The sequence below is a fragment of the Rufibacter sp. JT3400010 genome (assembly GCF_054956755.1).
Genome location: NZ_JBUDXA010000018.1, coordinates 1 through 57,671, shown reverse-complemented (window position 1 = coordinate 57,671; position 57,671 = coordinate 1). Strand labels below are relative to the sequence as shown.

The window sequence follows — 57,671 nt, the reverse complement described above, 5'->3', positions numbered from 1 at the left end:
TGAGGGTGGACTTACCTCTTCCCGCATGCGCTGTTCTACCCTATCTGGCTATCAATTCTTTTTCATGGTCTTCTTGTTGAGTTGGGGCATTACGCTTCCAACGCAGGCCCGGCAAAAAAACAAGAATAGACAGAAATCTCCTCCGCCTGCCCAAACGTTCCGGTCAGAACTGGAAAGCAACTCCTTTGACAATGAGCACCAGGTGCATCCGTTGCCAGACAGCGCCTTGCTGCTGGTTTCTATGAAACGCAATGCCTGGTTTGGCAAGAATGACTTTGTGCTCACGAAGTATGACCGCCAACTGAAACCTGTCTGGGAAAGCAAGCAAGAGCATTTACCTAATACCAGTCTCCTGTTTATGGCCTCTGAGCGGGGCGCCATTTACTTGCTGTTTTCTACCATCTCCAGCCAGAGGCTTCTCCTTTACAGAGTCAATGCAAACACCGGTGCCGCAATGGCTAGTTACCATCAACTGCCTTCGTCTAACTTCCTTTTCAAGGAGATGCTGGCGTTAGACGGACAGGTGTTTCTGAGCAGCTTTGACAATTTAACCATGAATATGCTGCACCTGAACCCTGGCTACGAAGAGGTGAAGCTTCTACCGGTACTGGCCGGAATGGAGAAAGATCTAGGCGAGTTCAGGGTAGACACGCTCACCAGATCTGTGGAGTTTGTAGTGGGTGAGTCTAATGGCGAACGGTCAAGAGTGCAGGTAAAACGTATGAACACCAGAGGTGATACCAAAGGCACTTACTTCATTCAACCAAACTTCAATGACAGGAGCGGCAACATGCTGCAACCCGCCCGTCTAACCCCCGGTGACACCTTAGCTAAGTTCCTGATAGGCGCCTACGGGTACCGCTCAGATGAATTCACCAATGGATTATTCCTCAGCACCTTGGCAGGGCAGATCAGCTATTACAACTTCGGTAAACTTAGCCACTTCTTTGAACACCTGTCTCCGGGGGGAGCGCGCCGCATGAAGCAAAAAGCAGCGGAAAAAGAAGAAAAAAATCAGCCTATCTTTAAAGAGCACAAACTCCTGTTGCACCCGATTATGCCGCACCCCTTAGGGTATGCGGTAGTGGGCGAAGTGTACAATGAGCACTACAACACCATGAGTCAGGAGGAGTACAGAAAATTAAATGGGAAACTTCCTGGTTACAATGATCTGCGGGTTGCACTAGACGGGTATCAATTCACCCAGGTAATTGCCTGTGTCTTTGACCCACAGGGAAATTTGGTTTGGGACAACTCGTATAAGCTCAAGAGCACTACGTATCAAACCTTAGACCCTACCGTGAAAGCCGGGGTCACTTCGGCCGGAAACATTACGTTGCTTTTCCAAAAAGAAGATTTTGTCTGGCACAAGACCTTAAAACCCAATATATTGCTCACCAATGAAGAGCGGGTAAAAGTGCGTTTACAGGAAGAAAATGAGACCATGGTTACTAGCACCAATGAAAAAATCATTCACTGGTACGGTGGCAACTTCATTGCCTATGGATTTCAACGTATCAGGCCTAAACAGGGCTCTAGCCGCACGGTTTTTTACCTCCAGAACATGGCCTTTGAGTAAAGCTTCTTCCTCCGGAACATCAGGATACAAGCTTGTTTGCAGAAACGGCCCGAAGCAGCAAAAAGCCCAGCAAGCCAGATAGTACTGATGCCACTAGAATAGAGAACTTGGCTTCAGTTTGGAGGACAGGGTCTGCGAAGGAGAGCAGAGCAATGAAAATAGACATGGTGAAGCCTATTCCGGCTAAAAGTCCCATTCCGGCCACCATTTTCCAGTTCACGCCTGTTGGCAAAACGCTTATCTTTAACTTCACGGCTAGCCAGCTCAACAGAAGGATTCCGAGGGGTTTTCCTAAAAGTAGCCCCAAAACAATACCTATTCCCATGGGACTCAGCAACCCTTCCAGCATACCAGCCTCAAACCTGATGTTGGTGTTGACCAAGGCAAAGATGGGCATGATCAAAAAGTTGACGGGCTTGGTAAGCGCGTGTTCCAGGTGCTCCAACGGAGACTCCTTCGCGTCTGGGGTGGTAGGGATGGTGAGTGCCGTGAGCACCCCGGCCACCGTGGCATGCACCCCCGAGTGGTGAATGAAGTACCACATGAAAACTCCGGGTACCAAATAAAAGACCAAGGATTTCACCCCTAGCTTGTTAAACAGCAGCAACAGTAGAAAAACACCTCCTGCATACAGCAAATAGGTCACGTGCAGCCCCGCCGAATAAAAGACTGCAATCACCACTATAGCGCCTAGATCATCCACAATGGCTAAGGCGGTCAGGAAAATTTTCAGGGCAATGGGCACCCTGCTGCCCAGTAAGGAAAGTAGGCCAATTGCAAAGGCGATATCTGTGGCCATGGGAATGCCCCAACCGCTGGCCGTGGCAGTTCCGGAGTTCACAAGGGCGTAAATACCGGCCGGAACCAACATACCCCCTACGGCAGCAAACACCGGCAGCGCCGCCTTGCTCACCGACGAAAGTTCGCCTTCCAGCATTTCGCGCTTGATTTCCAACCCTACCAACAGAAAGAAAATAGCCATCAGGCCGTCATTTACCCACAAAAGCAAAGGATACCTGAGGTGAAGCTGCGCAGATTCATAGCCCAATTCGGTCTGCAGGAAGTTGGCGAACGCCTCGCCCCAGGCAGAGTTGGCAATAAGTAAGGAAACCACCAAGGAAATGATGAGGATAACACCTCCCGCCGAAGCGGATGTAAAGAAATCTGGGAATACTTTTAGGTTAATGAGTTTTGCCATAGCCTTATCATACGCGAAGATGCGTCTGAGGTGGTGGTACTTAGAACCTACCCCATTCCTGAGCCTAGATTTCTACCGGTCCAACGTCATTCTGCTCGCCGCCAGGCGTAAGAAAATTCAGGTTCTACTACCCACGGCTGCCGGTAAGTCTTTATATTTGCCCAAAACCCGGCCATGCACAAACGCCTCATTGTTCCGCACGCACTGTTTCAGATCATGATCCGGCGCCTGGCGCACCAGCTCATAGAGACGCACCGCGATTTTTCTGATTCCGTTATTCTGGGTCTGCAGCCCCGTGGCATTTACGTGGCCGACCGCCTGCAGCAAACGCTGCAAGAGATTCTGGGCGTTACCGTCCAGACCGGCTATCTGGACATCACCTTCCACCGCGATGACTTCCGCCGCCGCGCCACGCCACTGGCGCCCAACGCCACCAAGGTAGATTTCACCCTGGAAGGCAAGCGCGTGATTCTGGTAGATGATGTGCTCTACACGGGCCGCTCGGTGCGGGCCGCCATTGATGCCATGATCTCCTACGGAAGACCTGCCCAGGTAGAACTGCTGGTGCTCATTGACCGCCAGTACACCCGCGATTTACCTATTGAAGCCACCTATACCGGCCAGCGCGTAGACTCGCTGCACTCACAGCGGGTGGAAGTGACCTGGCAAGGCCAAGATTCTCTTGAGGATGTCATCTGGCTCCTCACTCCTACCCCAGACCAAGATGAACCCCATGCAACAGCTTAGCGTCCGGCACCTGTTGGGCATTAAAGAGATTACCCCACAGGACATCCAGTTGATTTTTGAAACCGCTGACCAGTTTAAGGAGGTTCTGAACCGGCCCATCAAGAAAGTGCCGTCGCTGCGCGATGTCACCATTGCCAACGTCTTCTTTGAGAACTCCACCCGCACGCGCCTCTCGTTTGAATTAGCAGAAAAGCGCCTGTCGGCGGATGTGGTGAACTTCTCGGCCTCGGGCAGCTCCGTGAAGAAAGGCGAAACCCTGCTGGACACCGTCAACAACATTTTGTCTATGAAAGTAGACATGATTGTGATGCGCCACAGCAGCCCCGGTGCGCCGCACTTCCTGTCCCGTAAGATTCAAGCCAACATTGTGAACGCCGGAGACGGCACGCACGAGCATCCCACCCAAGCCTTGTTGGACTCGTTCTCCATTCGGCAGAAACTGGGCGAAGTGGCCGGTAAGAAAATTGCCATCATTGGCGACATTACGCACTCGCGCGTGGCGCTTTCCAACATCTTCGCGCTGCAGATGCAAGGGGCCGAAGTAGCAGTTTGCGGTCCGCCCACGCTGTTGCCCAAGCACATTGCGGATTTAGGCGTGAAGGTATTCTGGAACGTGCGCGAAGCCCTGCAATGGTGTGATGTAGCCAACGTTCTGCGTATTCAGTTGGAGCGCCAAACTGGCAAGCTGTTCCCGTCTTTGCGGGAGTACGCCCTGTACTTCGGGATAAACAAAAAGATGCTGGACGAACTTGACAAAGAGATTGTGCTCATGCACCCTGGCCCCATTAACCGCGGCGTGGAACTCACCTCAGACGCTGCTGACTCGCACCACTCCATCATCCTGGACCAGGTAGAAAACGGCGTAGCCATCAGAATGGCGGTCTTGTACTTACTGGCCAGCAAAGGATAGCCTACCAACCCTAAAGCATCACAGAAAATCGGCTCTGATTTCGGCCCCTTTTCCTAAAAATATGCTAAAAAAAGAAGCAAGTGCCCTGAAGTTTTACTTTTGGGTACTTTTTTTTAGGTACCAAGTAAAAGTTTAAAGCTTTAGCAATCAACTAAATACCAGCAACAGATTATTTATTCAGTATATTTCATAGTTCTACTGGAAACTTTCTTGCAATCAAAATAAGTATATTTGGGGTACCTAAGTCTGAAACAACCTGTCGTATACAATGACCAAAGAACTTATTAACCCATTCGGAAGAGTTTACCTCACCATTAAAGAGGATTCCCAAAACAGGTTGATCTATGTAAACTGGATGGGGTATTTAACAGAAGAAAACGTAAAAACCGGGGCAAAAGCGTACACCCAGGCGCTGCAAGACGCGGGCTATAACTGTGTGCTGAATGATACGCGCCTCATTGTAGGCTCTTGGGATCATTCCATAGACTGGGTGGTGAACGAGTGGGCTCCCAGTGCGGCCAAAGCCGGTCTCAAACGCTTCGCGATGTTGGCCAACCCAGAGAGTTTCGGGGAATCATCAGCGTCTACTTTTCTAAGTGAGCTCAAAGCCTTTGAAGCCAGATCCTTCAACGACCTGGAAACAGCCCGCAAGTGGCTTACTGAAGTTTACGTTAGATAACCAGAACCATACCTCATAAACAGAGGAGCCCGTTGATTGTTATGTCAACGGGCTCCTCTGTTTATGGACCTTTTTGCCAAAAATACCGGTAAAACGCCCGGCTACTTTTGGCATAGGTTTACTTAGAACGGCAAGGGCATGGTCAAGGGCTGGTTTGTCTCAAAATCATACAGCGTTTGCAGCCTAAGGTTATAGTAAGCGTCCCAGAAGTTGCGCAGGGAGCTCACGTAGCTGCGGCGGGCCGAATCACGCTCTGTGGCGGCCTGGTTCAGGTCCAGTAATCCTATTTTCCCGCTCAGGTACCGGTCTTTGGCCCCCAGGTAACGGCGCTCGGCTAAGCCATTGGCTTGCTGAGCAATCTTCATCTGTTCGCGCAGCATTTTAAAGCGTTTTACCTGTAAGTAGACGTCTTGTTCAAAACTTACGCGTTGCTGCTCCAGGTTGGCTTTCACCAGTTTCAGGTTTGCCTTGGCAGTTCCAATCCTGGACTTATTGCGGCCCCAATCCATAAGCGGCACACTAAACCCAACGTTCACCCGCTGCTGTGACGTGGGATCTTCGTACACCGGTCCCAGCGCTCCTGCCCTTTGGGTAAGGCCGTACTGTAGGAACAAGTCAGCATTCACCCCAGAACTGGCTTCGGCCCAATCCAGGTTACGTTCGGCATCCATCTCTTCCCTTCTGATTCCGATAACCCGAGAACGGTTTTCGCGGGCTTGCTTTAAAGCTGTTTCTTCATCTACATGGAACTGTGGAATTAGGTCAGGGGCTATCAGCCGGATAGGATATGTATCAGTCATGCCTAGGTAGGTCTTCAGGCGCAGCGTGGTAGTTTCAATATCCAATCTGGCCTGTTCCAGGCTCTGCCGGGAAGTAAGCAAACTTAACTCCAACTGCAGGAGTTCATTTACGCTGATTTTAGCGTTGTAGAACCGGGCTTGCGCTATCTTGAAGAGCGTGTCATTGTTGGCCACGTTTTTCTGGGCAATGTCAAAGCTAATCTGACTTTGCAGCTGGGAGAAAAACAGATCTGAGGCACGCACAGCAATGCGCTCCATTTCTTCCCAGAAGTTGCGCTTAGCCTCTTCATACCGCAAGGGCTCTGTTTTGCGGTCCCATTTTAAACCATTGTGGTTGAAAACCGGTTGCCGCAAGGTTACTACCACCGGGTTGGAAGCATATGAATGCCCCCCGTTGTTGTCAATACGCTGTAGTTTGGAGTCAATGGAGATCACTCCGCCTGTTAACCCAATGTTCTGCTTCAACTCCAAGTGCCCCGAAGAGACGGCTGACTGTACGGGCACAAATCTTTGTTCACCGGTATTGGGGTCTGTTACCCGTTCATAGTCTTTTGTATAAGAAGGAAGGGTGGCGTACAATGCTAACTGGGGCAGGTAATTGCTTTTATACGTCTGGAACTGCCACGTACGGTTCTCCAGTTGGGTAAGCGCCTGCTGGTAGCTGGGAGACTGCTCCCGGGCCATCTTGATTACCTCGTCTAAGTTCAGCCTACGGGTACCGGGCTCTTCTACATCTGTGGGAAGAGGCGCAGATTTGTCCTGACCAGAAGCTTGGAAACACATCAGAAGGCTACCCAGCATCCAAACAACTGCCAGTGTCCAACCCCCTTTTGTTATTCGTTTTAAGATACTCACGTTCACTTTAAAAATAATTTCGGCTTACTGGCCCCGGTTTAAGCATTCCTGTTCCAGGGCTGGTTTTGAGAAAACAGCCCTGGAACAAGCCACCTGCCATCTTTTGCTTAACCGCGCATTTCGCGCTCAATGTCTTCCAGTTCTAATGGAATGTTCTCCATCAAATCTACCGGACCGTTATGCGTGATGAGGAAATCGTTCTCCAGCCTGATGCCCAATCCTTCTTCCCTGATGTAAATGCCAGGCTCGCAGGTGAACACCATGCCCTCTTCAAACGGACGGTATTTATCGCCTACGTCGTGCACGTCTAAGCCCAGGAAGTGCGAGGTGCCGTGCGGAAAGTATTTTTTGTAGAGCGGCGCGGCGGGGTTCTGGTTGTTCACGTCGGCCTTAGTGAGCAGGTCTAGTTTGATGAGTTCGTTCTCCATCACCTTGCCTACAAACTTATGGTACTGGTCCAGCGTATTGCCGGGCACCAGCATCTGTTTGGCAGTATTCATCACGTGCAGCACGGCGTTGTACACATCGGCTTGCCGAGGCGTAAATTTGCCGTTTACCGGAATGGAACGGGAAAGGTCTGCCGCATAGTTGGCGTACTCCGCCCCGAAATCCATGAGCAGCACGTCGCCGTCTTTACATTCTCTGAAATTGTCTACGTAGTGCAGAATGCAGGCATTGGCGCCTGAGGCGATGATGGAACCGTAGGCCGGTCCGCAGGAGCGGTTGCGCAGGAACTCATGGCTGATCTCGGCTTCAATCTCGTACTCCATTACGCCCGGCTTCACAAACTTGAGAATCCGGCGGAAGGCTTTCTCGGTGATATTGCAGGCGGTGCGCATCAACTCAATCTCGCGCGGATGCTTGAGGGAGCGCAGGTAATGCAAATATTGGGTACTGCGGCAATAGTTGTGGAGCGGGAATCTCTCCTTCAACTTCTTGGCCATGCGCACTTCCCTGGTTTCTACTTCTATTACGGCACGCAGGTGCTCGTTGGAGTTCAGATACACGTTCTCGGCGTAAGGCATAAGCGTACCCAGAATAGAATCAAACTCATGCGTCCAGAAAATGGTCTCAATGCCAGACACCTCGCGGGCCTGCTCTTTGGTAAGTTTGTAACCTTCCCAGGTAAGAATGTGGTCATTGGTTTCGCGCACGAACAGAATCTCCTTCAGGCGTTCTTCACGGGCATCGGGGAAAAGGACAAGGATACTTTCCTCCTGGTCAATACCGCTCAACCACAACAGATCGTTGTTCTGCCGGAACGGCATGGTGCCGTCGGCATTGGTGGGCATTACGTCATTGGAGTGGAAAATGGCCAGCGACTGTGGTTTGAGGTAAGGCGTGAACTTCTGGCGGTTGTGAATGTAAAGGTCTTTCCCGATAGACTCGTATTTCATGGCAGTACGGTTTGTAGTAGATTGGTGTGCTACTGGCTATGGGTGTTTAGGGCCTTCTTTTTTGAAATAAGCCCTGAAACGAAGTTTTTGAGGCTTAAATGTATGACTTTAAACCGTAATTTGCAGGCAAATAGCCTTCAATTAATCTTTTGCACGTGAGGCTTTGCCCTGTAGTATTCTTTTTCTGGGCCTTCTTCACGGGAGGTCTCTGTTCTCTGGACGCCCGGGCACAGCAACGGTATTGGGTTCTCTTCAAAGACAAACCAGCCACCGTCACCGGTTCTTTGGTGAGCGAAGCCGCCCTGCAACAACGCCGTCTCCTGCACCTTCCGCTTGCCCAACTCTCAGACCAGCCCGTATATCAGGCCTATCTGGACAGCCTTTCCGCCCAAGGCTTTCCGGTGACTTCCGTTTCCAAGTGGCTGAATGCAGCCGTGGTCACGGCGAACCCCGCGCAGGCCGAAAAACTGCGACAAAGCTCTTTCATTCAGGAGTTGCGCCCCATTACCGGTTACTTTCTTCCCAGCCACACCGCTGTTCCTTTTGACCCGCAGTTCGTCAGCAAAGCCATGACCCAACTTAAGCCCGAGGCCATCTTAGCGGCGGGCCTCACCGGCCGAGGTGTGAAAGTGGGTGTGATTGATGCCGGTTTCTATGCGGCTCCCAAGAAAGCGGGTTTACAGCCTCTTTTTGAAAAAGGGCAGGTAAAAGCGTACCGCGATTTCGTGAATCCCGCCCTCAGCCAAACCTTTGACCAGCGCGAAAGCATGCTGGATTCCCACGGCACTGAGGTGCTCCTTTGCCTGGCTGGTGCCGACCCCAAAGAACTGGTCCTGAGTGGTTTCGCCTCCGGTGCAGACTTCTACCTGGCCCGCACTGACCACGGAAACCACGAAGCCCGGGTGGAAGAAGAGAACTTCGTACGGGCACTGGAATGGATGGATAGTCTGGGCGTACGTCTGGTGAATTCGTCTTTGGGCTACGGCACCGGCTTTGACAACCCCCAAGAGAATTACAAACCAGAACAGATGGACGGTTCCAGTTTCATTGCCCGGGCCGTACAGCTGGCCGTAGAGCAGAAGGGCATGATGCTGGTGATTGCCGCCGGAAACGACGGCGCAAACAGAAAATGGCAAGTTGTGAACACCCCTGCCGATGCCGCCGGGGTCCTCACCGTGGGCGCCACCGACTTCGCCAACTGGACCAAGCAAGGCTACAGCAGCATTGGTCCTTCCTTCCTGCCCTATTTGAAACCAGATGTGGCATGTTTCGCTTCTTCGGGCACTTCTTTCTCTGCCCCCATTATTGCCGGACTAGCCGCCTGCCTGTTGGAAGCCAACCCCGCCCTTACGCCCCAACAACTCACCAATATTTTCAAGCAAAGCAGCCATTTGTACCCTTACGGGAATAATTACGTGGGCTATGGCGTACCCAATGCCAGCAAAGCATTAGAATTGGCGCAGGGGATTCTTGTCCCAGATTCTGTGGATGAATCCATTCCGGTTACCGGCACCCGTTTCACCTTCAAGCCTAAATCTGTAGCTTCTATAGCTGAAAACGGAGGAATAGTGCTTTTCCGGAAAGCGTCAGCAACCAAGGTCATCACGCAGCAGAAGCTTTCCAGCCGTAGCAAGAAAATAGTGGTAAAACGCCTACCGGGCGAAACACATACCACTTTACAGATTGGTGCTAAGGTGATGGAGTTGGTCTGGCAGTAAGGGAATCCTCTGGAAGTCTATGAATCCTAATCTAGGCTTATCTGATGGGTTTACCTGCTTTTCTGGTTTCACTTCGGTATCCCCTTTGTAGATTTTGCCCGTTTTCACAGCTACCCGGCATCCTGCCTTTGGGTCAAAAGAAATACTAAAACCAGTTTCAGGATCATACACTTTTCCTATCTGCGGTAATGCTGTAATCTGGTGACAGGGTTCAACATAAAACTTTAGTGCTTCATAATGGCGTTCGGCATGAGCACCGTGCTGCTTTTCTTTTCTGACTTATGCACTGGCCAATTAGGCTCTGGCTTAGAGTATCCCTACAACTGCATCTATAGGTATATTCCTATTATATTACATCCAGACTTAAATACACCTGTTTTCTTAGCAATTTGTGAAAATTTATTGGACAATTAAAATAATATAATATCATATTAATTATAATTTTTCTAATACACTCCTTATGCACGAAATAATTAAAAAAATGTTTCATCTTTGCACAAGTAATCTAAAAAACAGAAACAATCCGTGTTTCATAGCGCTACCAAGGATTAACACCTGCTACCAACTGTCTTCTTAAAATTGACACATACTTATCCTTTCACCATTATTATCAAGTTTTCTTATGGGTATTTTTACAAGATTTAACTATCTATTTGAAGAGAAAAGGCCTATCAAGCCACAGCGGGCATGCAAGAAGACAAAAATCACATTGCGCCAACTTGTCTCTTTCACAGCTGCCATTGCGTGCATGGCCATGGTACCTGGTACAGCCGAGGCACAATCTGAATTTGCAGTCTCCGGCATTGTGACTAATTACAACGGCTTTTGGCAAAGTTCAACTAGCAGCCTCAACGCGATAAAACCAGATAACAGCCACGAGTTGCTTGCTTTCACCTTCAAAGGTGTTACCTATTCTACGGGCATCAACGACAACATGCTTACGACCAAAGGGGTCTCTTACAAGCCAGGGAAATACTTGTCGCTTCGTGTAGAGAACTTGCCTGCCACAACCACTTCTGACACAAAAATAGCCTTGGGTCAGATGTATGATGGCGTACACAACGGCCCCAGCAACCCTGCCCCTTCCAGAGGCATGGAACAATACCTTTCGGATGGACTTAACGGGCTGGATTTAGGAACTGGGGTTGCGAATATTCCCGCCGGGACACTCAAATTCCCGTCCAGTTACATCAAAAAGGAGGCCATTGGAGATGGCATTCCAGATATTGTAGTGACGCAGATCGCGGACCCTGATGCCACCAATCCAGATATTTACCGCTTTTATGACGTTAATGGCAATCAGGTTGGATCAGATGTGAGGATTGTTTTTGGAACAACTACCATTCCGTCAGTAGGAAAATGGCAAGCAGACTTCTATGAGGCTAACCAAAACCCCATGACTCTACTGGCCACCACCACCTTTACCAATAGCCCCCGAGACCTCAGGCTTTGGGCGGCAGACTTCAGTGCCTTCGGCCTCACGACCTCTAACTTCGATTTGGTAGACCACTTTAAAATTACGCTAAGCGGTAAAAGCGATTTGGCCTTTGTGGCGTACAATGCAGCTGTTTTTGGGGAGAATAGCAACGTGAAGCCGCCGCAGCCGCTACCAGTGAATTTAACGGGCTTTAAGGTGACGGTAGAAGATGGTAAAGCGCACCTTTCTTGGCAGACTATCTCTGAGTTGGAAAACGACTTTTTCTCCATTGAGAGCAGTACAGACAACAAAAACTTCAAGTCTATTGGTCAGGTGAAGGGTTCTGGCAACAGCAATATTCTGCTCAATTACGAGTTCCTGGATACTAAAAGCTTGGCAACCACCACGTACTACCGCTTAAAGCAGGTTGATTTCAATGGCAAGTATGACTACAGCAGAACTATTTCGGCACAGCCGAAGGGAAGTGCAAGAGCCACGGCCAACAGCAAAGTAAGCCTGTACCCTAACCCGGCCAAGGCAGAAACGTTCGTGGACATTGATCTGAGCCAATTGTCTGCCGGAGAGGTGGAAGCCACCATCATCGGGACGGACGGGCACACGGTTCGCCAGTTGATCTTACAAGGCGGTGTTGTGCAACCCATCAATGTGAATCAATTACCAGCCGGTATCTGGTTCCTCCGCCTTCGGCAGGAAGATTTCAACCAGACACTCCGTTTCATCAGATAGTTTTAAGAATACCATCTATTGTAAGGCGCCTCTCTATTAGAGGCGCCTTTTCTGTTTTAGAGGTCTTTTGGGAATACAAGGCAGAAAGCAGAGCACTTATTGCCTAGAAAACTCAGCTTGCCTTTTTCTCCTGTAAAACCGCCTTTCTGAAAGCTTAGCTCGCACTTTCCCGAATATTCACTTTGCTCGGCTTTACACATCTGCCAAGAGAATGCTACTTTTGCGGGTACTACTATGAAGATAGGATACGACGCCAAACGCGCTTTCAACAATACCTCGGGCCTGGGCAACTACAGCCGCTTTGTCATTACGGGCATGATGATGCATTTCCCCCAGGAACAGTACGCCTTGTTCACGCCACGCAAAAATGACTTGTTCAAAGACTTTTTCCCGGCAGTGGCCAAGACGCAGATCATGCAGCCGAACGGGATAAGCAAGCGTTTTTCCTCTTTGTGGCGCACGTTCGGGTTACGGGCGGCCTTGCCCAGGCACGGGGTACAGGTCTACCACGGGCTCAGCAATGAATTGCCTTACGGCCTGGACCGAAACCGAACCAAGTTGGTGGTCACCATCCATGACCTCATCTTCCTGCGCTTTCCGGAGTTGTACCCTACCATCGACCGCTACATTTACCGCAAGAAATTCAAAGACGCCTGCGATATGGCGCACCAAATCGTTGCTATTAGCGAACAGACGGCGCAGGATTTACAGGAATTCTTCGGCGTAAGCCGCGAGAAAGTGCAGGTGGTGTACCAGGACTGTGATCCAGTTTTTCAGCAGATTTCGGGAAAAGAGGTTCAAAATACCATTCGGCAGAAGTACAGTTTACCCGCTGAGTTTATCCTTTGCGTGGGCACGCTGGAGCGCCGCAAAAACCAGTTACATCTCTTAAGAGGCTGGTATGCCGCCGGAACTCCAGTTCCCTTGGTTTTCATTGGCCGCAAAACGGAATATTATAACGAGATGCAGTCCTTTATTCAGCAGCATTCGCTGGAGGAGAAGGTGTTATTTCTGCCGTATATTCCGTTTCAGGAATTGCCCGTTATCTATCAATTGGCCACCCTGTTTGTGTATCCGTCCATTTTTGAGGGCTTCGGGATACCCATTGTGGAAGCGTTGAACAGCGGCATTCCCGTCATCACGTCTACCGGCTCCTGCTTCTCTGAGGCGGGCGGTCCGGCCACCCGTTACGTTTCTCCTACGGATGTTGAGGCACTAGCGCAGGCCATACAGGAGGTTCTAGGCAACTCTACTCTCCAGAAACAGATGGTGAAAGCTGGGTTGGAACATGCCCAAATCTTCCATCCACAGGTGACCATTCCGGCTTTGCACCAGGTGTACGAACAGGTACTGCAGTACTAATTCGGTATTAAGGAGGTGCGCTAGTGCTTACAACTTGCTTTATCAATCTAATACTGAAGCCATTGATCAAATATTGATAATTGAAGAGATTATCAATATTTGATGCTTAAGCAATTTAGGCTATGAAGTCTTACAGCAGAGCTATATTTCTCAATACTTGCTTTTAAATACTACTCTCAGAATACTGTATAAAAGCATCATCATTATTCGAACACCAGCGAGGAGCACTATGTGACGGTGACTTCAACTACTCCTAAGCTTTACAACCCCTTCTTATTTAGCGATTCATATTAACCCTATATAGCGATACAACTTTGAGCCATGCTTACACTACTCAGTTATATTGCGTTTTCATATATAGTTTGTTGCTCAACTTTATGCCTATGGAGGCAATCAGAGAAACAAGGGAAGTATTAAAGTGATCATCTCCATATTAATTTTTGCCTATATACCACAATGTTGGCATTAATTACTTTTTCTATTCAACAACACACATTATAACTCTTCATCAACCAATTATCATCATTGGTCAGGAAATCTGGCCCAATAGTCGGGCTCACGAACAAATTCATCGATTTGGTAATATTATATAATAATAAAATTATATATTTGATTCATATATATATTTGTTAGCTATATAATAAAACTAGTATAATAAATAATTGAACATTTTTAGTAGCAAAATTAATTTCAGTACGCATACAAATACTAGGTTAACTCTATACTAAACAGATACAGAAGTACATTTCCCTTTGCACACCTGAACGTTTTAAATAAGAACCTTCACTAAATAAGTAAATCTATGAAAATCAAAAGAGTATCACTTCTCACATTCTTGATCATTGTCCTTTGTGGCTCCATTTCTGTTGTTAAAGCAGATAACAATGGGAATGGGAATGGCAAAGGCCATGACAAGGATAAAGGCAACGGGCATGGTTATGATGCAGGCCCTGGGCAAGGTCCAGGCAATGGAAACGGCTACGGGCATACTAAAGACAAAAACGCTCCTATAGACGGAGGTTTGAGTTTATTGATTGCAACTGGCGTTGGCGTTGGATTAAAGAAGATTAATGATCGCCGAAAAGGTCAAAGAGCCTTGTCTGAAAAAGACACCGATATACTGTAGAAATATTCTTTTAAAAGCTCAGTCTAATTATCGTATCAAGCCAACCTACTGGTATAGATGTAAAAGAAAAGGTAGATATCCTTAGAGTTATGCCTGTACTAGTAGACTAACTTGATTAGTTTATTATAGATGAGTCACACTTATAGGCTCATTATCTATATTTAAAATAAATGAACAACCCTGTACCAGTGGGCAAAGATTTGCTCAGATACCCTGAAGTATCCTTCTCAATCAAGTTCATTGTTCTGGTAGCCGTATTATATTACAGCAATATTCTCTTTATTGCTATCACAGATTCTAATGGCCAACTTTACAGCCCTTTTCTTCACGACTATCTGGATTATATCTCTTGGCTCAGGAGGTCTATTTTACTTGTTTCAGGATTCATTGCCGATTGCGCTGGTATAGAGGCTCGTATTTCTGACATCTATACCATCCGCGCACTTCAGGGCCCGGGAGTTATTATTGGATATACCTGCTTAGGTTATGGTGTCATGAGTTTTTGGGCAGCTTTTATTCTGGCCCAAGATGATAACTGGCGAAAAAAAGCATTTTGGTGCCTGATGGGACTCGCCGGCATTTGGTTCATTAATTGCTGGCGAGTGGCAATACTCTTGATTGCCCTAGTTCAGGATTGGAAAATGAATGCCTATTTGGACCACCATGATATATTTAATTTAGTAGTTTACGCCCTAATCTTCGCATTGATTTATCTTTATTACAGAAGCAGTAAACGTGCATCAATTCAGAATAAGAAGAAAGAAAATTTTCTAAATAGAGGGTGAGGGTCACAATAAGAATGCATTGCTAACGTTTTACTAGTTGGGCTCCTACTTTCCTCACAAAACGCATTTATCAAAACAAAAATATATCACCTATTCTGCAATTCCAGATGCAGAATAGGGTGCGGCATGCCCATGCTATCTAGCGGGGAACGGCCGAACACTTTGAACCCATGGTGTTGGTAAAAACCGAAGGCCATTTGGTTTTCTTCGTTCACGTCTACTTTGGTGACGCCCTGGTGCCGGATGGCATGCAGCAGCAAACTTTTGCCTATGCCTTTGCCACGGGCGGAAGGGTGCAGAAACAGCATCTCCAATTTCCCATCGGCTACGCCGGAAAAACCAAGCATTTTCCCTTCGGCATCTCGGGCACAGGTCAGTTCCATGAGCCAGAGGTATTCCTGCTGAAGCAACGGACGGTAAAACTGAATGTCGGCTTCGGTGATGAAATGGTGCGTGGCCCGCACAGAGGCTTCCCACACGGCGACAACCTCGGTATATACGGCGGGCGAAACACTGCAAAGACAGAAGGGGGGTGTAGCGGTTTTGTTCATTTTGGGGGAGTTTTTGTAAAAGACACTTAAAAGCAAGGTTTACCCTACGCAGGCAAAAGAACTTCTTTGTAGAAAGTGCGCCGTCTGCGGCCGACATGCACTTGCCTAACATTGCAGTTTCGTTTGTAGCCAATTTCCTGAAAAGCACTGCTAAACCGGAAGAAACCTTTACAGGTAGAATTGCGGGCGCGCTGCCTCAAAATCTCACCTTTTTCCGTCAATCCTCCGTACCTTTGCAGACTGCTTATACTTTTTAAGCGCGCCCTGCGGCGCAAAAGTGTTTTACTTGTAAACGCACCTTAGAAATTGACGAAATTACCTGATTACCATATCCATACCCTATCTAACGGCATAAGAGTGCTGCACAAGCAGGTGCCCCACACCAAAATCGCACATTGCGGATTTATGATGGACATCGGCTCACGCGATGAACTGCCCCACGAACAAGGCCTGGCGCACTTCTGGGAGCACATGGCTTTCAAAGGAACCCAGAAACGCAAGTCTTTCCATATTCTGAACCGGCTGGAGAGCGTGGGCGGTGAACTGAACGCTTACACCACCAAAGAGAAAATCAGCTTTTACGCCTCAGTACTGGAAAACCATTTTGAGAAGGCGTTTGAACTGCTCACAGACATTACCTTCCACTCCACCTTTCCGGCTAAAGAGATTGAGAAAGAACGGGGCGTGATTCTGGAGGAAATGGCCATGTACTTGGACACGCCCGAAGATGCCATCATTGATGAGTTTGATGCCGTGGTGTTCCAGAACCATCCGTTGGGCTACAACATTCTGGGTACCCGCGAAAGCGTGAGTGGTTTCACCCGTGAGAACTTCCAAGCCTTTATTGACCGCAACCTCAGCACCGACAAGTTGGTGTTCTGTTCCGTAAGTAACTGGCCCATTGAGCGCGTGGTAAAACTGGCCGAGAAATACCTGGGCCATATCCAAAGCAAGATACAGCCCCGCGAGCGTCTCCTGTTCAACAGCTATCAGCCGCAGACGCTGGTGGTGGAGAAAGCCATTCAGCAGGCGCACTGCGTAATTGGTTGCCCCGCCTATCCGCTCTCAGACCCGCGCCGCCTCACGTTTTTCATGCTGGTGAACATTCTGGGCGGACCTGGCATGAACTCCAGGCTGAATTTGGCGGTGCGCGAGAAACACGGGTTGGTGTACACCATTGATGCCAACTATTCTACCTACGTAGACACCGGCTTGTTCGGGATTTACTTCGGAACGGAGAAAAAGCAACTGAAACGCACCATTGGCCTGGTACTGAAAGAATTGAAACTGCTGCGCGAAAAACTCATGGGATCGGTGCAATTGCACACGGCCAAGGAGCAACTCATGGGGCAATTGGCCATGGCCGAAGAAAGCAACATGGGCTTTATGATGATGATGGGCAAAAGCATCCTGGACCTGAACACCATAGAAGGCTTGAACGACATCTTCGGGCAAATCAAGAAAATACAGGCAAACGACTTACTGGAGATGGCCAATGACACGCTACGCGAAGAGAATCTGAGTTTCTTGCAGTACGTGCCTAATTAGAGACTAATACCAAATTGCCTTAAGGACCTTCTATCTTAGGCCAGGCACCTTCTGGCGCAAGCGTCCGCTTGTATCCCCATTGCGCAGATCAGATATGCGTGCAGACGCTTGCGCCAGGAAGCTTTGGAAGTAAGTAAATACTAGAGGGTATAACTATTCCGGAGAGATGTCTTTCCTTTAACTTTCCTCTTACCTAGTAAGGCTGCCAATGGCAGCCTTACTTATTTCAAGCGAACCGGTGTCTTTAAAACCAGCATAGAACGTGTATGATTCAGAAGCAGAGGAGAAACAGCCAGGTGCACCAGTTTTTTAGTCCATTTTTTAGAAAGTACGGCTAAATCATAATCCTGGCTGTACCTTCCCTCGCTCGCCTCTGGCGAGTGTGAGTTACCTGCGGCGTCCCGCCGCTACATGAATCTAGCCTGGGTAGTTGTCCGTAACTTGGCCAAAGGCCGAGGGTAGCTCACACTCGCCAGAGGCGAGCGAGGGAAGGCAATTGCATTGCGGATTGAGCTAGCTAAATAATAGCCGAACCATCATAGTCCTTCAGGAACAGGGCTAGTTTATCTAAAGTAAGGTCTAATTCCTCTACCATGGGCAGGTACACCACCCTGAAATGGTCTGGCTGCGGCCAGTTGAAACCGGTTCCCTGCACCAGCAGTACATGTTGGTCGATCAAGAGATCCAGCACCAGTTTCTCGTCTGATTGAATGTTGAACTTCTTGACGTCTATTTTAGGAAACATGTAGAAAGCCCCCGTTGGCTTCACGCAGGTAATTCCCGGAATAGAAGTGAGCTTCTCATAACATACCTCGCGCTGCTTGTGCAATCTTCCGGTAGGCAATACCAGATCTGTGATGTTCTGGTAGCCGCCCAGCGCGGTCTGGATGGCAAATTGGGAAGGCACGTTGCTGCAAAGCCGCATGCTGGCTAGCGCGTTCAGGCCTTCCAGGTAAGAAGTAGCAATGGCTTTGTTTCCCGAGGCTACCATCCACCCAGCCCGGAAACCGGCAGCCAGGTAATTTTTGGAAAGTCCGCTAAAAGTCAGGCAGAGGATGTCCTCGGCAAAGGAAGCGGTTGAAAAATGCTCTACGCCGTCATACAGAATCTTATCATAGATTTCATCTGAGAACACAATGAGTTTGTGCCGCTCGGCGAGTTGGACAATCTGTTGCAGGACCTCGGCGGGATACACCGCCCCGGTGGGGTTGTTGGGGTTGATGATGACCAAGCCTTTGGTACGGGACGTGATTTTGCGTTCCATGTCTTCCAGGTCTGGGTACCAATTAGAAGCTTCATCACAGAGATAATGCACTGCTTTGCCGCCAGACAGGTTCACGGCCGCCGTCCAAAGCGGGTAATCTGGGGCCGGAATCAGAATCTCGTCGTCATTGTTCAGCAGCGCCTGCATGCTGAGCATGATAAGCTCACTCACGCCGTTGCCAATGATAATGTCATCTTCATGCACACCCTGAAGGCCCTTGGTTTGGCTGTAGTGCATGATAGCCTTGCGGGCTGCGAACAACCCTTTGGAATCTGTGTAGCCTTGGCCGTTGCGCAGGTTCACCATGACGTCATGCACAATCTCGTCTGGTGCCTCAAACCCAAACGGGGCCGGATTACCTATATTCAACCGCGTTACCCGGTATCCTTGTTTTTCCAGATCTACTGCTTTTTCAAAGATAGGGCCGCGTATTTCATAGAAAACATTGTCTAAGCGGGTACTCTTCTGTATCATCTTGCCAGGTATGAGCCTCAAAGATAAGGATATACCACTGCTAAGAACTAGTTTTGACGCATTTTCCCAAAAACAGGCGCAAAGCCGAAGGGGTTGAATGCTAAGAAGCCACTCTTTGCGGAGTGGCTTCCTGGTAATTGCATGCTTCTTTCTGGCTCAGTTTCCTGAAAATAGATTGAAAACGTTACAAGTCTTCTTCCTCATCATCGTCGTAACCTTCTTCAAAATCATCTTCATTCAAGTCTTCCTCTTCGGCCGGGTTGGCTTTGGAAGTGGCTTCATCACCTAGCACATCTATCAGTTTCTCAATTTCGGTGGCTTTCTCGGGGTCGTTCAGTTTTTCATAGGAGAGCGACAGGTTCCGGAGGGCGCGCCGCACAATGTCAATGGGCGCGCAGGGCTCGTAAAAAATATCTACCGGGCTCAGGCCCAGTTGCTGCAGGTAATTGTCAATATCGGCTTTGGTGAGAATGAGGCCGCGGTTGTAGACATTGATGTAAAACTGCGGAATCACTTCGCTCTTAAACGTGAGGATGAACAAGTTGGGCAGGTTCACGCCATACACCGGTAATCCCAGTTTTTGGGCCAAAACCATATAAATCACGCAAAGCGTCAACGGATTGCCGCGCTTACTCTCTAGCACCTGGTTTATCATGGAGTTGGCCGGGGCGTGGAAGTTCTTCGTATTCGCCGAAAACTTATGCAACCTAAAGAGTACGTGGTTAAGCGCTTTCACCTGGTCAAAAGGGTGCATCTCGGGCCGTACGTTCACCCAGGCTTCGTAGTAGATTTCGGCAATGGTTTGCTTCAGTTTCTCCAGCGTCACGTCTGGGTATTGGTAGGTGCTTACCAGCCACATGCCGCGCAGCAGATCCGTAGCGCCTTCGTCTTTCCAGGCTTTCAGCCGATTTTCCAGCGAAGAGTACTGCAGATCATGGATGAGATCTTCCAGTTTCTTCTGATGGTCGGGGTCCAGGCTTTCTTCCCAGGCTTCCTCCAGAAACGGAGTAATGGTATCACCTAGATCCACAATCTTCTGGTGTACATGCGCCACCACCTCCGGATCCTGGTCGTCCAGCAATGAGATAAGCGCTTTTATTTCTTTATTGGTCAAACTGCTTTAATTAAGAATTTAAAATTAAGAATTAGGAATTAAAATTGCCGAACCTGTGCAGGAAGCAAGGCAATAGATTTTCAAAACTCCCTCTTCTGAGAACGCGAATTAAAGCAAAAGCGTTTCCGGGCTGTTTTCATCCACCCGCTCAAAAGCAGCTTTCTTACGCCACAGCCTTCCTTCCTCTACCGAAAACCAGCGAACTCGCATCATTCCTAATTCTAGTAGTTCTGGAAAAGTAATGATAAACTAAATCAGAACCCTCGCTCGCCTCTGGCGAGCGAGTGAAATCACTATTTTAATGGATCTTCCTAATTCCTAATTAAATCACGTTTGGATAACGCCTACGTTGAAGGACTTGGTGATAGGTGCGTTATTCGCCGCCTCAATGCCCATGGAAATGACTTTGCGCGTTTCCAGCGGATCAATGATGCCATCTACCCACAAACGGGCGGCAGCGTAATACGGCGAAAGCTGCTCGTTGTACCGGGCGGTGATTTTATCCAGCAGCTCTTTCTCAGCTTCTGGGGTAATTTCCTCGCCTTTCGCTTTCAAAGAGGCCACCTGAATCTGCAACAGCGTTTTGGCCGCCGATGCCCCAGACATAACTGCCAATTGCGCCGTTGGCCAAGCGTAAATTAACCGTGGGTCATAGGCTTTGCCGCACATGGCGTAATTGCCCGCCCCGTAACTGTTGCCCACAATAATGGTGAACTTGGGCACCACGCTGTTGCTCATGGCATTCACCAATTTGGCGCCATCTTTAATGATGCCGCCGTGCTCAGCTTTGCTGCCCACCATAAAACCCGACACATCCTGCAAGAACACCAGCGGAATCTTCTTCTGGTTGCAGTTCATGATAAACCGCGCGGCTTTGTCTGCGCTGTCTGAGTAGATCACGCCGCCCATCTGCATCTCGCCTTTCTTGCTTTTCACAATCTTGCGCTGGTTGGCCACAATGCCTACGGCCCACCCGTCAATGCGCGCCAGCCCGCAGATAAGACTTTGTCCGTATAGGTCTTTATAAGGCTCAAACTCAGAGTTATCTACCAACCTGTGGATGATGTCCATCATGTCATAAGGCTTCACTCGGTCTTGGGGCAGAATCCCGTAGATTTCTTTGGGATCCAGTTTCGGCTCTGCCGAGGCTACGCGGCTGAAACCGGCTTTGGGATTATCGCCCATTTTATCAAAAATGTTCCGGATGTGGTCCAGACATTCTTGGTCAGTCTCAAACTTATAATCCGTGACGCCGGAGATTTCTGAGTGGGTAGAAGCCCCGCCCAACGTTTCATTATCAATGGTTTCGCCAATGGCGGCTTTGACCAGGTAAGAACCCGCCAAAAAGATGGAGCCGGTGCCTTCCACAATCATGGCCTCGTCGCTCATGATGGGCAGATATGCGCCGCCCGCTACGCAGGAACCCATAATGGCCGAAATCTGCACAATACCCTCGGAACTCATGATGGCGTTGTTCCGGAACATACGCCCAAAGTGTTCTTTATCAGGAAAAATCTCGTCCTGCATGGGCAAAAACACGCCCGCACTGTCTACCAGGTAAATAACCGGCAAGCGGTTTTCCAGGGCAATTTCTTGGGCACGTAGGTTTTTCTTGGCGGTGATGGGAAACCAGGCCCCGGCTTTCACGGTGGCGTCATTGGCTACTACCATGCACTGGCGGCCTTTCACGTACCCTATACCAGCCACAACCCCACCGCCCGGGCACCCGCCGTATTCCTGGTACATGCCTTCGCCGGCAAAGGCGGCAATCTCCAGAAACTCTGAACCCTCGTCTAACAGGTAGTTGATGCGCTCGCGGGCGGTGAGTTTGCCTTTTTCGTGCTGCTTGGCAATGGCTTTCTCGCCGCCGCCTAAGGCTACTTTGTTATGTCTGCTCTTGAGTTGGAAGCAAAGTTGTTTGAGGCTGTCTTCGTTCTTGTTGAATTCTATATCCATAGTTCTGCGAAAGCGAGTGATTAAGGAGTTGCCGCCCCATGTGGGGTGTACAAATATAGCAAAATTCAGAAAAGGCTAACACTTGTTAGGTATTTACATTACCTCTACGGAAGCCAACAAAAAAGCGTTTTGGCATCGTTTTCTGTAAAACGGCACCAAAACGCTTTCTTTTAAAGTAAACGGAGAAACTATTTTTTCTCTAAAGCACTGGTAGTACCTACATTAGGCGTATTTTTTACCTTCGCGGCTTCCTTCTCTTTCGCGGCTTTATCAGCTTTGCCGCCGCCGCCAATTTGCAGCAGAGAGAAATGCACATAGCGCTTCGGATTGGCTTTCAGGTCCATGAGCAGCGCGTTCAGGCTCTCGCTGGAGCCGTTGAGGTTCCGGTACAAAGAGTCGTCGTTCATGAATCTGCCCAGGGTGCCATTAGTTTCGTTCAGTTTACTCATGGTCAGTTGCGCCTGGGCAATGGTGCTGTCCAACCCCCTGATGGCGCTGTTCATGGATTGCACATCCAAGGTATCTGTAATGGTGTTGAGGTTGCTGGCCAGGCGGCTGAACTTGGCTTCGGTTCCGCGCAGGGCGGCCGTGAGTTGGGCCAGGTTGCCTGTAATCTGGTTAATATTGCCTTGGTTGGCCAGGGTAACGGCGCGCAGGGTTTCTGACGTTACCTGGGCGTTGAGCAGAATAGACTGAATGCTGTTTTTAGCGTCTTTGTCCAAAAACTGGTTTAATCGCTGCAAGGTAGAGTCAACGGTTCCCAGCACCGGCATGGCCTTTTGGGTGAACATATCCGTGATGCTTTTCCGCACAAACGGAATCAGGAATTCGCCGCCCTCATAGCGCTTATTGTTGCGGCCCATGTACAGTTCAATAGCCTTGCCGCCCAGAAAGTCTGCGCTTACCAGCATGGCCACGGTAGAGTCTCCCACTTCAATGTCTTTCTCCACGTCTAGCGTTACCAGAATTTTGTTGCCTTTCTTCTGGTCCAGCACCATTTCCTTCACTAAGCCTACCCTAAAGCCATTGATGATGACCGGGTTGGAGACAGCCAGGCCTTCTACTGAATCATAGGTAACATAATAAGTTCTGGTAGAGGAGAAAACATTACTTCCTTTCAGGAATAGAAAGCCCACGTAGAGTGCTGCCAAAGACACAATGCCTAGCAACGCTACTTTGAGTTCTTTTGAAAATTTCACAGGGGTAAGATTTTAGTTCATGGCTTCAAGCTCTTGCTTGTATTCCTTAAAGGCACGATATATGCCTGATGCCATATACGTTTGGTTGGCTTTATCGTTGAGGAACTTCTCTTCCGTTGGGTTGGTCAGGAAACCAATCTCAATCAACGTGCTGGGCATGGCAGATTTCCAAAGCACCAGAAATCCCGCCTGCTTTACCCCGCGGCTAGAACGGCCCACTTTGGTCTTGAATTCTTTTTCTACTTTTTGGGCGAACCGCAGGCTGTTGTCCAGGTAAGCGCTTTGGTATAGACTGAAAAGAATGTGGCTCTGCGGCGAGTTAGGGTTGAAGCCATTGTACTTCTTCTCATAGTTCTCTTCCTGCAAGACAACGGAGTTCTCACGTTTGGCTACGGCCAGGTTACCGCTGGATTTGTGCTGTCCCATGGTATAGGTCTCTGTCCCGAAGGCGGCACTGGGCCCCGAGTTGCAATGGATGGAGATAAACAGGTCGGCGTGGTTTTTGTTCGCGATACCGGCGCGGTCAATCAACTCCACAAAGCGGTCATCTTTGCGGGTGAAGATCACCTTCACGTCTGGTATGTTTTCCTCCATGAGTTCGCCCACTTTGAGGGCCACTTTGAGGGCTACCTCCTTCTCCCGGGCAGAGGCTCCCAGGCACCCGGTGTCTTTTCCGCCGTGGCCGGCGTCAATCACCACCGTGCGTATCCTTACCTCCTTCCGTTCAAATGTGGTGAAAGAACTGAAAAGCAAAAAAGCAAAAACGGTAAGCGAGACAATATTTTTCACAAGATGCGTTAGTTAAAAGCTATTGTTAATAACTTTGTCCTAGTTAACAAAATAACAACAAATTTACTTGAATCAGAAGAGATCCCTCCTGTTTTTGGCAATTGCCCTTTTTCAAGGGATTGCCTTTTTTTCTGCCATGGAGGGAAGCGCGCAAGTTCGCCCAGCCCGTGCCAACCCTGCCTCCCGTCCAGATTCCCTGGTTGTCTCTGCTTCAGATAGTACTAACGCAAGAGCCCGCGGCGATATTGAGACCACCATCAATTATAAAGCCAAAGATTCCATCAGGTATGATGCCGTAAGCCAGATCATGCACTTGTACGGCGAGGCCCACATTGACTACGGCGACATTGCCCTGGACGCCGCCTACATCCAGATAAACTGGAAAACCAACATCATTGACGCCGAAGGCATCTTGGACACGGCCGGGGTACTGCAGAACAGACCTTTATTTAAGAGCGGTGCCGAGACTTACCAGGCCGAGCGGATGTCTTATAACTACAAAACCAAAAAGGGGCGCGTTATTGGGGCCGTTACCACCCAGGGCGAAGGTTACATTCACGCTGAGACCATTAAACGGGATTCTTTGGGAAGTATTTACGGCAGCCACGCCCGCTACACCACCTGTGATCTGGAACACCCGCACTTTTATATAAAGGCCACCAAAATGAAGGTGATTCCCAATGACCGGGTTATTGCCGGGCCTTTCCATTTGGTCTTCGCCGATGTACCTACGCCCATTGGTCTGCCGTTCGGGTTTTTCCCTTCGCCCCGCAAAAGAGGCTCGGGTGTCATTATTCCTACGTTTGGCGAGTCAAGGCAACAAGGTTTCTACCTGCGCGAGGGCGGTTTCTACTGGGCCATGAACGAGTACATGGACATGCGCATTACCGGTGACATTTTCTCTTTGGGCGGCTACGGCCTACGGGTGCAGTCTACCTATACCAAGCGCTACAAATACAGCGGTAATTTCTCTTTAAGCCACACGTATAACAAAGCCAACCAAACCATTGGCGCGGGCCTCACCACAGACCCGGTGTACAACTACAACACAGATTCCCGCGACATTTGGGTGAGCTGGAGCCACCAACCCGTTACCCGTCCCGGTCAGGGGCAGTTCTCGGCCAGCGTGAACGCCGGTAGCCAGTTCTACAACCAACGTAACTCCACCAGCCCGCAGAATGCGCTGTCACCGGCCTTTAACTCTACGGTTTCTTACCGCAAGAGCAGCCCCAATTCGCCTATTAACTACGGGGTGACCATCTCGCAAAGCCAGACCACCCGCACCCAGTACAATGAAGCCGGTGAACAGGTACCAGTGCAGCAGATGAGCTTTACCTTACCTGACTTCAGCTTTGGCGTGGCCAGTCAGAGCCCTATTGAGTGGTTCGGCGGAACGTTGACCGGCCGCTGGATTGAAGGCATCAGGATTGGGTATAACCTGAACGCGCGGCAGTACGTGACCAACAACATTTCTGGAGGCTCAGGTTTGGGGTTCCCTTTTTCTAACCGACTGGGCCGCGATACTGTGATTGCCATTAACGGTTCTAACCTGGCCCAGATTTTCCGGAACGCCCGTACCAGCATCAACCATGACATTCCGCTTACGCTGGGAACCGTTAGCCTTTTCAAGCATTTCAAACTGACGCCCGGCGTGAGCTACAGTGAAAGCTGGTTCACCAAAAAATACACGTACCGCAACATTCCGGGGTCAAACTTACTGGCGGTAGACACCCTGAAAGGACTGCACCGCACCTACCAGTACCAAGGCGGCGTTTCCCTTTCCACTAACTTGTACGGCATTGCCCAGATCAAAGGAAAGAAGGTCGAAGCCATTCGGCACACCATTACGCCTAACATTTCTTACAACTGGCGCCCTGACTTCGGCCGTCCCGAATATGGCTTTTACCAGCGGGTACAGCGCGACAGCCTAGGAAACACGCAACTGCTTTCCCGCTTCCAGGGCTTGGAAGGAAACGTACCGGGGCCGGGCTTGAGCAGCGCCATTTCTTTCTCGGTGAGTAACAACGTGGAGATGAAGGTAAAAACCGATAGTGCGGGTGTTTTCAAGAAAGTAAGCTTGATTGACGCCTTCAACTTCTCCGGTTCCTACAACATGGCCGCCGACTCTTTCAAGCTTTCCAACATCAACGTGAACCTGTCTACCCGTCTATTTAACAACGTAGGCGTGACCGTATCTGGAAGCTTTGACCCTTACCAATATGTCAACGGAATCAGAAGAAACGCCTACCTGATTGAAGACGGAGGTTTCCGGCTGGCGCGCCTCATGAACCTCAACTTCAACACCGGGTATGAGTTCAACCAACAGGCCCGTAAGCAGCAAACTGAATCTGGCGCGGCGCCCACCACTAACTTGCCTGCCTTGCAGCGTACCGTCACGGCGGCAGATTACGTGGAATTTAACATCCCCTGGACGCTCTCCGTGGACTTGACCTCTAACTTCACCCGAGACAATCTCACTGATAAACTGATCAATAACGCCACCTCGGCGGGCATCAACGGCTCTGTCACCCTCACCGAGAAATGGGCCGTGAATTACACCACCAGTTATGATATCAAGAACAGAATCCTGAGCTACACCAACATTGGCATTACCCGTGACCTGCATTGCTGGCAGATGTCCATAGACTGGGTGCCGTTTGGGGTGTTGCAACGCTATTCCATCAACATCAACGCCAAATCTGCCCTGCTGCAAGACCTGCGCATCAGGCGCAGCGGCAGTGCCACCGGAAGACCTTATTAATAAAACAGAGCGGCCACCTTCAAAAAAGGTGGCCGCTCTGTTTTTAGCCTGTTTCCCGTAAAACCAGCCAGAAACAACCCCATTTTCCAATTACTTTCACACCTAGAAACAAGGTTCGCCATAGCAGGATGTTTCTGAGAAGCAGCCCCCACTCTTCCCAGCGAGAGAATCACGACTTTGTCTTTATAGTTCACGGAATTTTCAAACTTCCGGTCATGGTAGGTCCAAGTCACAGACTTGAACCATGATACTTTGTAATATTTGTAATATATAACAAACCTACTTTCCCCTTTCCAGTCTTCCCCGAGCGCGCCTCGCTTTTGGCCCTGGAATATCAAAACTAAGCGCAAAGAATTTCTCAGGCCGAAAGGGCAGTGTGCGAGGGGAAGACGGGGCCTCGCGGCCGTGAGCGCACGGAGGCAAACCATGCAACAATTCAGTATAAGGGCACCGCATCAACCAGACGCCACGCCAGCAACAGGCAAACCCCATGCACAATCAATCCACGCCAAAAGCAGCCAAGGCAACAGCAAATCACATAAGCTGAATCTCAAGAAGCGAACTAAGTAGTATAATAAAATCATTCCAGCGGATGCTCTTCGTCCAGAATTTCTCTGTTTTTATTCCTGATTCCTAATTTCTCACTCCTTACCTTTGCCCAAGGCAAAACACGAATTGATTATGTCGGTCCATAAGAATGCGGTAAAGATTGTTACCACGCACCAGCTGCAAAGTATGAAAGTGAGAGGCGAGAAGATTTCTATGCTCACCGCCTATGATTTCTCCATGGCTACTTTACTGGATGCCGCCGGAACAGACGTGCTTTTGGTAGGCGATTCCGCCTCCAACGTAATGGCTGGTCATGAGACTACCTTGCCCATTACCCTGGACCAGATGATTTATCACGCTTCTTCGGTGGTAAGAGGTGTGAAACGTGCGTTTGTGGTGGTAGACTTGCCTTTCGGTTCTTACCAGGGAAACTCTTCTGAAGCCCTTCGCTCTGCCATCAGAATCATGAAAGAATCTGGTGCCCACGGCGTGAAACTGGAAGGTGGCGAGGAGATCAAAGATTCCATTACCCGCATCTTAAGCGCGGGCGTACCGGTCATGGGTCATTTAGGACTTACCCCGCAGTCTATCTATAAATTCGGAACGTACTCTGTACGTGCCAAAGAAGAGGCTGAAGCCGAGAAACTTCTCTCTGATGCCCGCCTTCTGCAGGAACTGGGTTGCTTCGCCATTGTGCTGGAGAAAATTCCGTCCAACCTGGCCAAACGCGTAGCCGATGAACTCCAAATTCCTATCATCGGGATTGGGGCCGGCCCGCACGTAGACGGGCAGGTACTAGTAATCCATGACTTGCTGGGCATCACCAAAGAATTCAAACCCCGCTTCCTGCGCCGCTACGCCGAACTCCATGAGACCATTACCAGCGCTGTCAGCAACTATATCCAAGACGTAAAATCCCTCAACTTCCCCTCTGAAGAAGAAGCTTACTAGTTATTAGTTATCAGTTTTTAGTTGTCAGATGGAAGCTTTCCGTTTAGCGGTTCTTTTTCAGAAATGAGCCGTTAAACGAATGTATTTTTCTGTACTTTATGGATGAAGAGCCAATTCGTTACGCCACATTTCTCAGTAGGAAGTTCTGACAACTAAGGACTGACAACAAAAGAACTAAAATCTGCCATGCCTGCCCCCTTCAAGTTAGACGTCCTCTTTGAAGACAACCATATTCTGGTGGTTAACAAACCTAGTGGGGTGCTGGTGCAGGGCGATGAGACGGGTGACGTGCCGCTTTCTGAATTGGCTAAAGAATACATCAAACAGAAGTACCAGAAGCCGGGCAATGTTTTCATGGGCGTGGTGCACCGCCTGGACCGTCCCGTAAGTGGCGTGGTTTTACTGGCGAAGACCTCCAAAGCCTTAACTCGGTTAAACGAGCAATTCAAAACGCGCACGACGCAGAAAGTCTATTGGGCCATTACCCAGCGAACTCCCCAACCGGAAAGCGGAACCCTGGTCCATTGGCTCATCAAAGATGCGGAACGCAACACCACCAAAGCCCTCACCACAGAAAAGCCGGGCAGCCAGCGCGCCGAACTCAGTTATTCTTTGTTGAAAAGCATTGGAGGAAAATCGCTGGTGGAAGTAAGACCCGTCACGGGCAGGCCGCACCAGATCAGGGTCCAGTTGGCTTCCCTCAAATGCCCCATCCTGGGCGACCTTCGATACGGCGCGCCAGAGCCGATGCCCGACAAAAGCATCTGCCTGCACGCGCGCGAACTTGGCTTTGAACACCCTGTCCTGAAAACATGGGTCACCGTTCAGGCACCTCTTCCCCGCATTTCGGCGTGGCAGCCCTTCCAACCTTAAGCTTTCCCTACCTGTTTCCTAGCTTCTTTTGGTTGGAAAACGAAAAGAAAACAGCAGTTATAGCTGAATTCATACTTTCCGATGCCGTTTTTGGATTGTTTTCAGAGAAACAGCCCCAAAAAGCCTACACCACCTTCTCACTCAAGACTCAGAACTCCCAAAAAGATGATTCTCGTCACTTTTATTTATTTTACAAGTTTGGCTTTGCGGGGTTTGCTCCTTGCGTTGTAGCTTTGTGAACTTATTTTCGGCAGGGGTGTTTTCAATTCGCCTGCCCTTGTTCGGCTTAAATCATTAATTGCCTTCATCCAGTATGATTATCCTTCTCTTCTTTGTAGCCCATTGGTACCTGTCGCTGTTTGTGCAGACGTTTTACCTGCACCGCTACGCCGCTCACAAAATGTTTACCATGAATGCGTTCTGGGAGAAGTTCTTTTTCCTGTTCACCTACATCAGCCAGGGCTCATCCTTCTTATCGCCTCGGGCGTATGCTATTCTGCACCGTATGCACCACGCTTTCTCTGATACTGAGCGTGATCCACACTCCCCGCACTTCTCCAGCAACGCTTTCACCATGATGTGGAAGACCAAAAACATTTACAATGATGTCTTGAAGAACCGTGTAGAACCCGAAATGCGTTTTGACGGCAATTACCCGGTATGGCGCCTGGTAGAAAGCATTGGCGACCACTGGGTTTCCCGTTTGGTTTGGGGTACATTTTACGTAGTATTCTATATCAATTTCGCCACGCAGTGGTGGATGTATCTGTTACTGCCCTTACACTTTTTGATGGGTCCTCTGCACGGAGCCATTGTGAACTGGAGCGGCCACAAATACGGCTACCAGAACTTTGACAACAATGACAGATCTAAGAACTCTCTTTTCTTCGATTTTTTGACTGGTGGCGAACTGTTCCAGAACAATCATCATAAGCTGCCTAACCGCGTGAACTTCGGGGTGAAATGGTGGGAAGTAGATCCTACGTATCCGGTAATCTGGACTTTAGATAAACTGGGTATTATCAAGCTGAAGAAAGCCAGAGCATAATCTCTCTACTAATTCGTTATACAAAAGAAAGGCCTTGGTGTATTTGCCAAGGCCTTTCTTTTCTATAAAGCAGCACTGATTAGACATATCTCCCGGAAAACAGGCTCAAAACAGTTTCCACAAATATTCTCATCATCAATCTATTAGCACTTTCAAAATTATTCCCGTACATTTGCACCCCAATGCCGGACGGGATCCGGCGCGTTAACAAAGTTTACTATGGCTGTTAAAATCAGACTGGCCCGCAGAGGCCGCAAAAAAGCTGCGATGTATGATATCGTGGTTGCAGATGCTCGTTCACCACGTGATGGTCGTTTCATCGAGAAATTGGGTACGTACAACCCGCAAACCAACCCTGCCACTATCAACTTCAACGAAGACAAAGCGTTGGATTGGGTATTGAAAGGTGCGCAACCAACTGACACCGTGAAAGCCATGCTTTCTTACACCGGTGTTATGTTCAGAAAACACTTACAGATTGGTGTATTGAAAGGTGCCGTAACGCAAGAGCAGGCCGATGCCCGCTATGCTGAGTGGAAAGCCGCCAAAGAAGCCAAAATATCTGGTAAAGTAGAGAAATTGGGAAGCGACAAAGCCGCGCAGAGACAAGCTGCTTTAGAGGCTGAATCTAGAGTAAACGCTGCTCGTGCTGAGGCGATCCGTTTGAAGAATGCTCCTGCTCCAGAAGCAACCGAAGAAGCTCCTGCTGCCGAAGGTGATGCTCCTGCTGCTGACGCGACTGAAGAAGCCCAAGCTTAATTTTACAAGCCATGACGTTAGACGCCTGCTTCCAGCTGGGGTACATTATGAAGACGCATGGCACCAAAGGCCAGGTAGTCGCGTTTTTTGACGTTGACTTTCCGGAAGAGTACGATGAATTGGAATCAGTTTTCCTGTTAATCAACGGGAAGCTGGTTCCTTTTTTCATTGATGACCTTAATCCGCAGGACCGTGGCCGCAGCATCATCAAGTTTGAGGATGTGAAAACCGTAGCCGATGCCGAGAAACTCAAAGGCACCGCCATTTACCTACCTTTGAACCAACTACCCGAGTTGGAAGAAGACCAGTTCTACTTCCATGAGGTGATTGGCTATACGGTAGTAGATGAGCAACTGGGCGAACTGGGCACGGTGCAGACCTTCTTTGACCTGCCTAATCAAGATCTGTTGGCCATGGAGTACCAGGGCCATGAGGTGCTTATTCCGGTTCAGGACGAGATTGTGCTGCGTACGAACAAAGAGGAGCGCAAAATTTACGTGAACCTGCCCGAGGGCCTGCTGGAAGTGTACACCCAACCTTCTAACCGTATGTTAGAAGAACCGCCTTTGGAAGGTGAGGAAGACGAAGATGATGACACGGTTTGATATCATCACGTGCCAACCCCACCTGCTTTCGGGCCCTTTTGACCACTCTATTCTAAAAAGAGCCCAGGACAAAGGACTGGTAGAAGTGCATTTACACGACCTTCGGAAATACGCCATCAACAAGCACGGCCAGATTGACGACTACGCCTTTGGCGGAGGCGCCGGCATGGTGCTCATGGTAGAGCCTATTGCTAAATGCATTAGGGAGCTACAGGCAGAACGCAACTATGATGCGGTGATCTACATGACCCCAGACGGCCAGACGCTAAACCAACCCATGGCTAACCGGTTGTCTATGCTGAAGAACATCATCATTCTGTGCGGCCACTACAAAGGCGTAGACCAGCGCGTGCGCGATCTGTTTGTGACCCACGAGATCAGCATAGGAGACTATGTACTCTCCGGCGGAGAACTGGCGGCTGCGGTGCTGGCCGATTCGCTCATCCGGTTAATTCCGGGCGTGTTGAACGATGAAAGCAGCGCTTTGTCAGACTCTTTTCAAGATAACCTTTTGGCACCACCGGTGTACTCACGGCCCGCTGACTTTGAAGGACATACTGTGCCAGACATCTTACTCTCGGGCAATACGCCCAAGGTGGAAGAGTGGCGCTTTGAACAGGCCGTGCAGCGTACCCAGCAACTACGACCTGATTTGTTGCGCGAGGAAAAAAATTAGTAGTTTTAAGTTACATTTAGAAAAATAACGTCTATATTTGCACTCCGAATTTTGCAGATAAAAAGACACTATATTATAGTCATGAGCGATTTAATCAAATTAGTAGAGCAGGAATACACAGAGAAGCGTGCCTCAATTCCTACTTTTGCTGCTGGCGACACAGTGAATATTCACGTAAAAATCCGTGAAGGTAACAAAGAGCGTATCCAGCAATTCCAAGGAGTGGTATTGCAACGCAGAAACTCCGGTGCCAGCGAGACTTTCACTGTAAGAAAAGTGTCTAACCAAATCGGAACTGAGCGTATTTTCCCGCTTCTTTCTCCAAACATTGACAAAATCGAGGTTATCCGCAGAGGTAAAGTTAGAAGAGCCCGTTTGTTCTACCTGAGAGGCCTTTCTGGTAAAGCCGCCCGTATCAAAGAAAAAAGAAGCTAATACCACTTGGTATAAGTTACTCCATAGTTTTAGTTCCAAAAAAGCCGACCTCTACGAGGTCGGCTTTTTTGTTTTCCTTAAAAATCTGACTATAGTCCCTACCAATCATATTTAAGTCGTTCTTAACCAAACTACTCAAAGGATTGTTGATCACAATTTGTTTGAATGGAGCACAAGCAAAAAGTACCTTATAAAGCTAAATCAACCTTAAATAGATACTTACTTTTTAGTATTTTCATCTAAAAACCTCCGGTATAAGGAAATAATTAAAAAATATATTGACAAAGTTAAATTAAAATTTACCTTTACATCAGAAATCGCGTTAGTGCTCCTATCAATAATCTAAGGAGTGTTCCAAATACTTGGGATTAGTTGTCGGCTAAAGTTCTTTAGATTGAATTTATTGTATTAGTTAACAATACTTAGTAGTTAGCTGGTTGTAATAAGTAGTGTAATCCTTTAATCTTTTACATGGATAGGTGTAGCTACAAACCTATCCATGAACTTGGGACTATACTAAAAGAAGCAATAACACTTAGTTATTCTTTGGTTGGAACTGTAATCCAAAGGAACTACCAGAACAGATCAATATTGATCTGTCGTTTTCATTGATGGTCTTTTAGTAAGTCATGCAAAATGGTTTACTGGTATTTATTTCTAAAATCTAATACTATGGACTTTATCATTATATCACCTTATCTATTAATAACTCTCTCCTTCTCTACTACTTGCATTACTGATTCATAATGCCGTAACTGCTTAGCACGTATTTTCTCATATCTAACCTATATGTTTTGACCTTGTATTAAGATATGAGACCAATAGTAGTGCATTAATAATTACTTGCCCTTCAAATATCAATCTCCATAATCATTGATTACGCACAAGAATATCCCATTAATTAATATTCTACTTTCAATCATATACATAAAAAGGACTTACTATACTAGGTAAACAGCCCCTATTAGCTGTATGACAATGTCAAACAGCTCTATTTAAGAAGAATTAGATTGAAATTCATTTACTAACATCAAAATGTTTGCCCTATTCACGGCCAAACATTTTGACGCACTTCCTTTATCTGCTTACCTCAAAGTAAATAGGCAGACACCTGCTTTGCTCACTCAGATTTTTAAACCTTACTAAAAAGTTTATTTATTATTTATATGGATACATCTAAAAAGCTATCCCGAATTAACCGCTTGAGCTTCTTCTGCAGTCTGGTTGTACTGTTTACTCTAACTTCTGGGCACACTTTTACCCTTAAACCAACTCCAGTTCCTAAAGAGGAAAGCAAGTGGGAATTTCACTCGGAAGTGAAAGGAGTTAAAATATACTACCAGATCAGTTCCTGTAACAACAGGGGAGTAGTTTACCTGAAGTTCGACAACACACACAAAGAGAAGGTCAGAATATCCTGGAAAGAAGCATACCATACGAAACAGATACCGGAAGAAAGAGAAGGATATACTGGATTGAAGGAACTGGAACTGCTGCCAGGCGAAACCTACCAATCTGATTGCGATCAAATAAAGGTGAAAGAATGTGTCACATTTTCAGATAAAGCGATTCCAACCTATAAGGCAGACATAACTAAAGTAAATCTAAAGAACATATTAGTTACCACACCCTAATTGGTTACTTCTCAATTTTCCATAATTCTTTCAAATAATAAAAATAAACTATGTTAAACTTTAACCTTAATAGATCTCATGAAACACTTTACGCAATTAATAGTGAAATTCTGGTTAACAAGTCTCCTACTGCTCATTATAGGGACATCTACTTCGTTTGCGCAAACTCCTGCTCCAGACAGTAAAGGACGTGACTTTTGGTTAGCATTTCCGGGCAATTATCAAGGTGGCAGTGCACTTACTTTGTTCATTACCGGAGATGTGGCTACCACGGGCATAGTAACCATTCCAGGGTTAAGCTTCAGTGCCAATTTCACGGTTACGCCTGGCACTATCACCTCAGTTAGTTTACCTACCACCGCCCAGCTAACGCAGTCTAACGTAGTTCAAAACCGGGGAATTCATGTTACAGCTCAGTCAGAGGTAACCATTTACGGGTTGAACAGAGAGCAGGCAACCACAGATGCGTTTTTAGCATTGCCTACAGATATACTTGGGAAAGAATACATTAACCTGGGTTATAAAAATGTTAACGTAGTAAATCAGACCCAATTTGCGGTTGTAGCCACGGTAAATGGAACAGTAGTCACCATTACTCCTACCGTGACTACAGGCACACGGGTGGCTGGAGTACCCTATAACGTCACCTTGAATCAGGGGGAAACCTATTTGCTTATAAACACCGGCTCTTCACCCAATGACTTGAGTGGTTCACTTATAACGGCCACCCAGCCGGTGGGAGTTTTTGGGGGCCACGGGTGCGCCAATATACCTGCAGGCTTTGTTGCCTGCGATTATATTGTGGAGCAGTTACCTCCTACCTCAGCCTGGGGAAAGCAATTTGTGACCGTACCACTTGCCACCCGACGAAACGGCGATACCTTTAGGATACTCGCCTCAGTTGACAATACCAAAGTAATGGTAAACGGCGCCACTGTTGCCACGTTAAACAAAGGCCAGTTCCATGAGAGAATAATTGTTGGGTCATCTCAAATAACGGCAGATCAGCCCATATTAGTTGCTCAATATTCAAATTCCAGCTCATTTGACAATGTAACCTCAGATCCGTTCATGATGCTTATACCGCCTTATGAGCAATTCCTAGGGAGTTACACGGTCGCAACTCCGGCAACCGGCTTCAGCTCCAACTTCATTAACGTAGTGGCACCTACTGCGGCGGTGGGCTCTATCCGGCACAACGGGACAGTCATTCCTGCTGACAGATTTACTGCCATTGGCAGTAGTGGTTTTTCTGGAGCGCAGTTGACAATTAGTGCCGGTACCCATAACCTGACGGGTGGAGGATCTCCGTTTGGTGCCTTTGTGTATGGCTTTGACTCTTATGACTCTTACGGCTACCCAGGCGGACAGTCCTTGGCACCAGTAGCCACCGTAAGGACTATTACCATCAACTTGCAAGGGGGTACTACTGCCACTGTAGGTACAGAACACTGCATGGTGGCTACCGCAACTGATCAGAACGGTGACCCTGTTGCCGGAGTTAGGGTAGACTTTGCCATAACCGGTGCTAATGCCCAAACTGGCTTTGCCACCACCAACACCAGCGGGCAGGCGCAATTCTGTTATACCGGGAACAACGCCGGCACAGATAACATAGTGGCTTCTTCTGGAACAGTTACTGCCAACGCCACCATCAATTGGGTGAACAAGAAGACCCAGACTATTGATTTTGCCCCTATTGCCAGCAAGAATGTAGGAGATGCGCCTTTTACCATAAGTGCTACCGCAAGCTCGGGTTTACCGGTAACCTTTACTATTCTTTCTGGCCCGGCAACCATCAGCGGCAATACAATAACCCTTACTGGTATGGCGGGAGAAGTTGTAGTTCAAGCAATGCAGGCGGGTAATGGAGAGTATGCAGCAGCCACTCCGGTTATTCAAAGGTTTATGGTGAGGAGCAATGATACACCCGTTGCTTGCTCCAACACGGGTTCTATCACGTACGAGTTCTGGGCCAACGTGTCTGACCGGAGGGTGGAGCTGGAGCAGATCCCCACCCATCTGGCGCCCACCAGCACCAGCACGCTCTCCTCCTTCTCCGTGCCGGCCAACGTGGGCGAGAACTACTTCGCCCGCGTGCGGGGCTACCTCTGCGTGCCGGTGACGGGCATGTACCGCTTCCACCTGGCCGCCGACGACCGGGCCGAGCTCATGCTCAGCACCGACGACAACCCGGCCAACAAGCGCCGCATCGCCTTCCTGCGGGCAGCCGTGCCGCCCGGCGTCTACACCGCCAACCCCAGCCAGCAGTCGGAGCCCATCATGCTGGAGGCCGGGCGGCGCTACTACATTGAGGCCGTCATGCGCGAGTTCCAGTTCAACGACCACCTCACCGTGACCTGGACCATGCCGGACGGAACCATGCAGACCATCCCCGGCGCGAACCTGATCCCTTACACCCCTGCCCCACCAGTTTGCGCCGGTTCTGGTTCTATCACGTACGAGTTCTGGGCCAACGTGTCTGACCGGAGGGTGGAGCTGGAGCAGATCCCCACCCATCTGGCGCCCACCAGCACCAGCACGCTCTCCTCCTTCTCCGTGCCGGCCAACGTGGGCGAGAACTACTTCGCCCGCGTGCGGGGCTACCTCTGCGTGCCGGTGACGGGCATGTACCGCTTCCACCTGGCCGCCGACGACCGGGCCGAGCTCATGCTCAGCACCGACGACAACCCGGCCAACAAGCGCCGCATCGCCTTCCTGCGGGCAGCCGTGCCGCCCGGCGTCTACACCGCCAACCCCAGCCAGCAGTCGGAGCCCATAATGCTGGAGGCCGGGCGGCGCTACTACATTGAGGCCGTCATGCGCGAGTTCCAGTTCAACGACCACCTCATCGTGGCCTGGACCATGCCGGACGGAACCATGCAGACTATTCCCGGCACGAGCCTAATCCCTTACACAGCGCCTACTCCGGTGCCAATGGTCTCAACCACCACTACTCCAGACTTAACGCTAGCATCATTTACCGCAAGCCCGAACCCTTTCATTCACAAAGCAATGGTCGGTTTCTCTGTGGCAAGCGAGGAAAAAGTGAGCCTGGAGATCTACAACATGCAAGGTCAATTGGTGAAGGCCCTGCATACCGGCAGTGCTGAGCCAGGAAGAGCTTACGAATACGAGTTTGACGGAAGTAATCACCCCAATGGCGTTTACCTCTGCCGCATAACCGTAGCTGGTAAGACAACCATCAAGCGGATACTTCTGGCGAGATGATTTGATCAGTATGCCTCATAGAAAAATGGCTTCCCTAGGGAAGCCATTTTTCATTTATGCCACACATTATTAACTGAATCTGAGCTCTTTAAGCGCCAGACTTAAAAGAGGCTACCTCAAGGCCTTCACGGTTTGGTAAATTCTGCGTACACTTACCTTTCCAAATCCATCTCTATCTACTATAAGCAAATGCAGAATAACCGTTGGAATTTAGAGGGCCGCCGGGCCCTGGTTACCGGAGGCACCAAAGGTATAGGCGCCGCCATTGCCGAGGAGTTGCTTTCCTTTGGGGCCGAGGTACTGATTGTAGCCCGCAAGGAAATGGAGGTAAACCAAGCCGTGACCGATTGGCGCGCCCGGGGCCTGAAAGCCTCTGGCATGGTAGCCGACGTAAGCCAACCCGCCGACCGGCATAACCTTCTGCAATTGGTGGAGAACACCTGGGGCACGCTGGACATCCTGGTGAACAACGTGGGCACCAACATCCGGAAGAAAATAGGCGAATACACGCCCGAAGAATACAGCTATTTACTGAATACCAATCTCACCTCGGCCTTTGAGTTGTGCCGATTAGCCCATCCGTTTTTGAAAGCATCCCCACAAGGCAATGTGGTGAACGTCTCCTCGGTGGCAGGTTTGGGTCACGTGCGCACCGGCGCCATCTACGGCATGACGAAGGCTGCGCTGGTGCAGCTCTCCAAGAACCTGGCGGGTGAGTGGGCACCAGACGGCATCCGGGTGAACTGCGTAGCGCCGTGGTACATCAGAACGCCGCTAGCTGACCAGGTGCTGCACAACCAGGAGTACCTAGAAAGCGTGTTGAGCCGCACCCCTACCCGCACCATCGGGAACCCCGAGGATGTGGCCTCGGCCGTAGCATTTCTGTGCATGCCGGCCGCTGCGTACATTACCGGCCAGTGCATTGCCGTAGACGGCGGTATGAGCATCAACCTGTTTGGGTAAGCCTGACTAACGAGAACTTGGGATTCAACTCTCTCAAGAGGGCGATAAAGTGTTTGAGTAGGGGCACCTTGTGGTTGCCCACTTACGATAGCAAACGTAAAGGGCAACCACAAGGGATTGCCCCTACAAAGCAAATGTATATTCTCTTCCCAAAAAGAAAACCTAGTTACAAAACAGCCATAGACAGTAGAAGGACTTGATAACTTTGAAGCTTACATTGAAACAGAAACTCCTCCCCGGTCAAAGCCAGGGAGGAGTTTCTGTTTTAGGCCCACTTTCCAGAAATTGGCTAAGAAACCGAAGAAGGAACTTCTTCCATCATCTGTACCAAAGCTTGGTAGTAGTTTTCCAGCGAATCTGGATGCGTGTGCAGGTACAGGAACGGCTCAATCAGCTCCAGTTCCATCAGTTGCAGTTCCTCGCCTACCACTACGCCGTCTACGCGGGCGTACAGGCAATCATCGGCAAACTGGTTGACCATGATCTGGGCCTGCGCCAGCAGATTAGCCGGTGCTTCCTGCGGATGAATGGTGCCTCCAAAGAAATGCTGCACTCTGAAGTCACCGGACTTGGCAGACTTCAGCAGGCAATGGCTGTACTGGCCGTTGAAGAACAGGAACGACCACTCGCCTTCTTCCTGAATTTGCGGCATGAAAGGCTGAGCCAGGAAATCTTCGGCTCTGAGTAATTCCTCAAGTTTAGGCTTTACTTCTTCCACTTCGTCCAGAGACACAATGAACGTGTTTTTCGCGCCGCCGCTCACGCAGGGCTTGATGATGAGCTTATCAGTTTGGAACTGGGTGAAGTACTGCGCCAACTCTACGGCAGTTCCTCTTTTGAGTAAGGCAGTAGGCACGATGGGCAGTCCGGCTTTCTCCACTTCCAGCAGGTAATGCTTGTCGGCGTTCCAACGAATGGTAGAGATGGGGTTAAGGGTGCGGATGCCCAGTGCTTCCATACGGTCCAGCCAGGCGCAAAAAGCTGGAAACTTGTCGAAGTAATCCCACGGCGATTTAAAAACCGCCAGGTCATATTGCTCCCAGTTTACAGCAGGGTCATGCCAGTCTTCCAGGGTGATGTCAATTCCTTTAGAGGTGAGGTAATCCATCAGGACGCCGTCTTCGCTGCCGCTCAAGGAGCCATAGCTGTGGATGGCCTCATAAGTCACTAATGCTAGTTTCAAGGTTGTTTTTTGGTATGAATGGTGATGTGTAAAAAATTCTCTGTGGATGTAAACCCACCCTTGTCCCTCCAAGGAGGCGATTTCCGCTGCACGTTGGATTCAAAGTTTCAAACTTGAACAAGGCATTCCCCTCCTTGGAGGGCAGAGGTGGGCAAACGGTTTTGAGGATGTTTTCCCCAAAGTAGCTTTGAAACAAGTTATTTCAGGGGATTGTTCAGGTAATCCACGGCCAAGTTAGCCAGGGCACGTACCCCCAGTTTCAAACCGCTTTCCTCAATGTAGAAATCAGGCGTATGGTGCGCTGGCGCTTTGGTAACATCCGCACCTTTAGGCATTCCGCCCAGGAACAGGTACAATCCTGGCACTTTCTGCTGGAAATAGGCAAAGTCCTCGGCAATGGTCACGGGCTTGGTGAGTTTCACCTGGTTCGTGCCGGCCACGCGCTGCAACGAGGGCAGCATGTGCGCAGTCAGAGCCTCGTGGTTATAGGTAACCGGCGTCATCTCCTGGATTGAAACCTCAGCGGTGGCACCCGCGCCTGTGGCGATGCTGGTGGCGGTTTTCTTAAGGCGTTCGTGAATTTGCTGTTGCATAGACACGTCCAACGCCCGGATAGTCCCAATCATTTCCACCTGACTAGGCACGATATTAGCCCGAACCCCACCGTTAATGGCACCTACCGTCAAAACGGCCGCTGCGTTGGTCACATCCACCTGCCGACTCACAATGGTTTGCAGCGCTGTCACAATGTAAGCCGAAGTCACCACCGGGTCCACGCCCATCCAAGGCGTTCCGCCGTGCGACTGCTGCCCTTTCACGGTAATCTTGAAGTTATCTGAACTAGCCATCATGCCCTGTGGCCGATAGGTAATGGTGCCCACCTCCACGTCTGACCTAATGTGTAGCCCGAACATAGCGTCTACTTTAGGGCTTTCCAGCACACCTTCCTGCACCATCAATTTTGCGCCGCCCACCTGACCGGGAGCAGAGCCTTCCTCTGCCGGTTGGAAGACAAACTTCACGGTGCCTTTGAGGTCTTTCTTCATGCCACTGAGCACCTCGGCCACGCCCATGAGCATGGCTACGTGCGCATCATGGCCGCAAGCGTGCATAACGCCCACCTGTTGCCCTTCAAACGTGGTTTTCACCTTAGAGGCGAACGGCAGGTTATGGGTGTTATTTTCTACCACCGGCAGCGCATCCATATCGGCGCGCAAAGCCACCACAGGACCGGGCTGACCGCCTTTGAGAATGCCTACCACGCCGGTTCTGGCCACACCGGTTTTCACTTCCAGGCCCAAGGCTTTGAGGTGCTTCGCAATTTTCTCAGCGGTCTTCACCTCAAAATTGCCCAACTCAGGGTTCTGGTGAAGATCGCGGCGCCACTGTATGACTTTGGGTTCCACCTTATCGGCGAGTTGGTCTATCTGGTTTTGGGGCCCGGTTGGTTGCGCAAAACTGACGAGTGATAGGCCTAGGAAAGAGGTCAGGAGAAATAAAAGTGATTTATGAGAAAGCATTAGGTCTCTTTTGGTTAGCTGCTGATTTCTAGGAATCAGCTTGAAAACACAAAAGTACACCAGCCAATCGGGAAAAGGAATTTTAGCACCAGCGTTGGGTAACTACTTTTGGAAAGAGCATAACCATTAATTTGAGGAATATCGCTGATTATCGCTGGCGCGAGCTTCCGGCTCGTGTCCGCACGCATTTTGGAACCTTCTATTTCCTACTTTTCAGAGTTCAGGTATTCTGTCTGGTTTTACAGGAACTCTCCCCTATTGTCATCATGAAAGGAACTTGGGGGCGAGCTAAAAAGGCGCTGTAGGAACCACACTATCGTTTGCTCTCAAGGTTCTTTCAGGATGACATTTTGGTAAGGTGCGTTCTCAGCAATGCGTGCGGACACGAGCCGGAGGCTCGCGCCAGCGGAGAAACTATCAAACACACCTAACCGTTTCGGGGCTGTTTTCTAGAAATAAGCCCCGAAACGAATCATTAGCCTTCTGATTTCTTCTGGGCTTCGTCTACGGCAGATTTCAATGGTTCCTCCAGGCGCTGTTCGGCGGCGGTGTCTCCTTTTTCAATGGCTTCGGCAATATTCTGGGCAAAGTTAGCGGCAACTTGCGGGGTGATGGGCATGATCTCGGGGTCGGTGAGCGCGTCTACGACTACGGGTCTATCTGCTTTCAAGGCGGCTTCCCAGGCGGCGTCAATCTGGTCTGGACTTTCTATCCGGATGCCAATCAGACCAATGCTCTCGGCGTAGGCGGCGTAGTTGAAATCCGGCAGTTTTTGGGAATCTTCGAACTTGGGATTGCCTTCGTTCATGCGCTGCTCCCAGGTCACGAAGTTGAGGTCGCGGTTGTTGAGCACCAACACAATCAGGCGCGGATCGGCCCATTGGCGGTAGTATTTCTGGACGGTCAATAGTTCCTCGGTGCTGCCCATCTGCATGGCTCCATCGCCTACCAAGGCAAACGCAACCCGATCAGGGAAAGCAAACTTGGCGGCCAAGGCGTACGGCAAGGCGCAGCCCATGGTGGCCAAAGTACCGGAAACCGAGAACTTCATACCCTCTCTTATCTTAAGATATTGGGCGGTCCAACTGGAAGAAGAACCCGAATCGGCGGCTAGGATGCAGTTCTCCGGCAGACGCGGAGACAGCTTTTGGAACACCAAGCGCGGGTTTACGGGATTGGCCGGGTGGCTCGCTTCCTGGGTTAACTGCTTTTCCCAGTTCTGGATGTTCTGCTCGATGGTTTGCCGCCAGGTACGGTCTTCTTTTCGTTGCAGCAGCGGCAAGAGCGCGCGCAGAGTTTCGGAGCTGTCACCGATGAGCGGCACTTCCATGGGATAGCGGATGCTGAGCATGCGGCCGTCCAGGTCAATTTGCACGCCGCGGGCCTGACCTTCTTTGGGCAGGAACTCGGCGTACGGGAAGCTGGAGCCTATCATGAGCAGCGTATCGCAATGGGCCATCATCTGGTGACTGGCCTCCGTCCCGAAGAACCCAATGGCGCCGGTCACAAAGGGTAGATCATCTGGCAGGGCGGCTTTGCCGAGGTAGGCTTTGGCCACGCCGGCTCCTAGTACTTCAGCAACTTCCGTTACTTCCTCGGCGGCATCTTTCGCCCCGGCACCAATCAGAATGGCTACTTTTTGGCCGGCATTCAGTACCTCGGCAGCTTTCAGCAAATCTTCGTCGCGGGGCAGCACCCGCGGTGGCAGGTACCCGATGCCCGAGTGCACAGTTCCGTGTTTGTGCTCCGGTTCTTGGTACTCTAATTCCTGTACATCGCTGGGCAGGATGACGCAGGTAACGGTGCGCTGGTCTTTGGCAATACGGATGGCGCGGTCAATGAGGTGCCGCACCTGGCTGGGCTCGGTGGACATTTGGATGAACTCGCTGGCTACGTCTTTGAAAAGCGCCATGAGATCAACTTCCTGCTGGCTGTGTCCGCCCAAAGCCGTGCGGGCTTTCTGCCCCACCAGCGCCACTACCGGCTGATGGTCCAGTTTGGCATCATACAACCCGTTGAGCAAATGGATAGCCCCCGGTCCCGATGTAGCCAAACAAACGCCCACCTCGCCGGCGAACTTGGCGTGTGCGCAGGCCATAAGCGAGGCCAATTCCTCGTGCCGGACCTGGATGAACTTCACCTTGCCATCGGCCCGGTCCAGGGCACCCATCACCCCATTGATGCCATCGCCGGGATATCCGAACATGCGGTTCACGCCCCATTGATGAAGGCGTTCTACTATAAAATCACTGACCTGCTGTGCCATGCTGTTCCTGTTTTGAGGCTTCTTCTTCGAAAAGAGGCTCTAAACAGGTACGCCCTTAGGTGGAGATGGTTCAGTTACAGAAGGCATGAAGTGGTTTCAGTACACCATTCCTATGTAGGGGCAATCCCTTGTGGTTGCCCATTCGCATTGCTCCGCAGATTTCATTGATTCAACTGAAAGGCGTTCGGTACCGCTAAGAGCAACCACAAGGGATTGCCCCTACATTATTTCAAGGAATTTAAATTACTGGACATAAAAGCGCCCTGTTTAGCAGCCATTTTCTTAAAAACAGCTACTAAACAGGGCACTTCAACCTAAGTATTAGCTTACTTCTTCAACGGATTATTCAGGTAATCCACAGCTAGGTAAGCCAGGGTGCGGACGCCTAGCTTCAGGCCGCTTTCGTCAATCATGAAGTCCGGGGTATGGTGGGCTGGGATTTTGGTGGGGTCCTGGCCTTTGGACATGCCGCCTACGAACACAAACACGCCCGGTACTTTCTGCTGATAGTAGGCAAAGTCCTCGGCGCCGGTCACGGCTTTCGTGAACAGTACATTCTGCTGGCCGGCTACGGTCTGTAAGGTGGGCAGGATGTGCGCGGTCAGGGCTTCATGGTTGTAGGTGATGGGCGTGTTTTTCACGATCTCCACGGTGGCGGTGGCGCCGGAACTAGCGGCAATCATCTCGGCGGTGCGGCGCAGTTTCTCGTGGAGTTGGTCCTGCATTTTGGGGTCCAGGGAGCGGATGGTCCCGATCATCTCCACTTCCTCGGGGATGATGTTGGTTCTTACCCCACCATGGATAGCGCCCACGGTGATCACAGCGGCCTCGTTGGTGAGTTCCATCTGGCGGCTCACAATGGTCTGGATGCCGTTGATGATCTGCGCCGATACCACAATAGGGTCCACGCTCATCCATGGGTACGCGCCGTGCGCCTGGCGGCCTTTCACTTTGATTTTGAAGTTATCGGAGCTAGCCATGGTGCCCTGCGGACGGTATTTGAGGGTACCCACCTCCGTAGCGGAGTTAATGTGCAGTCCGAAAATGGCGTCTACTTTGGGGTTCTCTAACGCACCTTCGGCTACCATGACATCGGCACCGCCTTCCTCACCGGCGGGAGCACCTTCCTCAGCGGGCTGGAAGATGAATTTTATGGTGCCTTTGATGTCTTTCTTGTTTTGGGCCAGGATCTCGGCGGCGCCCATGAGCATGGCCACGTGCGTGTCATGGCCGCAGGCGTGCATTACACCTACCTCCTGGTTATTGAAAGTAGTACGCACTTTAGAGGCGAAGGGCAGGCTGTTGCGCTCGGTCACGGGCAAGGCGTCCATATCGGCGCGGAGGGCTACCACGGGGCCGGGCTGACCACCTTTGAGGATACCAATCACGCCGGTTTTGGCTATGCCGGTTTTCACCTCCAGCCCCAGGCTTTTGAGGTGTTTGGCAATCTTCTCGGCGGTTTTTACTTCGCGGTTGCTGAGCTCAGGGTTCTGATGGAAATCGCGGCGCCATTGGATGACTTTGGGCTCCAGTTTATTCGCGAGCTGGTCAATCTGGGCATGCAGGTTAGCGGTTTGGGCCTGCGTCATTTGCGCAAGAGCCACCAGCGACAACGCCGCAGCCCATTTCTTGTATGCGTTCATGTTGGGTAGAGGTAAATTCAATACTAAAGAAGATTGAGATAAGGGTATCTAGAGAGAAGCTTCCGTTTCAGGCTTGTTTTCAAAAAATCAGCCTATAAACATCTAAAATAAGGGGTTGCGCCGGCAAAACATAATATATGGGGCAAGTTTGTAGAAGCTTAGTCTACAGAATCCGGCAATATTCCCTAAATATCGTACTTTTCAGGCAAACCCCTGATTTTGCCCATGCGCTACCGCTACCGCTACCGCCTTCTTCTCTCCTGTTTGTTTCTGCTGCCTATCCTTGCCCTCGCCCAGAAGCCTTACTGGCAACAGGAGGTGAACTATACCATTGACGTGACGCTGGATGATGAACAGCACACGCTTACCGCCTCTGAGCAGATTGAATACGTGAACCACTCGCCGGAGACCCTCACGTTCCTGTACTTCCACCTGTGGCCCAACGCCTACCAGGACCGTAAAACCGCTTTCGCGCGGCAGCAATTGTTGAATGACGAGGACGAATTTCACTTCGCCAGAAAAGAAAGCCGCGGCTCCATTTCGGGGCTGGATTTCAAAATAGATGGTCAAAACGTGCACTGGGAGTTGGATGCAAAGAAACCAGACATCGCGAAGCTGACACTGAACCAGCCGCTAGCGCCGGGTGGCCGCATCACCATCAGTACACCGTTTCAGGTGAAATTGCCTGATTCTTTTTCAAGGTTGGGGCATGTGGGGCAATCGTACCAGGTCTCGCAGTGGTACCCCAAACCGGCGGTGTTTGATCAGAAGGGTTGGCACCCGATGCCGTATTTGGACCAGGGCGAGTTTTACTCGGAGTTCGGGTCGTTTGACGTGCGTATCACGCTGCCGGCCAACTATACTGTGGGCGCGACCGGTGAACTGCAGAACCCCAAGGAACGCGCGCGTATGGACAGCCTGGCGCAGGTGACAGCCGCCAAAAAGGAATTTAGAGAAGAAGATCTGGACTTCCCGCCCTCGGCAAATCAGACTAAAACGTTGCATTACCGGCAAGACCGCATCCATGACTTCGCGTGGTTCGCGGATAAACGGTTCAACGTGCTGAAAAGCCAGGTGACGCTGCCGTACTCTAAACGCAACGTGACCACGTGGCTGCTGTTTACCAACCGCGAGGCAAATCAATGGCTCAAAAGGGCGCACGAGATAGACGATGCGGTGTATTCCTACTCCCTTTGGCTGGGCGATTACCCGTATTCCCAAGCCACGGCGGTAGATGCAGCTTTGAGCGCCGGCGCCGGCATGGAGTACCCCATGGTCACCGTTACCGAGCCCGAGGCCATTATCCACGAGGTGGGCCACAATTGGTTTTACGGTATCCTGGGCAGCAACGAGCGCGAACACCCCTGGCTGGACGAGGGCATCAACTCGTACTATGAATTCCGGACCAAGGCGCTGCGAAACAAATATGCGGGCATGGTTTCCAGCGAGGTGAACACCAATGCCTTCGGGAAGTTCTTTGGGGTAAATGATTTGCCCCCGGCCGCCATTGACAACCCGGCTTATTTATCGGCGGCGAGCCGAGGTTTGGACCAGCCCATTACTGCACCCGCCATACAGTTCAGAACGCTTAACTACGGCACCGGCGTTTACCTGAAGATGGCCCAACTGTTCCAATACCTGGAGAAGTACCTGGGCACCGCCCGTTTTGACAGCGCCATGCAGGCGTATTACCAGCAATGGCAGTTCCGGCACCCGGCGCCCGAGGAATTACAGGCCATTTTGGAGAAATCCACGGGAGAGCCGTTGGGGTGGTTTTTCCAGGAACTGCTGCCGTCCACCACTATTCCAGATGCGCATGTAGCGCATGTTTCTACCTCCGGCAGCACCACGCAGGTGACCGTCCAGCAACAAGGCAAGCTGGCCTTGCCAGTACAAGTTGCCGCCTTGGATGCCGAGGGCAAGGTGTTGGAATCGCGCTGGACCAAACCCGGTGACCGGAAGCAAACCGTCACGTTTCAGGCCCAACAGATTGACCGCGTGGTGCTGGACCCCGAGTATGTTTTCCCGGAGCTGGACCGCCGCGACAACCAATACCGTTTAGGACGCTTTTTCCCAAAAACAGAGCCAATTCGGTTGCAACCGCTTTTGGGCGTAGAACGGATAGATCTGCAGCAGCTTTTCGTGGCGCCTTCTCTCGGTTACAACACCTTTGACGGACTTCAGGCCGGGGCCGCGTTTTATAATTCCTTCCTGACGGAGCACAAACTCAACTACGTGGTATTGCCCATGTACGCGTTCAAAAGCGGTCGGCTCACGGGTCTAGCCGATGTGAAGTTTAAAATCCCAATGCAAGGTTTTCTGCGGAAGGTAGAGTTGGGTGTGCTGGGGCAGCGGTTTGCCAATTTCCATACCGTCACACCTAGCCTAACTTTCCATAATCGGCTTACAAGCCCAAGCACGTACAGACAGCAATTGACATTGGCTTGGCATTTTGTGCAGGATGATTTTCTCCCCGATTTTCAGGCACCCCGGCTGGCGTATCAGTTAACCGCCCAAAACGCCATCAGTGGCACCCGCTTTGATATTGAGGTAACCCAGTTTCGGTACGAAGCAGACGGTTTGGTGGGTGGCATTGATCCTAATGGCGGAACCCTGGGCACCGGATTGCCCGCGGGCCGCTTCTCTCCTACTCGCTTCAGGGTAAGCCTGGAGAACTGGCACAACTACCAACCTGACAAAGAAATAAGACTCCGTGGGTTTGTAGGTCTGATCTCCGGAAATCAAAGAGGCGAGTTTGCGTTAGGCTTGGCAGGTAGCCCCGATTACCTGAAGCAAACCCCGTTCTTTAACCGAAGAGAGATGTACACTTCGGCCGAAGGCCTGACCTCCATTCGGCAGACAGACCGGCAGGACGGCGGGTTCCGCAATCCGGTGCCGGTGGTAAGCCGGGAGTGGATGGCCGCCCTCAACCTCACTGCCGATTTGCCCGTGACACCCTTTGCCGTGTACCTGGACTTGGGCCGCGTGCAGGAACTGAATAAAACATTTTACGGCACCGGGCTGCAATGGAGTTTCTTCCGGGATGCGGTCCAAATTTACTTCCCAGTGGCGGGCAGTAATTATGCCTCTGACTTACCGAAGAGCTTCAAAGACTTTAGAAACAACATCCGGTATTCGCTGAATCTACAGAAATTGAACCCGTTCAGGTTGCTGGATGAGTTACAATAGATTGAGAGATTGGGAGATTGAATGATGGAGAAAATAGATTAAAAAACCGATAATGGTTTTAGCTGAAAGAATCCCATTTTTAACTTATCTTACAGAAAACAAGCTCCAAACACTACCCAACCCTTGCCCATGCGCTCTGTTCCTACCTTGAACTGGCAGCTCCCGTTGCTGCTCCTGGCCTTCTTCTGCCTCAGCTGTAAACCCAATTACCTGGAAGTACCCGCCATTTCTGAGACCAAGCACTGGCAAGCTGTGGTGGAAACTCCCTCTGGGTCTACCATGCCTCAAGTTTACAATGCGCAGGAGAAAAAGTTTGTACCGGAATTGGAGGCCGGGCAGCCCCGCAAGCTGGAGTTCTTGCCCTATCCGGGGAACGAGGGATTTATTCCGTCTACCTTGGTAGATTCGGTGACCGGAAGGCCCGCGGCGCCGTTGCCGGTATTGGTGCTCTGCAACCAGAAAGAGCCGGGCACGGTGCTGGAGATTCTACCCGTGGGCGTGCTCATTCTGGAGACCGGCGGCGAACTGCGGCACATTGTGATTAGTGTGCCGGCCAAACCCAGCGAACAAACCATTTCGCCCAATTCTTACAGCGACTTCAAGGCCCGCTACCCGGCGGTGAAAAGCATTCTGGAACAATGGTACCTGAACGTGAATCCGCGGCAACCCACCCGTCTATCGGCGTGGAAAGATGAGGCGTTCGCCGATCAGCTGATTCAGAAATGGGTGAAGTAAGCTGGAGTTTTAGCGCTGTTTGCTGAAAATTGGCCTAAAAACGGCTGCTCCTTCCCTTCTCGGTTTAGAAACTCTTTTTCCTAAAGTCGCCACAATTCCTAACTTCGCTCATCTTAGAACCGAAACCAAAATAGACGCATGTTTCCATCCATAAACCCCACCACCACCCAAGCCTGGGCCAACCTGACGCAGCATTACGCGCAAATTAAAGACAATCATCTGAAGTATGCCTTCGTGCAGGATCCACAGCGGTTTGAGAAATTCAGCGTTGCATTTGAGAACATTCTGCTGGATTACTCCAAAAACAGAATCACCTCAGAAACGCAGCAGTTGTTGGTTTCGCTGGCGGAAGAATGTGGACTGAAAGAAGCTATTAAGGCCATGTTCTCCGGTGAGGAAATCAACTTCACCGAGAGCCGCTCGGTGTTGCATGTGGCTCTTCGGAACCAATCTAACACCCCGGTGCTGGTAGACGGAAAAGATGTGATGCCCGAGGTGAACCGCGTACTGGCGCAGGTGGAGAAATTCTCCAACGAAGTGATCAGCGGTGCCTGGAAAGGCTACACCGGAAAAGCCATTGACACCATTGTGAACATAGGGATTGGTGGTTCTGACTTAGGACCCGTAATGGTGACCGAGGCTTTGAAACCGTACCAGAAACCCAACATCACCACGTACTTTGTTTCTAACGTAGACGCGACGCACATTGCCGAGACGCTGAAAAAGATCAACCCGGAGACCACGCTTTTCATGATCGCGTCCAAGACGTTCACCACGCAGGAGACCATGACCAACGCCCATAGCGCGCGCAGCTGGTTTCTGGAGCACGCTCAGGACGAGGAGCACATCAAGAAGCATTTCGTGGCGCTGTCTACCAACGCTTCGGCCGTGGCCGAGTTCGGGATTGACACGCAGAACATGTTTGAATTCTGGGATTGGGTAGGCGGACGTTATTCTTTGTGGTCGGCGATTGGTTTGTCCATTGCCTGCACCGTGGGTTACGAGAACTTCCGGGAGTTGCTGGCCGGTGCCCACGCCATGGATACGCACTTCCGCGAGACGCCTTTTGAGCAGAACCTGCCGGTGATTCTGGCCTTGCTGGGCATCTGGTACAACAACTTCTTTGACGCGCAATCGCACGCGCTGTTGCCCTATGACCAGTACATGCACCGTTTCGCGGCGTATTTCCAGCAGGGCGACATGGAAAGCAACGGCAAGTACGTAGATCGCAACGGCGAAAAAGTCAACTACCAGACCGGCCCTATTATCTGGGGCGAGCCCGGCACCAACGGACAGCACGCGTTCTATCAGCTCATCCACCAAGGCACCAAACTCATCCCCTGCGATTTCCTGGCCCCCGCCATCAGCCACAACCCGCTAGGCGACCATCACCCCAAACTCATGGCCAATTTCTTCGCGCAGACCGAGGCCCTGATGAACGGCAAAACCGAGGCTGAAGTGGTAGAAGAAATGCAGAAATCTGGTGCCTCTGAGGAGGAAATCAACAGCCTGAAAGCGTTCAAAGTCTTTGAAGGAAACCGCCCCACCAATTCCATCCTGTTCAAGCAACTAGATCCCAGAACGTTGGGCAGCCTCATTGCCATGTACGAGCACAAAATCTTCGTGCAAGGCGTCATCTGGAACGTCTACAGCTTTGACCAATGGGGCGTGGAATTAGGCAAGCAACTGGCTAAGAAGATTCTGCCAGAATTAACTTCTGAGGAAGAAGTAACCTCGCATGACTCTTCTACTAATGGGCTGATTAAGCAGTTTAAGGCGTTTAGAAAGTAGACGTTACAATTTGTAAAGTCTTCTTAAATTCATTCCGGTTATCTATTCTAAAGAATGGGTAATTGGAATGAATTTCTCTTTATACCTTAGTCGGGTACAATTACTAAATAATGAAATCTAAGATTTTTATAACCTTATTCTCATTATGCCTTTCCCTCTTGGCTAAAGGGCAGAACATCTATTCAGCTTTACACCATAATGAGAAGGAAGAAATAAAGCGTAAAGTTGCAATTCAAATCATAGAAGAAAACACTTTTTTTAACTCTAGCGGGAAGGAAATTAATAAGAACATCAAGAAGTTGAATGAGTACAATCTTGTAGTAGTGGAAGAGAGATATGGTGAAGACGGTAAAATCAAGGCCAGACTAACCTATGAATATGACTCCACTGGACTCAGGAGTCTCTGGAGGAAGTTTGAGAGATGGAATAACGGAAGATACTCTGTTGAAACAGCCTTCCATGAGTATGACGACAGAGGACATCTCACAAAAACAACCGATAAGAATTCACAGGGAAATATTATCCAACAAACCTTATTGGTGAATAACGAAAAGGGACACCCCATAGAGCTCCAGATGCTCGACGGGAAAGGCAACAGCTTCGGCTTTGAGTATGCAAAGTATGATTACGACCAGAACAAGGCTTACACAGAAGTAAGAACAAACAGTGGCAGTACTTTATCAAGCGATACGCTAACTATTAAATTCAACAAGCAGGAGATACAAGAGGCGGGAGATGAATACAATGAGCGGGGAGACTTAATCAGAACCAAGGATTCTGTCAGAGAATACATCTATGACGAGTTTGGGAACTGGACCTTGCTCAAGATGTACAAGATAGAAAAAGGAAGGAAAAAGAGCGACAGAGTTTTTAAAAGAAAAATAAAGTACAAAGAATAACGGCGCCCAACAAACTTCCTTTTAGAAAATGAATCACCAAACAGATTACTTACTTTTGACGTTACTATCGTGAGACAGAAGCATGATCATTTCCTTTGGCTCAAAAGACACTGAGAAGATTTGGAACGGTGAAAGAGTCGCGGGGCTTCCAATGGAGATTCAGACCATTGGTAGGCGGAAACTAAGGATGCTGAATAACTCGCAGAACATAGCAGACTTACGGATTCCTCCCTCCAATCGATTAGAAAAGCTATCTGGGAATTTGAAAGAATTCTATAGCATCCGAATAAATGACCAATGGCGAATCATCTTCCAGTGGAACAACGGACAAGCCGCAGAAGTAGAAATAGTTGACTATCATTAATATGGAAAAGCTACCCAATATACACCCAGGTGAAATACTGCAGGAAGAATTTCTGGCACCTCTCAACATTACCGCTTACCGGCTTGCCAAAGACATCAATATTCCCCAAACCAGAGTATCCGAAATACTGAAAGGGAACAGAAGAATCACGGCAGATACTGCGCTCAGGCTAAGTTACTACTTCGGGAACTCTCCTAAGTTTTGGCTCGGGCTACAGGATGACTATGACTTGGAAGTAGAAAAAACGAGCAAGCAGCTAGAGCTGGAGAATATAAGAAGGTTTGAGAATAACGCCGCTTAGCTTTTTATGAACGCCAACCTCTGTTGACAACCTCTCCAACGTTTATAGCCTATTAGTTTCAAAATTGACTCCCTTCTCTCATCACCTTCCCCATGAATCCCATCCACTTCACCACGCACATCGGCAAGCTTGAATACCTCATGGGCACGCATTACCTGGAGATTCCGGCGGAGGTGGTGCAGCAACTAGGCGGCAAGTTCAACGTGCGGTTGCTGGTGACGGTGAATAACGCGCTCACCTACCAGGGCGGCATTGTGGCGCTGGGCCAGGGCCGAGGGTACATCACGCTCACCAAACAACGCCTGAAGCAACTAGGCCTGAAAGAAGGCAGTTCCGTCTCGGTTACACTGGTGAAAGATGAAAGCCAATACGGCACCCCCGTGCCCGAAGAACTCACCGAACTGTTCTTGCAAGACGATGCAGGGAAGGCCCGTTTTGACCAACTGAAGCCCGGCATGCAGCGCTACATCATCCAGCACGTAGGGGCGGTGAAAAGCTCCCAACTCCGCATAGACCGATCCATCACCCTCATTGAAAACCTGAAACGCCTCAAACCCGGCAAGGAAACCTTTCGGGAAATTCTGGGCATGGAGAAGCGGGAAGCGTAACAGAAAGTCCTGAGCTCTATTGTTAGTCCTGAGTTCTGGGTCTTGAGTCATGAGTTGATGTGGAATTTGGAAGGTGTTTAGGGGCCATTTTCTGAAAAACAGGTTTTAAACGCTCTGGCTTCACTCCTATCTCTTTTAAAGAGGGAACATCGACAATCCAGGCGAATAGCTTTCCTGTTTTGGCACCGTTTTTCAGAAACGGCCCCAAAACCTTGCAACTTCTTTCCTCCAAAAATCCCTTCGGCCCGTACCTTTACCCGGAATAAACCTTCGCATTTGAATACTCTATGACCATTCGCGCTATTTGCTCTGATGTTGACGGCACCTTGCTCAACAAAGACCGGGAGCTTTCCCAGAGAACCATTGACACCATTCAACGCCTGGATAAAAACCTGCCGGTGATTCTGGCCTCGGCCCGTATGCCCAGTGCCGTGCGGCATTTGCAGGAACAGTTGGGCATTCTGCACCATCCCATGATCTGTTTCAACGGCGGCTACGTGCTGCTGTATGAGGACTCCACCCAGGAACCTCAGGTGCTGGACACCGTGCAGATACCGGCCTCGGTGTGCCTGGAAATTGCCCAACTGGCCCAAGGCACCAGCATCAACGTGAGTTTGTACCAGGACGATGTCTGGCACGCGCCGCAGCTCGACCAATGGACCGAGCGCGAAATCAAGCACACAAAGGTGAACCCCACCATTTCTGCCACGCAGGAAGTGCTGCAACAGTGGCAGGCCGCTTCTACCGGGGCGCACAAGGTCATGTGCATGGGCGCTGCTGAAGAAATTCAAACGCTGTGGGAAGCCTTGCACCCGAGGTTCGGGGAGCAGTTGCACATCTATCGGTCCAATGACCGTTACCTGGAACTCGCCCCTAAAACCATTTCCAAAGCGACTGCTTTAGCGCTGCTTTTGCAAAAACACTATGATTTCGGAATGGAGTCAGTGATGGCCTTTGGCGATAATTACAACGATGTGGAGATGTTAGGGGCGGTAGGCTTGGGCATTGCCGTAGGAAACGCCCGAAACGAGGCGAAGGCTGCGGCCAAGGAAGTAACCGCGCCCAGCATTGAAGACGGTGTGGCCATCGCCATTGAAAAGCACTGCTTATCCTAACCGAGCTGCTTTCCTGAAAGTAAGTGGGCTAAGCGGCATATTCAGAGTGGTTTTCGTATATAGCAACATATTCAATGTACCCACATGAGAAGCATCAAGAAAATCCATAAAGCCGAGTACTCGCCCATCGCAGACTTGGTTACCTATTCGCCGCTGCCCTCGCGCAACCTGCAACAAATTGACCCGTTTCTGTTTTTGAACCACCACGGACACCAGGTGTACAAACCTAATAACCGTGGTTTGCCGTTCGGGCCGCATCCGCACCGGGGCATGGAAACTGTGACCTTCATTCTGGAAGGCGATATCATGCACAAAGACTCCGGCGGACATGAAAGCGTGATTACCGCAGGCGGCGTGCAGTGGATGACGGCAGGCCGAGGCCTGATTCATGCCGAGGTTTCGTCTTCGGAATTCAAGAAAACTGGTGGCCCATTAGAGATTCTACAGCTCTGGGTGAACCTGCCGGCTAAGCACAAAATGACCGAGCCGCGCTATGAAGGTCTGCAAAAGGAAAGCATTCCCAGCTTCACCTTAGACGAAGGCAAGGTAACCGTCAACCTGGTCTCCGGCACCTGGGACGGCCACAAAGGCGCCTTTGAAACGTTGTCTGACATCGTGCTCAGCACCGTGTATTTTCAGCCAGGCGGAAAACTGGACGTACAGGTACCCGCCGAGCGGAACATCTTCTTCTACCTCATCAAAGGAACGGTGACGGTAAACGGGCAGGAAGTACCGTTCCGGAATCTGGTGGAGTTCAACAATGACGCAGCAGAAGTAACGGTAGAAGCGGCTGAAGACAGCATTCTATTGTTCGGGCACGCGGTGCCGTTCAACGAACCGGTAGTGGCGCAAGGTCCCTTCGTGATGAACACCCAAGCCGAAATCCACCAGGCGTACGCCGATTACCAGCAAGGTAAATTCGGATCCTGGAACCACTAATTCAGCCTTCATTCTTCCATCCTGCTTTAGGTCTGTTTTTCAGAAAACGGCCTTAAGGCGGGATTTTTCTTGTTGCAGGAATCCTGATGCAGGCCGTGAGACAAGCCCAAAACCTACTGCTACGGCCAATTTATACAAGACACGTATAGTAGAAAAACGACGTATGAAAACTAAATTGCCCCTACTCCTGTTTTCAGCCTTATGAATGTAACCGTCTGCCGAAAAGAACACTTCAACGCTGCCCATCGGCTCCATAACCCTAACTGGACTGAGGAGCAGAACCAAAACGTCTTCGGGCTGTGCAATAATCCTAACTACCATGGCCATAACTATACCCTCATTGTGAAGCTCACAGGCCCCGTTGACGAGGATACCGGTTACGTCTATGACATGAAAAAGCTGAGTCTTCTGATAAAAGCAGAAATTTTAGATAAATTTGACCACAAAAACCTGAATTTGGACACCGAGGAGTTTCAACACCTGAACCCCACCGCTGAGAATATAGCCGTTGTGACCTGGCAGCGCTTACGCCCTCACCTTCCAGAGAACCTTGCGTTGTCCCTCACTTTATTTGAAACCGAACGAAACTTTGTTGAATACCATGGATAGAAGGGATTGGAACGAGGAAAATCCCGAAGAAGAGCACGTGGCTGGTTCTTTAGACACGCCCCTGCGCGCAGACGCGTTTGACCTCACAGATGAGCAAAAGATAGAGGGTATTGCCCACCATTTCAAGGAAATCATGCAGCTTCTGGGTCTTGACCTGGAAGATGATAGCCTCAAGGGCACGCCGCGCCGCGTAGCCAAAATGTACGTGAAAGAGATCTTTGACGGCCTCAACCCAGAGAACAGGCCCACGGCCCGTCTATTTGAGAATAAGTATGGCTACCGCCAGATGCTGGTAGAGCGTGACATCACCCTGTACTCTAGCTGTGAGCACCATTTTGTGCCCATTATTGGCAAAGCGCACGTGGCCTACATCCCTAACGAGCATGTGATTGGCCTTTCTAAACTCAACCGCATTGTGCAGTACTACGGCCGCCGGCCGCAGGTGCAGGAGCGCCTTACCCGCCAGATTGCCCAGGAACTGCGCGACGTGCTCCAGTCTGAGAACGTGGCCGTGCTCATTGAAGCCGACCACCTCTGCGTGATGAGCCGCGGCGTGAATGACGTGAGCAGCAGCACCATCACTTCTGAATACTCAGGTTTGTTTGAGCAGGACGCGTACCGGCTGGAGTTCTTGCAGGCCATCAGGCATCACAAATAAAGATCTACGGCACTATCCCTAAGTTGAATTTTTCGATCAAAGGCTATGTTCCCAATTTCGCTACGCTTGTGAAGCATAGCAGCCCTACCCATTTCGGCGGAACACCGTATATTTGGTTCGGGCGTAGACCGTAGATAACGCAAAATGTCAGATAAGATATTAATTGCCGGGGGCACCGGTTTATTAGGAACACGCCTGTCAGAGATGCTGATTGACAGCGGCTATGAAGTGGCTCACCTAAGCCGAACCCCCAATAAGTATGCGCGCTATAAAACCTTTAAGTGGGATGTAGCCAAAGGCTTCATTGATGAAAACGCCATTCGGCACGCCGATTACATCATTAACCTGGCGGGCAACAGCGTTTCCGGCGAGAAATGGTCGGCGGCCCGCAAGAAGGAAATCCTGAACAGCCGCATTCAAACTACCAACCTGCTTTGCCAGTACCTGGAGAAGGTTCCTAACCGCGTCAAAGGCTTCATCGGCTCTTCGGCGGTGGGCATTTACGGCAACTCCGGCGACCGGCTCATGATGGAGGAAAGCACCTACGGGTCAGATTTCCTGGCCGAGGTCTGCAAACAGTGGGAACACGCCTCCTGGCAAATCCATACCCTGGGCATCAGAACCGTCATTTTCAGGATTGGGATTGTCTTGAGCAACAAAGGCGGGGCGCTGCCGCAGATTGCCAAGCCCATCAAAATGATGGCGGGTTCACCGCTGGGTTCTGGTAAGCAATACATGTCCTGGATTCACATTGATGATCTGTGCCGCCTGTACATCAAAGCCATTGAAGACCGGCAGATGCAGGGCGTTTACAATGCGGTTTCGCCAAATCCGGCCACAAACGAAGAACTCACCCGTACGCTGGCCAAAGTGATGCACAAGCCACTGGTGTTTCCCAACGTACCGGCCTTCGGCTTGAAGTTGATGCTGGGCGAAATGAGCGAGATTGTACTAAACAGCGCCCGCGTAAGTGCCACCAAAGTGCTGCAAACCGGCTTCACCTTTGAATACAGCCACGTGCAGGAAGCCCTGGAATCTCTTTACGACAAGAATAGTTAATGGCTTTAAACCACTTTATCAACAAAAGCAGCGGCCCGCTTTCCTTTCATGGAAGCGGGCCGCTGCTTTTCCCATGCCATTGTTGGTGTTAT

47 protein-coding genes are annotated in these 57,671 nt (G+C 50.1%); 34 read left to right on the top strand and 13 right to left on the bottom strand.

Features of this window, described 5'->3' with window-relative positions; genetic code table 11:
- Nucleotides 1–25 precede the first annotated feature (25 nt).
- On the top strand, nucleotides 26–1,579 hold the full coding sequence (locus ACY0JR_RS15545; protein WP_462635037.1) for a hypothetical protein: 1,554 nt from the start codon (nucleotides 26–28) through the stop codon (nucleotides 1,577–1,579).
- Nucleotides 1,580–1,598: 19 nt separating this feature from the next.
- On the opposite strand, the gene nhaA is transcribed toward ACY0JR_RS15545, so the two are convergent.
- Nucleotides 1,599–2,777 (bottom strand): Na+/H+ antiporter NhaA, encoded by a 1,179-nt coding sequence (nhaA, locus tag ACY0JR_RS15540; RefSeq protein WP_462635036.1) that lies wholly within the window; start codon nucleotides 2,775–2,777, stop codon nucleotides 1,599–1,601.
- 174 nt (nucleotides 2,778–2,951) lie between these two features.
- Between nhaA and pyrR the strand changes: the two genes are divergently transcribed.
- The 3 genes from pyrR (at nucleotide 2,952) to ACY0JR_RS15525 (ending at nucleotide 5,113) form a co-directional block, all read left to right on the top strand.
- A complete protein-coding gene (gene pyrR / locus ACY0JR_RS15535) occupies nucleotides 2,952–3,524 on the top strand; it encodes a bifunctional pyr operon transcriptional regulator/uracil phosphoribosyltransferase PyrR (protein WP_462635035.1) in 573 nt (190 codons plus the stop codon).
- Nucleotides 3,511–4,434: an aspartate carbamoyltransferase catalytic subunit gene (locus tag ACY0JR_RS15530; RefSeq protein ID WP_462635034.1), complete on the top strand. Its 924-nt coding sequence runs from the start codon at nucleotides 3,511–3,513 to the stop codon at nucleotides 4,432–4,434. Before pyrR ends, ACY0JR_RS15530 begins: the two co-directional genes overlap by 14 nt.
- Nucleotides 4,435–4,702: 268 nt before the next feature.
- A complete protein-coding gene (locus tag ACY0JR_RS15525; RefSeq protein ID WP_462635033.1) occupies nucleotides 4,703–5,113 on the top strand; it encodes an STAS/SEC14 domain-containing protein in 411 nt (136 codons plus the stop codon).
- Between the two features lie 122 nt (nucleotides 5,114–5,235).
- On the opposite strand, the gene ACY0JR_RS15520 is transcribed toward ACY0JR_RS15525, so the two are convergent.
- Nucleotides 5,236–6,696, bottom strand: coding sequence for a TolC family protein (locus ACY0JR_RS15520; RefSeq protein WP_462635032.1), 1,461 nt, complete (start codon nucleotides 6,694–6,696; stop codon nucleotides 5,236–5,238).
- 179 nt (nucleotides 6,697–6,875) lie between these two features.
- Complete coding sequence (locus ACY0JR_RS15515; RefSeq protein ID WP_462635031.1) at nucleotides 6,876–8,165, bottom strand: aminopeptidase P family protein; 1,290 nt, start codon at nucleotides 8,163–8,165, stop codon at nucleotides 6,876–6,878.
- A 155-nt stretch (nucleotides 8,166–8,320) separates the two neighbouring features.
- On the opposite strand from ACY0JR_RS15515, the gene ACY0JR_RS15510 reads away from it, so the two are divergent.
- The 5 genes from ACY0JR_RS15510 to ACY0JR_RS15490 all read left to right on the top strand — a co-directional run bounded on the left by ACY0JR_RS15510 (nucleotide 8,321) and on the right by ACY0JR_RS15490 (nucleotide 15,320).
- Nucleotides 8,321–9,883, top strand: a complete 1,563-nt coding sequence (locus ACY0JR_RS15510) for a S8 family serine peptidase (RefSeq protein ID WP_462635030.1) — start codon at nucleotides 8,321–8,323, stop codon at nucleotides 9,881–9,883.
- A 754-nt stretch (nucleotides 9,884–10,637) separates the two neighbouring features.
- A complete protein-coding gene (locus tag ACY0JR_RS15505) occupies nucleotides 10,638–12,047 on the top strand; it encodes a T9SS type A sorting domain-containing protein (RefSeq protein WP_462635029.1) in 1,410 nt (469 codons plus the stop codon).
- A 234-nt stretch (nucleotides 12,048–12,281) separates the two neighbouring features.
- Complete coding sequence (locus ACY0JR_RS15500) at nucleotides 12,282–13,409, top strand: glycosyltransferase family 4 protein (RefSeq protein WP_462635027.1); 1,128 nt, start codon at nucleotides 12,282–12,284, stop codon at nucleotides 13,407–13,409.
- A gap of 802 nt (nucleotides 13,410–14,211) precedes the next feature.
- Nucleotides 14,212–14,535, top strand: a complete 324-nt coding sequence (locus ACY0JR_RS15495) for a PID-CTERM protein-sorting domain-containing protein (RefSeq protein ID WP_462635026.1) — start codon at nucleotides 14,212–14,214, stop codon at nucleotides 14,533–14,535.
- 170 nt (nucleotides 14,536–14,705) lie between these two features.
- Nucleotides 14,706–15,320, top strand: coding sequence for an exosortase/archaeosortase family protein (locus tag ACY0JR_RS15490; RefSeq protein ID WP_462635025.1), 615 nt, complete (start codon nucleotides 14,706–14,708; stop codon nucleotides 15,318–15,320).
- A gap of 86 nt (nucleotides 15,321–15,406) precedes the next feature.
- Here ACY0JR_RS15490 and ACY0JR_RS15485 read toward each other — a convergent pair whose 3' ends face one another.
- The gene (locus tag ACY0JR_RS15485; protein WP_462635024.1) at nucleotides 15,407–15,871 is read right to left on the bottom strand and encodes a GNAT family N-acetyltransferase; all 465 of its coding nucleotides are present in this window, start codon (nucleotides 15,869–15,871) and stop codon (nucleotides 15,407–15,409) included.
- Nucleotides 15,872–16,177: 306 nt separating this feature from the next.
- Here ACY0JR_RS15485 and ACY0JR_RS15480 point away from each other — a divergent pair, with 306 nt between their 5' ends.
- A complete protein-coding gene (locus ACY0JR_RS15480; protein ID WP_462635023.1) occupies nucleotides 16,178–17,419 on the top strand; it encodes a M16 family metallopeptidase in 1,242 nt (413 codons plus the stop codon).
- A gap of 517 nt (nucleotides 17,420–17,936) precedes the next feature.
- On the opposite strand, the gene ACY0JR_RS15475 is transcribed toward ACY0JR_RS15480, so the two are convergent.
- The 5 genes from ACY0JR_RS15475 to ACY0JR_RS15455 form a co-directional block, all read right to left on the bottom strand.
- Nucleotides 17,937–19,157 carry a pyridoxal phosphate-dependent aminotransferase gene (locus ACY0JR_RS15475; RefSeq protein ID WP_462635022.1) on the bottom strand — a complete coding sequence of 407 codons (1,221 nt, stop codon included), beginning with the start codon at nucleotides 19,155–19,157 and terminating at the stop codon, nucleotides 17,937–17,939.
- Between the two features lie 184 nt (nucleotides 19,158–19,341).
- The gene (locus ACY0JR_RS15470) at nucleotides 19,342–20,271 is read right to left on the bottom strand and encodes a transglutaminase-like domain-containing protein (protein ID WP_462635021.1); all 930 of its coding nucleotides are present in this window, start codon (nucleotides 20,269–20,271) and stop codon (nucleotides 19,342–19,344) included.
- A gap of 327 nt (nucleotides 20,272–20,598) precedes the next feature.
- On the bottom strand, nucleotides 20,599–22,227 hold the full coding sequence (locus ACY0JR_RS15465) for an acyl-CoA carboxylase subunit beta (RefSeq protein WP_462635020.1): 1,629 nt from the start codon (nucleotides 22,225–22,227) through the stop codon (nucleotides 20,599–20,601).
- 188 nt (nucleotides 22,228–22,415) lie between these two features.
- Nucleotides 22,416–23,426 carry an MlaD family protein gene (locus tag ACY0JR_RS15460; RefSeq protein WP_462635019.1) on the bottom strand — a complete coding sequence of 337 codons (1,011 nt, stop codon included), beginning with the start codon at nucleotides 23,424–23,426 and terminating at the stop codon, nucleotides 22,416–22,418.
- Between the two features lie 12 nt (nucleotides 23,427–23,438).
- The gene (locus ACY0JR_RS15455) at nucleotides 23,439–24,215 is read right to left on the bottom strand and encodes an N-acetylmuramoyl-L-alanine amidase family protein (protein WP_462635018.1); all 777 of its coding nucleotides are present in this window, start codon (nucleotides 24,213–24,215) and stop codon (nucleotides 23,439–23,441) included.
- Nucleotides 24,216–24,282: 67 nt separating this feature from the next.
- Between ACY0JR_RS15455 and ACY0JR_RS15450 the strand changes: the two genes are divergently transcribed.
- The 12 genes from ACY0JR_RS15450 to ACY0JR_RS15395 all read left to right on the top strand — a co-directional run bounded on the left by ACY0JR_RS15450 (nucleotide 24,283) and on the right by ACY0JR_RS15395 (nucleotide 38,700).
- A complete protein-coding gene (locus ACY0JR_RS15450) occupies nucleotides 24,283–26,976 on the top strand; it encodes a putative LPS assembly protein LptD (RefSeq protein WP_462635017.1) in 2,694 nt (897 codons plus the stop codon).
- Nucleotides 26,977–27,657: 681 nt separating this feature from the next.
- Entirely contained in the window at nucleotides 27,658–28,476 is an 819-nt protein-coding gene (gene panB / locus ACY0JR_RS15445) for a 3-methyl-2-oxobutanoate hydroxymethyltransferase (RefSeq protein WP_462635016.1), read from the top strand.
- Nucleotides 28,477–28,662: 186 nt separating this feature from the next.
- Nucleotides 28,663–29,349 carry an RluA family pseudouridine synthase gene (locus tag ACY0JR_RS15440; protein ID WP_462635015.1) on the top strand — a complete coding sequence of 229 codons (687 nt, stop codon included), beginning with the start codon at nucleotides 28,663–28,665 and terminating at the stop codon, nucleotides 29,347–29,349.
- The gene (locus tag ACY0JR_RS15435) at nucleotides 29,328–29,588 is read left to right on the top strand and encodes a hypothetical protein (RefSeq protein WP_462635014.1); all 261 of its coding nucleotides are present in this window, start codon (nucleotides 29,328–29,330) and stop codon (nucleotides 29,586–29,588) included. Before ACY0JR_RS15440 ends, ACY0JR_RS15435 begins: the two co-directional genes overlap by 22 nt.
- Nucleotides 29,589–29,662: 74 nt before the next feature.
- A complete protein-coding gene (locus ACY0JR_RS15430) occupies nucleotides 29,663–30,397 on the top strand; it encodes an acyl-CoA desaturase (RefSeq protein WP_462635013.1) in 735 nt (244 codons plus the stop codon).
- 219 nt (nucleotides 30,398–30,616) lie between these two features.
- Nucleotides 30,617–31,156 carry a 30S ribosomal protein S16 gene (locus ACY0JR_RS15425; protein WP_462635012.1) on the top strand — a complete coding sequence of 180 codons (540 nt, stop codon included), beginning with the start codon at nucleotides 30,617–30,619 and terminating at the stop codon, nucleotides 31,154–31,156.
- An 11-nt stretch (nucleotides 31,157–31,167) separates the two neighbouring features.
- Nucleotides 31,168–31,761: a ribosome maturation factor RimM gene (gene rimM / locus ACY0JR_RS15420; RefSeq protein ID WP_462635011.1), complete on the top strand. Its 594-nt coding sequence runs from the start codon at nucleotides 31,168–31,170 to the stop codon at nucleotides 31,759–31,761.
- Nucleotides 31,748–32,437 (top strand): tRNA (guanosine(37)-N1)-methyltransferase TrmD, encoded by a 690-nt coding sequence (trmD, locus tag ACY0JR_RS15415; protein WP_462635080.1) that lies wholly within the window; start codon nucleotides 31,748–31,750, stop codon nucleotides 32,435–32,437. Before rimM ends, trmD begins: the two co-directional genes overlap by 14 nt.
- 81 nt (nucleotides 32,438–32,518) lie before the next feature.
- Nucleotides 32,519–32,872 (top strand): 50S ribosomal protein L19, encoded by a 354-nt coding sequence (gene rplS, locus ACY0JR_RS15410; RefSeq protein WP_181304438.1) that lies wholly within the window; start codon nucleotides 32,519–32,521, stop codon nucleotides 32,870–32,872.
- Between the two features lie 1,166 nt (nucleotides 32,873–34,038).
- A complete protein-coding gene (locus tag ACY0JR_RS15405) occupies nucleotides 34,039–34,506 on the top strand; it encodes a hypothetical protein (RefSeq protein ID WP_462635010.1) in 468 nt (155 codons plus the stop codon).
- Between the two features lie 102 nt (nucleotides 34,507–34,608).
- On the top strand, nucleotides 34,609–37,737 hold the full coding sequence (locus ACY0JR_RS15400; RefSeq protein ID WP_462635009.1) for a PA14 domain-containing protein: 3,129 nt from the start codon (nucleotides 34,609–34,611) through the stop codon (nucleotides 37,735–37,737).
- A gap of 189 nt (nucleotides 37,738–37,926) precedes the next feature.
- Complete coding sequence (locus tag ACY0JR_RS15395) at nucleotides 37,927–38,700, top strand: SDR family oxidoreductase (protein WP_462635008.1); 774 nt, start codon at nucleotides 37,927–37,929, stop codon at nucleotides 38,698–38,700.
- 289 nt (nucleotides 38,701–38,989) lie between these two features.
- On the opposite strand, the gene ACY0JR_RS15390 is transcribed toward ACY0JR_RS15395, so the two are convergent.
- The 4 genes from ACY0JR_RS15390 to ACY0JR_RS15375 form a co-directional block, all read right to left on the bottom strand.
- The gene (locus ACY0JR_RS15390) at nucleotides 38,990–39,883 is read right to left on the bottom strand and encodes an ATP-grasp domain-containing protein (RefSeq protein WP_462635007.1); all 894 of its coding nucleotides are present in this window, start codon (nucleotides 39,881–39,883) and stop codon (nucleotides 38,990–38,992) included.
- Between the two features lie 197 nt (nucleotides 39,884–40,080).
- Entirely contained in the window at nucleotides 40,081–41,403 is a 1,323-nt protein-coding gene (locus ACY0JR_RS15385) for an amidohydrolase (RefSeq protein WP_462635006.1), read from the bottom strand.
- 475 nt (nucleotides 41,404–41,878) lie between these two features.
- Entirely contained in the window at nucleotides 41,879–43,669 is a 1,791-nt protein-coding gene (locus ACY0JR_RS15380) for a thiamine pyrophosphate-requiring protein (protein WP_462635005.1), read from the bottom strand.
- A gap of 326 nt (nucleotides 43,670–43,995) precedes the next feature.
- The gene (locus ACY0JR_RS15375) at nucleotides 43,996–45,312 is read right to left on the bottom strand and encodes an amidohydrolase (protein ID WP_462635004.1); all 1,317 of its coding nucleotides are present in this window, start codon (nucleotides 45,310–45,312) and stop codon (nucleotides 43,996–43,998) included.
- A 225-nt stretch (nucleotides 45,313–45,537) separates the two neighbouring features.
- Between ACY0JR_RS15375 and ACY0JR_RS15370 the strand changes: the two genes are divergently transcribed.
- From ACY0JR_RS15370 to ACY0JR_RS15315, 12 genes are all read left to right on the top strand, one after another.
- Entirely contained in the window at nucleotides 45,538–48,501 is a 2,964-nt protein-coding gene (locus ACY0JR_RS15370) for a M1 family metallopeptidase (RefSeq protein ID WP_462635003.1), read from the top strand.
- A 129-nt stretch (nucleotides 48,502–48,630) separates the two neighbouring features.
- Complete coding sequence (locus ACY0JR_RS15365; protein ID WP_462635002.1) at nucleotides 48,631–49,236, top strand: inorganic diphosphatase; 606 nt, start codon at nucleotides 48,631–48,633, stop codon at nucleotides 49,234–49,236.
- Nucleotides 49,237–49,374: 138 nt separating this feature from the next.
- Nucleotides 49,375–51,027: a glucose-6-phosphate isomerase gene (gene pgi / locus ACY0JR_RS15360; RefSeq protein ID WP_462635001.1), complete on the top strand. Its 1,653-nt coding sequence runs from the start codon at nucleotides 49,375–49,377 to the stop codon at nucleotides 51,025–51,027.
- Between the two features lie 110 nt (nucleotides 51,028–51,137).
- A complete protein-coding gene (locus tag ACY0JR_RS15355; protein ID WP_462635000.1) occupies nucleotides 51,138–51,926 on the top strand; it encodes a hypothetical protein in 789 nt (262 codons plus the stop codon).
- An 82-nt stretch (nucleotides 51,927–52,008) separates the two neighbouring features.
- Nucleotides 52,009–52,290 (top strand): type II toxin-antitoxin system RelE/ParE family toxin, encoded by a 282-nt coding sequence (locus ACY0JR_RS15350; RefSeq protein ID WP_462634999.1) that lies wholly within the window; start codon nucleotides 52,009–52,011, stop codon nucleotides 52,288–52,290.
- A 1-nt stretch (nucleotide 52,291) separates the two neighbouring features.
- On the top strand, nucleotides 52,292–52,591 hold the full coding sequence (locus ACY0JR_RS15345; protein ID WP_462634998.1) for a HigA family addiction module antitoxin: 300 nt from the start codon (nucleotides 52,292–52,294) through the stop codon (nucleotides 52,589–52,591).
- A 92-nt stretch (nucleotides 52,592–52,683) separates the two neighbouring features.
- Complete coding sequence (locus ACY0JR_RS15340; protein ID WP_462634997.1) at nucleotides 52,684–53,199, top strand: YdeI/OmpD-associated family protein; 516 nt, start codon at nucleotides 52,684–52,686, stop codon at nucleotides 53,197–53,199.
- Between the two features lie 287 nt (nucleotides 53,200–53,486).
- Nucleotides 53,487–54,314 (top strand): Cof-type HAD-IIB family hydrolase, encoded by an 828-nt coding sequence (locus ACY0JR_RS15335; protein WP_462634996.1) that lies wholly within the window; start codon nucleotides 53,487–53,489, stop codon nucleotides 54,312–54,314.
- Between the two features lie 84 nt (nucleotides 54,315–54,398).
- Nucleotides 54,399–55,253 carry a pirin family protein gene (locus ACY0JR_RS15330; RefSeq protein ID WP_462634995.1) on the top strand — a complete coding sequence of 285 codons (855 nt, stop codon included), beginning with the start codon at nucleotides 54,399–54,401 and terminating at the stop codon, nucleotides 55,251–55,253.
- Between the two features lie 201 nt (nucleotides 55,254–55,454).
- On the top strand, nucleotides 55,455–55,862 hold the full coding sequence (locus tag ACY0JR_RS15325) for a 6-pyruvoyl trahydropterin synthase family protein (RefSeq protein WP_462634994.1): 408 nt from the start codon (nucleotides 55,455–55,457) through the stop codon (nucleotides 55,860–55,862).
- The gene (folE, locus tag ACY0JR_RS15320) at nucleotides 55,855–56,520 is read left to right on the top strand and encodes a GTP cyclohydrolase I FolE (RefSeq protein ID WP_462634993.1); all 666 of its coding nucleotides are present in this window, start codon (nucleotides 55,855–55,857) and stop codon (nucleotides 56,518–56,520) included. The genes ACY0JR_RS15325 and folE overlap by 8 nt, the downstream gene beginning before the upstream one ends.
- A 144-nt stretch (nucleotides 56,521–56,664) precedes the next feature.
- Nucleotides 56,665–57,579, top strand: a complete 915-nt coding sequence (locus tag ACY0JR_RS15315) for a TIGR01777 family oxidoreductase (RefSeq protein ID WP_462634992.1) — start codon at nucleotides 56,665–56,667, stop codon at nucleotides 57,577–57,579.
- Nucleotides 57,580–57,671: the final 92 nt, after the last annotated feature.

Coding starts and splice junctions, on each gene's coding strand:
- ACY0JR_RS15370 (WP_462635003.1), top strand. CDS start 45,538: ATGCGCTACCGCTACCGCTACCGCCTTCTTCTCTCCTGTTTGTTTCTG.
- ACY0JR_RS15430 (WP_462635013.1), top strand. CDS start 29,663: ATGATTATCCTTCTCTTCTTTGTAGCCCATTGGTACCTGTCGCTGTTT.
- nhaA (WP_462635036.1), bottom strand. CDS start 2,777: ATGGCAAAACTCATTAACCTAAAAGTATTCCCAGATTTCTTTACATCC.
- ACY0JR_RS15515 (WP_462635031.1), bottom strand. CDS start 8,165: ATGAAATACGAGTCTATCGGGAAAGACCTTTACATTCACAACCGCCAG.
- ACY0JR_RS15475 (WP_462635022.1), bottom strand. CDS start 19,157: ATGATACAGAAGAGTACCCGCTTAGACAATGTTTTCTATGAAATACGC.
- ACY0JR_RS15530 (WP_462635034.1), top strand. CDS start 3,511: ATGCAACAGCTTAGCGTCCGGCACCTGTTGGGCATTAAAGAGATTACC.
- ACY0JR_RS15330 (WP_462634995.1), top strand. CDS start 54,399: ATGAGAAGCATCAAGAAAATCCATAAAGCCGAGTACTCGCCCATCGCA.
- folE (WP_462634993.1), top strand. CDS start 55,855: ATGGATAGAAGGGATTGGAACGAGGAAAATCCCGAAGAAGAGCACGTG.
- trmD (WP_462635080.1), top strand. CDS start 31,748: ATGACACGGTTTGATATCATCACGTGCCAACCCCACCTGCTTTCGGGC.
- panB (WP_462635016.1), top strand. CDS start 27,658: ATGTCGGTCCATAAGAATGCGGTAAAGATTGTTACCACGCACCAGCTG.
- ACY0JR_RS15365 (WP_462635002.1), top strand. CDS start 48,631: ATGCGCTCTGTTCCTACCTTGAACTGGCAGCTCCCGTTGCTGCTCCTG.
- ACY0JR_RS15465 (WP_462635020.1), bottom strand. CDS start 22,227: ATGGATATAGAATTCAACAAGAACGAAGACAGCCTCAAACAACTTTGC.
- ACY0JR_RS15345 (WP_462634998.1), top strand. CDS start 52,292: ATGGAAAAGCTACCCAATATACACCCAGGTGAAATACTGCAGGAAGAA.
- pgi (WP_462635001.1), top strand. CDS start 49,375: ATGTTTCCATCCATAAACCCCACCACCACCCAAGCCTGGGCCAACCTG.
- ACY0JR_RS15340 (WP_462634997.1), top strand. CDS start 52,684: ATGAATCCCATCCACTTCACCACGCACATCGGCAAGCTTGAATACCTC.
- ACY0JR_RS15520 (WP_462635032.1), bottom strand. CDS start 6,696: ATGTGTTTCCAAGCTTCTGGTCAGGACAAATCTGCGCCTCTTCCCACA.
- ACY0JR_RS15350 (WP_462634999.1), top strand. CDS start 52,009: ATGATCATTTCCTTTGGCTCAAAAGACACTGAGAAGATTTGGAACGGT.
- pyrR (WP_462635035.1), top strand. CDS start 2,952: ATGCACAAACGCCTCATTGTTCCGCACGCACTGTTTCAGATCATGATC.
- ACY0JR_RS15545 (WP_462635037.1), top strand. CDS start 26: ATGCGCTGTTCTACCCTATCTGGCTATCAATTCTTTTTCATGGTCTTC.
- ACY0JR_RS15315 (WP_462634992.1), top strand. CDS start 56,665: ATGTCAGATAAGATATTAATTGCCGGGGGCACCGGTTTATTAGGAACA.
- ACY0JR_RS15425 (WP_462635012.1), top strand. CDS start 30,617: ATGGCTGTTAAAATCAGACTGGCCCGCAGAGGCCGCAAAAAAGCTGCG.
- ACY0JR_RS15355 (WP_462635000.1), top strand. CDS start 51,138: ATGAAATCTAAGATTTTTATAACCTTATTCTCATTATGCCTTTCCCTC.
- ACY0JR_RS15495 (WP_462635026.1), top strand. CDS start 14,212: ATGAAAATCAAAAGAGTATCACTTCTCACATTCTTGATCATTGTCCTT.
- ACY0JR_RS15500 (WP_462635027.1), top strand. CDS start 12,282: ATGAAGATAGGATACGACGCCAAACGCGCTTTCAACAATACCTCGGGC.
- ACY0JR_RS15405 (WP_462635010.1), top strand. CDS start 34,039: ATGGATACATCTAAAAAGCTATCCCGAATTAACCGCTTGAGCTTCTTC.
- rimM (WP_462635011.1), top strand. CDS start 31,168: ATGACGTTAGACGCCTGCTTCCAGCTGGGGTACATTATGAAGACGCAT.
- ACY0JR_RS15385 (WP_462635006.1), bottom strand. CDS start 41,403: ATGCTTTCTCATAAATCACTTTTATTTCTCCTGACCTCTTTCCTAGGC.
- ACY0JR_RS15325 (WP_462634994.1), top strand. CDS start 55,455: ATGAATGTAACCGTCTGCCGAAAAGAACACTTCAACGCTGCCCATCGG.
- ACY0JR_RS15375 (WP_462635004.1), bottom strand. CDS start 45,312: ATGAACGCATACAAGAAATGGGCTGCGGCGTTGTCGCTGGTGGCTCTT.
- ACY0JR_RS15525 (WP_462635033.1), top strand. CDS start 4,703: ATGACCAAAGAACTTATTAACCCATTCGGAAGAGTTTACCTCACCATT.
- ACY0JR_RS15490 (WP_462635025.1), top strand. CDS start 14,706: ATGAACAACCCTGTACCAGTGGGCAAAGATTTGCTCAGATACCCTGAA.
- ACY0JR_RS15380 (WP_462635005.1), bottom strand. CDS start 43,669: ATGGCACAGCAGGTCAGTGATTTTATAGTAGAACGCCTTCATCAATGG.
- ACY0JR_RS15485 (WP_462635024.1), bottom strand. CDS start 15,871: ATGAACAAAACCGCTACACCCCCCTTCTGTCTTTGCAGTGTTTCGCCC.
- ACY0JR_RS15395 (WP_462635008.1), top strand. CDS start 37,927: ATGCAGAATAACCGTTGGAATTTAGAGGGCCGCCGGGCCCTGGTTACC.
- ACY0JR_RS15505 (WP_462635029.1), top strand. CDS start 10,638: ATGGTACCTGGTACAGCCGAGGCACAATCTGAATTTGCAGTCTCCGGC.
- ACY0JR_RS15440 (WP_462635015.1), top strand. CDS start 28,663: ATGCCTGCCCCCTTCAAGTTAGACGTCCTCTTTGAAGACAACCATATT.
- ACY0JR_RS15335 (WP_462634996.1), top strand. CDS start 53,487: ATGACCATTCGCGCTATTTGCTCTGATGTTGACGGCACCTTGCTCAAC.
- rplS (WP_181304438.1), top strand. CDS start 32,519: ATGAGCGATTTAATCAAATTAGTAGAGCAGGAATACACAGAGAAGCGT.